This is a genomic window from Pseudolysinimonas sp., from assembly GCF_049651805.1.
Taxonomy (GTDB): domain Bacteria; phylum Actinomycetota; class Actinomycetes; order Actinomycetales; family Microbacteriaceae; genus Pseudolysinimonas_A.
In genome coordinates this window covers 1-53,462 of sequence record NZ_JBASCU010000040.1, presented here as the reverse complement: position 1 = coordinate 53,462, position 53,462 = coordinate 1, and the positions used below count along the sequence as shown (strand labels likewise).

Below are 53,462 nucleotides of genomic sequence, written 5' to 3'. Positions count from 1 at the left end.
ACCCGCGACGGCATCCTGCTCTGCCGCCACCACCACATGCTCGTCCACGACAACGGCTGGGCCATCGACCGAGACCCAGTTCACGGATTCGTCGCCATCCCACCCCGATCCGTCGACCCGCACCAGCGACGCATCCCGATGCCACCCCGATCCCGTGCCGCCCAACGACTCGCCGCTGCCGCCCGAAGCCGAAGGTAGGAGCAGGTCAGGCGTGGGTCGGCGGCGTACGTTCGGCGGCTGCGGCCGCGAGCGCATCCGCAATGTCGACAAAGGTCGCGGCGACCTCGTCGCGACGGTCCGCCGGCACCACCTCCTCGAACGCCGCGGTGTAGAGCTCGATCGCGTCTTCGACGGCCTCGGCCCCCGCCGTGGTCACCGCGAGACGAAAGCTCCGGCCGTCGTCGGGGTTCGGCGACCGCAGCACATAGCCCGCCGCGACCAGGCGGTCGACCACCGCAGTCGTGGCGCTCAACGACAACGCCAGGTGCTCGGCCAGACCACGAGGGGTCACCCCCGGCGTAAAACGCACGAACGCTACGGCACGGAAATCGGGAGCATGCAGTCCGTGATCGCGAGCGAGCGCGGCCACCAGCAGATCGTTCTCGCGGCGCAACCGCATGAACGCCGCGAGCGGCGCGCTCAGTTCGATCCCCGTCGTCCTGTGGCCGTCAGCAACGTCTCGGAGCATCGCCACCACCCCCTTGGTTTCGGCGTCCCCTTTCGGGAGTGTACCCCTCCTTCCACCCCTTGACGAGGGCGACCCGCCTTGGGGGATTCGCCGCACCCGCCCCGCGCTTTAGTTTGATCATCGAACTTGCTAGTTCGATGATCGAACCAATCCCGAGGAGTCCTCTGATGTCCACCCATGCCCGCCGGCGCCGCACCACGCGGATCGCCCACCGGCTCGCCGTGCCCGTCGCGATCCTGCTGAGCGGTGCCACGATCGGCACCGCGTCGTATGCCGCGTTCTCGGCGACGACCACGACCCCGACCAACAACTGGGCCGCGGGAACCGTCGCACTGTCGGACGACGACTCGGCGACCGCGCTCTTCACCGCGACCAACCTCGAACCCGGATCGACCGACAGCCGCTGCATCGCCGTCACGTCGACCGGCTCGCTCGCCTCCGACGTGCGCCTCTACGGCACCGGCGCCGCGACCACCAACGCGCTCAGCAGCTACATCACCCTGACCGTCACCCAGGGCACCGGCGGCACCTTCGCCGGCGGCTGCGCCGGCTTCACCCCGCTGCCGTCGGGATCGTCGGTCTACACCGGCTCCCTGGCGAACTTCGGTAGCACGGCGACGAGCTACGCGACCGGCCTCGGCACCTGGGCTCCCACCGGGCTGGCACCCGAAACCCGAGTCTTCCAATTCGTCTACACGCTCGATGCCGGAGCACCCAACACCACTCAGGGCGGAACTGCTGCGCTCGGATTCACCTGGGAGGCGCAGAACAGCTAGTGCGTGATTCCGTCCGGCATCCGACCCGTGGATGCCGGACGGAATCCGTACGCCCGGCCCCCGTCCCCCACCGTTTCCGCACGTCTACCCGAGGAGGTGCCGAATGCACGTCAGACTTGCCGTCACCGTCGTGGCACGAGTCATCCTCTTCGTCATCGCCGGTTGCTTGTTCTGGTCGGCGCTGCCGATGCTCTGGGGATGGAAGACGACCACCGTGATGAGCGACTCGATGGCTCCGTTGGTGCGCGCCGGCGACATCGTCGTCGCGATGCCGGTCACCGACCCGTCCGGGCTCGTCGGGCGCGTGATCCTCTTCGACGATCCCGACCGTCCCGAGCGACTTCGGCTCCACCGGCTGATCGCCACTACCCCGAGCGGGCAGCTGATCACCCGCGGCGACGCGAACTCGGTCGCCGACTCGAGTCCCATCGACCCCACTGACGTCCGCGGGGTCGCCGTCATGCGCGCCCCCGCCATCGGGCTGCCGCTCGTCTGGGCGCGCGACGGCCGCTGGGAACTCATCTTCGGGGCGGCCGCGGCCGTGCTGGCGCTCGGAGTCGCGGCGTTCGGCCGCGGCGGCGCCCACCGGGCCGAGCCCGACGGCGCGACTGCCCGCGTCATCCCGTCGGCGTTGTCGGTGCTCGCCGCCATCACCGTCGTCGCGGTCGTCGGCTCGAGCGGCACCGCCGACGCCGCATACAGCACACAAACCCCGAATGGCACGAATTCGCTCGACGCCAGCCCGGCCTACGCCTGCCTCGCCGAAACGCCCCTGGATGCGCCCGACCTGCTGTATGCCGTGAGTGAGGGCGCCGGCACCGCCGCCCTCGACTCGTCGGGGAACGGACGCACCGGCACGATTCTCGCCGGAGCCACCCGCGAAGTCGGCGACTGCACCGCCACGAACCCCTCCCTCGCCCTCGGCGGCACGGTCACGAGCGGCATCACCGTGCCGGGGGCCGCGATCACCCCGCCGAACGTCTTCAGCATCGAGATCTGGTTCCGCACGACCTCGACCCGCGGCGGCCAGCTCATGGGCTTCGGGTCGAGCTCGACCGGCACCTCCGCCGTGGCCGACCGCCGCATCTGGATGCGGAGCAACGGCGCCCTGCGGTTCAGCATCCGCGAGAACAACACGGTGCGCACCCTCAACGCGCCCGGCAGCTACAACGACGGCGCCTGGCACCACGCGATCGCAACCCTGTCGTCGGCCGGGATGCGACTCTACGTGGACGGGGTGCTCGTCGCCTCGAACAACCGCGACACGGCCTACCACTACAACCCCTACGGATCAGCGGGGTACTGGCGGGTCGGCGGCGACACGACGACCGGGATGGCGGGGGTCAGCGACGCCACCCTCGCGTCGAGCATCGACAACGCCGCCGTCTACTCGACGGCGCTCAGCCCCGCACAAGTGGCCGTGCACTACGCCGCCGGGCGCTGATCGTCGGGCTCTCACCAGCGAGGTCCGGCCCGGTCAGGTCACGCGTCCAGGCGGTGCAGCCAGCCGTGACGGTCCGGAACGCGGCCGTACTGGATGTCGGTGAGCTCCTGCCGCAGCGACAGCGAGACCCGCTCCCCTGAGGGCTCGGGCATGACGATCGAGACGTGCGCGCCCTTCAGTTCCGAGATCGGGGTGATGACCGCCGCCGTGCCGCACGCGAACGCCTCGACGATCTCGCCCGAGGCGACCCCGTCGATCCACTCCTGCAGCGGCACCGGGCGCTGCTCCACGGTCAGCCCGCGGTCGCGGCCGAGCTGCAGCACCGAGTCGCGCGTGATGCCCTCGAGGATGCTGTCGCTCTCCGGTGTGATCAGCCGGCCGTCTTTCGTGACGAGCACGACGTTCATGCCCCCGAGCTCTTCGAGGTAGGTGCCCGACCCGTCGAGGAACAGCACCTGGGCGCATCCCCGCTCGTAGGCCTCGGCCTGGGCGACGAGGCTCGACGCATAGTTGCCGCCCGTCTTCGCCGCGCCCGTGCCGCCCTTGCCCGCGCGGGCGTACTGGGTCGACAACCAGATCGACACCGGGGCGACCCCGCCGGTGAAGTAGGCACCCGCCGGACTGGCGATCAGGTAAAAGTTCACCTTCGCGGCGGGACGCACGCCGAGGAATGCCTCCTTCGCGAACATGAACGGGCGCAGGTAGAGGCTGGTCTCCGGCGCCGTCGGCACCCAGTCGCCGTCGACGGCGATCAGCTGGTGCAACGACTCGATGAAGTACTCGGCCGGCAACTCGGGCAGTGCGAGACGCTTCGCGGAGCGCTGCATCCGCGCCGCGTTCGCCTCGGGCCGGAAGGTCCAGATCGAGCCGTCGGCGTGCCGGTAAGCCTTGAGACCCTCGAAGACCTCCTGCGCGTAGTGCAGAACCGCCGCCGCCGGGTCGAGCGAGATGGGGCCGTACGGCTGAACCCGCGGGCGGTGCCAGCCACCCTTCTCGGACCAGCAGATGTCGACCATGTGGTCGGTGAAGTGCTTGCCGAATCCGGGGTCGGCGAGAATCGCGGCGCGCGCATCCGCCGACCTGGAGTCGTCGTTGCGGGTGACCTGCCAGAGCAGGTCTTTCGTCGCCATCGGCAGGAGGTTGATCGTCATGAGTGCTCCGTAGCGTAGGTGTCTAGTCTGCGCCCTGCGTTAGGCGTTTGCCAGGCGGGCGAGCATCGCTGCGCCGATCTCGTCGGTGCTGCGGGGGTCGGCTCCTCGGTCGGCGAGATCGGCCGTCACCGCCGCTTCGACCCGTCTCGCGGCACCGCCCAACCCGAGGTGGTCGAGCAGCAGAACCGTCGAGAGGATCGCCGCCGTGGGGTCGGCTTTCCGCTGCCCCGCGATGTCGGGAGCCGAACCGTGCACCGGCTCGAACATCGAGGGGAACGCGCCGTCGGGATTGATGTTGCCCGAGGCGGCCAGTCCGATGCCGCCGCTGATAGCGCCGGCCAGATCGGTGAGGATGTCGCCGAAGAGGTTGTCTGTGACGATCACGTCGAACCTAGCAGGATCGGTAACCAGAAAGATGGTTGCGGCATCCACGTGGAGGTAATCCCACGCCACAGACGGATGATTGGCCGCCTCCGCCTCGACGGCGCGGGCCCAGAGGCCGCCGGCGTAGACGAGCACGTTGGTCTTGTGCACGAGGGTGAGCTTCGTGCGGCGCTTCTCGGCGAGATCGAACGCGTACTTGACGACCCGCTCCACCCCATACGCGGTGTTGACGCTCACCTCGTTGGCGACCTCGGCGGGGGTGCCGACGCGGATGCTTCCGCCGTTGCCGACGTACGGACCTTCGGTGCCTTCCCTCACGATGACGAAGTCGACGTCTCCCGGGTTCGCCAGGGGGCTGGTCACACTGGGGTAAAGCTTCGTCGGACGCAGATTGACGTAGTGGTCGAACGCGAACCGCAACTTCAGCAGCAGGCCCCGCTCGATGATGCCACCCGCCAGTTTCGGGTCGCGCGGGTCGCCCCCGACCGCACCGAGCAACATCACCTCATGCTGCGCGAGCGCCGCGAGGTCGTCGTCGCCGAGGATGACCCCGGTCTCGAGGAAGTGCCGGGCGCTGTACGGGTACTCGGTGGTGCGGAGGTCGGCGTCGGATCCGAGCGCGGCGCGCAGCACGGCGACCGCCTGCTTCGTCACCTCCGGGCCGATCCCGTCTCCGGGGATGAGAGCGAGGTCGATGGTGCGAGTCACGCCCGACAGCCTATTCGCGGCGGGGGTGCCATCCGTTTTCAGGCTTCGACGATCTCGATCGCCCGCAGCGAGGTCGCGTTGATCTGCGCCGCGATGCGCTCCAGCACCTCGTCGGGAACGGGTGAGTCGACGGTGAGCACGCTGAGCGCCTGACCGCCCGCGCTCTGCCGGGCGATCTGCATGCCGGCGATGTTGACCTTCGCGTCGCCCAGCTCTTTGCCGTAGGTGGCGACGATGCCGGGACGGTCTTCGTAGGTCATCAGGATGAGGTGGTCGGCGAGCGGAACCTCGATGTCGTAGCCGTTCAGGCCGATGATCTTCTGCGCCAGCTTCGTGCCGGCGAGGGTGCCCGCGACCTCGACGACCGAGCCGTCGCCCAGCACGCCGCGCAGGGTCGTCGTGTTGCGGTAGTCGACGCTGTCTTCCGAGACCGAGAGCGATGAGGTGATGCCGCGCTGCTCGGCCAGGAGCGGGGCGTTGACGTACGACACATTCTCGGTGACGAGGTTGGTGAAGTAGCCCTTGAGCGCCGCGAGCCGGTAGACGCTCACGTCGTAGGCGGCGAGTTCGCCGCGCACATCCACTTCGAGGCTCGTGAGCGCCCCGTGACCCGCGACTCCGGCGAGCACCTGGCCGAGCTTCTCGACGAGCGCGATGCCCGGCCGCACGAACGGGTCGATGACTCCCCCGGCGACGTTGACGGCATCCGGAACCAGCTCGCCTTCGAGTGCGAGCCGCACGCTGCGGGCGACCGAGACGCCCGCCTTCTCCTGCGCCTCGTCGGTCGACGCACCGAGGTGCGGGGTGACGACGATGTTCGGCAGGCTCAACAGCTTCTTCTCGACGGGGGGCTCGGAGACGAAGACATCCAGCCCCGCGCCGGCGATCTCGCCGGCGACGAGCGCGTCGTAGAGGGCGTCTTCGTCGATCAGCCCGCCGCGGGCGACGTTGATGACGAAGGCCGTCTTCTTCATCGCCTTCAACTGGTCGACGCCGATCATGCCGGTCGTCTCTGCCGTCTTGGGCATGTGGATCGTCACGAAGTCGCTCTGCTCGAGCAGCTCATCGAGCGTCACCAGCGTCGCGCCGAGTTGTTGCGCGCGGGTCGCCGTGACGTAGGGGTCATAGGCGACGATCTCGACGCCGAACGCCTGCAGCCGCGCGGCGATGAGCGCTCCGATGCGCCCGAGGCCGATGATGCCGACGGTCTTCTCGAACAGCTCGACGCCCGTGTACCTGGAGCGCTTCCATTCTCCCGCGGCGAGCGACGCGTGCGCCGCCGGGATGTGACGCGCGAGCGACAGGATGTGTCCGATCGTCAGCTCGGCGGCGCTGATGATGTTCGACGTCGGGGCGTTGACGACCATGACACCGGCTTCGGTCGCGGCCTTGATGTCGACGTTGTCGAGCCCGACGCCAGCGCGAGCGACGACCTTCAGCCCGGGTGCCGCGGCGAGCGCCTCGGCGTCGATCTGCGTCGCCGACCGGATGAGCACCGCGTGCGCCTCGGCGAGGGCCGCCATCAGCGCGGGTCGGTCGGTGCCGTCGACGGTGCGGATGTCGAAGTCGGTGCCGAGTGCTTCGACGGTGGCGGGCGAGAGTTCTTCGGCGATCACAACGATCGGCTTGGCCACTGAGATTCCTTCGTCAGGGGTCGGCGCTTGGTGGAGGCGGGGCGCAACTTCCCGATTCTAGCCAGTGCGACGATGGGGCTATGGACGGGCTTCATGCGGCGCAACTTGCGCTGCGCATCGCTCTCGCGGCGGTCTTCGCGTTCATGGGGGTACTGCACTTCGTGCCGGCCGGTGCCCGCGCGATGCGGGCGATGATCCCGCCGCCGTTACGCCAACCCGGCTGGCCAGCCGCCCTCGTCGCGATCACCGGAGTGTGCGAGATCCTCGGCGCGATCGGGTTGCTCGTCCCGTGGAACGGGGTGCGGCTTGCCGCCGGCATCTGCCTCGTCGTGTTCCTGATCGCGGTGTTCCCCGCCAACGCCTACGCCGCGCGCGACCCCGAACGATTCGGTCGGATCGCCATCCCCTTCTGGCCGCGCCTCGGCATCCAGGTTCTTCTGATCGCGCTCGTACTTCTCGCCGCCTGGCCCCTGGGCTGACGAAGCGGCTACAGCGTGAGGGGTGGCTGGATCGCGCCGACGAGGGTGACGACGCCGAAGTAGAGGGCGAAGGATGCCGCCAGCGCAACGGTGAGGATGAGGGCTCGGGCGAACGGCGGGCGACCCCGGCCCAGCAGCAGCGCGACAAGATAGAGCGCCGGCGGGATGGCGACCGCGAGGATGAGCAGCGGCCAGGGCACCGCGTCGCCGATCCCGTAGGCCTCGTAGACGGGTGGGAGCGCTGCGAGATTCGAAACCGGCCCGAACAGGGCGAGTGCGAACAACACCGCGAAGACGATCGGGATGAGGATCACGACATGCCTCCGGCGAGCTCGAGCGCTGCGAGGAACTGCAACACAAGCGGCCACGGCACGAGCGCCCCGAATCCGAGGGCGAGCCAGCCGACCCGCACGAGCGGGCGGTGCCCCTTCGTGAGGGTGAGGGTCGCGGCGAACCACAGCGGGGCGGCGAGCATCGCGAGGAACTCGCCGAACTGCCACAGGATTTCGCCGAACAGCGACGCCGAACCCGACGAGAGTTGTTGCACCGCGAAGATCCAGCCGACCGTGACCGCCAGGTAGGGCACCAGGAAGACTGCCGTCGCGACGGATCGGCCCCGGGATCCGGCTGCTTCCTCGGGTTCGACCTCGGCAGCCGCGGTGACCGGTTCGGGTTGCCGCAGACGCGGGGCGGCGCGCCCCTGCTCGTCGTCGCCCGCCCAGCTCAGCGCATCCTGGTCGTCGCCCAGATCGTCGATGTCTTCAGCCCGAGCCACCCGTTCACGCTACCGGGCGTTCGGGCGCTTCACGACCCGCACGACCCGGCGGAAGTCGCGCAGGTTCACGGCGACCGTCAACTGGTGGCGCCGCGCGAGGATCACCGCGACGACGATCGCGGCGAGCAGCGGCAGCCCGCCGGCGACGGCGAAAGCCACCGTCATGCCGAACACCTCGGCCACCCAGCCGATGACCAGGCCGCCGGCCGCCTGGCCGCCGATGAGCAGCACGAGGTAGATCGCCATCACGCGCCCGCGCACCGCCGGATTGGTCGAGAGCTGCACCATCGACTCCGCGCCGATCGCGAACATCAGGCGAAACACTCCGAGGGCGACGATCGCGGCAAGGAACACGCCGTAGACGGGAACGACCCCGGCGAGCACGATGGCGAGACCGTAGGCACCGGTCAACAGGGCGATCGACCGCAATCGCACCGACCGCCGCCGCGCCGACGCGATCGCTCCGACGACGGCGCCGACTGCCGCGAGCGAGGTGTAGAGCCCGTATCCGGTCGACCCGGAGTCGAAGCCGCGTTCGCCCGCCGCCGCCGTGAACAGCACCGGCAGCGTCATTCCGAAGGTCGCGACGAACCCAACGAGCACCATCGGCCAGAGGATCGTCGGTTTGCCGACGGCGTAGCGCACCGCGAACCCGACCCCACCCGAGCCTTCGGCGGGCCGCGCGACGGCAGACAGCTCGCGGGCGCGGAACAACGCGAACGCCAGGATGCTGACCAGCGTCGCCAGCGCCGCCACTCCGATCGACCAGCCTGAGCCGACGAAGGCGATGAGGATGCCGCTGATCGCCGGTCCGATGAGGCCGCCGACATGGAACACCGTGGCGTTGAGACTCATCGCGGTGCGCAGGCGCCCGGGCTCGACAATCTGGCCGATGAGCGCGCTGCGGGCCGGGTTCTCGAGCGCGCCCGCGACGCCCGACACCGCGGCGACGAGATAGACGTGCCACAGCTCGGCGGCGTCGAGGATGGCCAGCACCGCGAGGGTCGCGCTGCCGAGAAACGCGACGGTCTGGGTGAGCAGCACGATCGCCCGGCGCGAGAAGCGATCGGCGATCACCCCCGCGAACGCGCCGAAGACGAGCGTCGGGCCGAACTGCAGCGTGATCGCGAGACCGACGAGCGCGAGGTTGCCGGTGAGTTCGAGCACGAGCCAGTCGACGGCGATGCGGGTCATCCACATCGAGAGGCTTGTGAAGAAGATCGACGTGATCAGCAGCCGGAAGTTGCGCACCTGGAAGATCGTGAGAACGTCACGTCCCGAGGGGCGACGGGTCTGGACGGGGATCGGTGCGGTGAGGGCCGGGTCACTGCCGCCGAGACTCACCGAACAACCCCTTCCGGACGTCCAGCCTACGCCTGGTCTCGACACGCGCCTTCGGCGCTACTCGACCACCGAGAGGGGTCGCGCCTTCGCGGCTACTCGACCACCGAGGGGGTGGTGGCGGCGCGCCAGCGGGCGAGCAGTTGCTCTTCGGAGTCGATGCGGTCGGGTTCGAGAACGCGGTCGTCGGCGACGAAGTAGAAGGCCGCATCGATGCGGTCTTCGGGAATGCCGGCCCATCGGGAGTAGGCGAGCCGGTACAGCGCGAGCTGCAGTTGCTTGCGCTCGAGGTCGGCGGCATCCTTTGGCGCACGTCCGGTCTTCCAGTCGACAATGCGCACCCGGCCGCCCGGCTCTTCGTAGACGGCGTCGATCTTGCAGATGATGACGCGGTCGTCGAACGGCAGGTGGATCTCGCGTTCCACCTCGAGCGGACGCCGCTGCGCCCACTCCGAGGCTTCGAACTTCGCCCGCAACGCCTCCAAGTCGGCTCCCCCGGCCTCGCCTCCGGCATCCACCTCGGCGCTCAGCGCGTCGATCTCCTCCGCCCCGGTGCCGAACCCGAAGCGCTGCTCGACCCAGGCGTGGAAGAGCGTGCCGAGCCGGGTCGCCGAGAACGGGCGCTCGGGCATCGGGCGTCGCAACTCGCCCGCGACGCGGTCGGGTTCGGTGACGTAGTCGTGGAACCGGGATGCCGGAACGCGCGTCGGGATCGTCACCTGCGTCGCGGCGAGCCGGGCTTCGCGCTCGGCGAGCAGCAGCTCGAGGTCGCGGGTCCATGCTCCGGCGAGTTTCGGCTCGGCCGTGCGCACCTGGTCGGCGGCCCACTCGACGGCCTGCCGCCGCGGGCCGAGCGGATCGAGCGGCCAGACGATGCGTTCCAGGTCGTCGCCGAGCGGGTTCTCTGTGTGCGCGCTCGCCTCGGGCACCGCGGGAATCAGCCCGGCATCTGCGAGGTCGCGCAGGAACACGCTGGGTTCGCGCGGCTTGGTCTGCGTCGCCCAGAACGACCCCGACAGCAGCAGATGGTGCCGGGCGCGGGTCACGGCGACGTAGGCGAGCCGACGCTCCTCGTCGAGGGCGCGCTGCCGCACCCCGGCGCTGAACCGCTTCTGCTCGTCGAGAAGTTCCTTGCGGGTCGAGACCCCTTCCCACGCGAAGTGCGGCAACTCGGCGGCGTCGCCGCGCAGCGGCCACGGGTACTGCCCGAAGCCGAGCCAGCCCTGAAACCCCTCGCGCGGCTTCGACGGAAACTCGTCGGTCACCAGCCGCGGCACCGCGACGACATCCCATTCCAGGCCTTTCGCGCCGTGCACGGTGAGCACCTGCACCGTGCCGGGTTCCGGGGGTTCGGGTCGCGGCGAGAGGTCTTCTCGCAGCTCGGCTTCGCGCAGCCAGCCGAGGAAACCCGACAGCGTCGCGATCTCGGCGATCGCCAGGTACCCCGAGAGAGCGTCGGCGAAGGCGTCGAGGTTCGCCGGCCCAAGCACCCGGTGCTCGTTCGCCGCCACCTCGATGTCGAGCCGCAGCTCGTGGATGACGAGGGCCACCAGGTCGGGCAGGTCGAGTCGCACGCGGGCCCGCAACCGCGCGAGGGTGGCCCCGGCATCCCGCAGCCGTTCAAGGCCGACGTCGGTGAAGTTCTCGAGCGCGACGTGGCCCACGGGAGCCGTGGCGAGGAAGTCGAGGCCGTCGACGATCGAGCCGCCCTCCCCCGGCGCGACGGCGGTGTTCAGCAGTTCGCGCACCTCGTCGTCGTGCTTGCGCTGGGTGTGATCGCGCGAGCGCAGCCAGGACGCAAGCCGGTTGAGCGCGTGCAGGTCGGCGACCCCGACGCGGAAGCGCGAGCCGGCGAGCACCCGAAGAAGCTGGATGCCGGCGGCCGGGTCGTCGATCGCCGACAGGGTGCACACCAGGTCGGCGATCTCGGGCTCGGCGAGCAGCCCGCCGATGCCGAGCACGTGGAACGGGATGCCGCGCTCGCGCAGGGCGGCGAGGAAGTACGGCTGGGTCGCCCGCGCCCGCAGCAACATGGCCGCGCTCGTGCGCGCATCGACCCGAGCCGCGAGCCACTCGGCGACGGCTGCGGCCTCGTCGGCGACGGTCTCGGTGAACGCGACCTCGACGGGTCGCTGGGTGGCGACGGGGCTCGCGGTGAGCGGTTCGACCGCGACGCCTCGCCCGACGAACGGCGCGACGAGGTGATTCGCCGCGTCGAGGATGCCGGTGCCGTTGCGCCAGCTCGTCGAGAGGGCGAAGCGCGCGTCGGCCTCAAAGAGCTCAGCGAACTGGTCGAGGTTGGCGGCACTCGCGCCGCGCCACCCGTAGATCGACTGGTTCGGGTCGCCGACCGCCATCACCGCGCTGCCCCGGAACAGCTCGGCCAGCAGCTGGGTCTGCACGACCGAGGTGTCCTGGTACTCGTCGAGCAGCACGACCCGGTAGCGGTCGCGCAGGTCGGCGCCGAGGGCGGGCTGCTTCTGCGCGATTCGCAGCGCGAGGGCGACCTGGTCGGCGTACTCGACGACCCCACGACGTACCTTCTCGGCGTCGTACTCGGCGGCGAGGTCGGCGAGCACCCCGAGCGCGCCGAGTTGTTCGGCGAGTTCGACGGCCGGCAACCGCTCGAAGCGGTCGACCGGATCGGATGTCGGCAGCTCGCCGAGCGCCCCGAGCCGGGCGGCGAGGTCGCGCAGGTCGTCGAGGTCGCCCGCGTGCTCGGCGACACCGCGGGCGACGGCGAGCACGGCCTTGGTGAGTGCATCGAGGTTCTTGCCGAGGTCGGGAAGCCGCGCATCCTTGCTACGAATCACGACGCCCCGCGCGAGCTGCCAGGCCGCCGCTTCCCCCAACACCGGAGCGTCACCCTCCCGCCCGAGCAGGATCGCCGAATCGCGGTAGAGGGTGTTGGCGAACGAGTTGTAGGTCGCGACGGCGGGGGCGTCGAAGACATCCCCCGGCGGCAGCAGGCCAGCACCGCTCAGTCCGGCGCTGTCGAGTTCGGCGATGCGTTCGCGGATGCGTGAGCCCAGTTCGCCCGCCGCCTTCCGGGTGAAGGTGAGCCCGAGCACCTGCGCCGGTTCGACGATTCCGTTGGCGAGCAGCCAGAGCACCCGGTTCGCCATCGTCTCGGTCTTGCCCGACCCGGCGCCGGCGACGACGAGTGCGGGGGCGAGCGGCGCCTCGATCACCGCGCGCTGCTGCGGCGTCGGATGCTGCGGCGGCATCCCGCGCACCTCGGCGAGGGCGTCGGCGATGTCGATCGACGAAACAGTCACGGCCCGCTCACCGCCCCGACGCGATGCAGGCGGAGTTCGGGAACGGCACCGAGACCGTACCCGCCGACCTCCAACACGCCTTCGAAGGATGCCGCCGCCATGCCGATCGCCACCTGCCGGATGCGCTCGCGGAAGGCTTCCAATCCCTCGTCGCCGAGCGGCGCCTGCACGCCTTCCCGGTACTTCTTGCCGCCGACCCCCGACTTGACGTAGAGCAGTTTCGCGCCGCCCGGCTGGTGGTCGCCGAGGTCGGCCAGCACGTCGTCGAACAGCCCGGCCCGGTAGGCGAGCTGGTAGGCACCGAGTTGCGCGACCGCGTCGATCTTCGCCTGGTTCGTCACCGGGCTGCCGGTCTTCAGGTCGACGATCACGACGCTGCCGTCGGCCGCGCGTTCGACCCGGTCGATCGTGCCGCGCACGGTCGCCCGGTCGATCTCGAGCTCGAACTTCTTCTCGGCGCCGACCACGACCCCGCCCCCGGTCGCGAAGTCACCGAGGTAGGCGGCGATGCCGTCGGCGAGCACCCGGGCGCTGCGCCGGTGCTGCTCGGCCAGCCACGGCGACTCGAACAGCAGTTCGCCCCAGCGCTTCTCGACCCGCTCCCACACCGCCGTCGCGTCGGGCGACTCGGCGGTCTCCATCGCCCAGTGCAGAATCGTGCCGACATCCATCAGCGTCGTCGACGACGAGCCACCGATCGTCTCGAGGAACCAGTCGAGCGGCGACTCCTCGAAGCGCTCCAGCCGCGAGGGCGAGATCGGCACCTGCACCCCGTCGAAGAGGGGGCTTTCACTCGAGATCCGTAACAAACCGTGCCACTCGTCGGGGCTCGCTCCCGGCACGCCGAGTTCGGCGAGATGAGCGAGAGAGGATGCCGCCGCGCTTCGGGTGCGCGGGTCGACTCCGCGGGAAGTCAGCAGCCGGCGCAACCGACCCGTCGTGCCCCGAAGCGTGAGGGGCGACCCCTCGGCGAGCAGAGGAGTGTCGGGCGGCAGTAGGTCGATGAGCACGCTGCGGGACTCGTCGTCGTTGACGACCGCCGCGAGCAGCACCCGCTCGCGCGCCCGGGAGACGGCGAGCGCGAACATCCGCAGCTCGTCGTCGAGCACGAGCCGTCGTTCGTCGAGCACGCCCTCGTCACCGGCATCGGCTCGGGCGAGCGCTTGCGGCGACAGCAGGGTGCCGCGGGGTCGCCGGTTCGGCCAGGCGCCCTCTTGCAGTCCGGCGACGACGACGGTGTCGAACTCCAGCCCGACCGCGCCCGAGGGTGTCGTGACCAAGACCGCGTCGTCGCTGCGGGTGGGCACGATGAGGTCTTCCGACACTTCGGCATCACGCAGCTCGGCGAAGAACTCGCTCGCGGCGACATCCGGCCGGCGTTCGGCGAAGCGCTTCGCGGCGGCGAACAGCCCCACGATGCCGTCGAGGTCGCGGTTGGCCTCCGCGGCCGCGACCCCGGCGCCGAGCGCTTGGGCGCGCCAGGGCTTCGCGAGACGACTGCGTTCCCAGGCGAGCCAGAGCAGCTCTTCGGCGGTCGCGGTCGGCTCGGCGGTGCGGAGGGCGTCGAGGGTGCCCGCCAGACGCTCGGCGGTGCGGGCGACGGGGGCGTCGATCGTGGAGAACCGGCCCGGAGCGGCGAGCGCCTCGACGAGCAACTCGCCACTCGGGCGCGCCCCACCCGCTCTTGCCTCGTCGGTACGCAGGGCGATCTTCAGGCGGCGCAACCCGATCGGGTCGAGTCCGCCGAACGGCCCGGTGAGCAGTTCGGCAGCGACGTCGGCGGTCAGGCGGAGTCGCCCGGTGCCGGCCTCGACGACCGCGAGCAGGGCGCGAGCCGCAGCGTCGTCGCGCAGAGCGAGCCCGCCCCCGCCGGTGCGGGTCGGCACCTCGGCGAGCGCGAGGGATCGGGCGAGCGCCGGCACGGCGGCCCCGCTGCGCACGATCACGGCGAGCCGGTTCCACGGCACCCCGTGCAGCACGTGCTCTTCACGCAGGGCTCGCGCGATCACGGCGGCAGTGCGGGCCGCCGTCGGGGCTTCGATTCTCGCGAGTGGCGGACGGGCCAGGGTGAGGCGGTCGGCAACGGCTCGGCGCTGGGCACCCGCGGCCGCCGTGCCGATGCGCTCGGTCACGGTCCCTGTGAATGCGCGGAGCACGGCGTTCGACCGGTGCACGTGTTCCAGCACGAGAGTCGCCACCGCCGAGGGGCCGAGTTCGGCGACGCCGAGCACACTCGCCAGGCGACCCAGCGCATCCGGCTCTCCCCCGCGGAACGCGTTCGTCGCGACATCGGGATCGCCGAACGCGATCACCGGGATGCCGCGTCGCACGAGTGCGGCGAGCAGACCGAGCGTCGCCTCGGTGGCTTCGGGAAGGTCGTCGATGACGACGAGCCGCAGCCCGGCGACCCGCTCGCCGCCGCCGCCGGCATCCAGGGTGGCGATCGCGAGCCGCGCCAGTTCGGCGGGGTCGCGTTGCTCGGGACGTGCCGAAGCGACGACATCGAGGTACTCGTCGAAGAACTCCCCCGCCGCCACCCACTCGGGGCGATCGGTCGCACGACCCAGCTCGCTCAGGCGCCGCGGGTCGATGCCCTGCTCGGTGGCGCGGGCGAACAGGTCGCGCAGTTCGGAGCGGAACCGCCCCGTGCGCCGCACCTCGGGCGTCAACGGTTCGGGCCACGCCGGGCCGGAACCGGCGGCGATGTGGCCGTCGAGCAGCGTCGCGAGGTCGGCATCCTGTTCGGCGCCGGTGACGAGCCGCGGTGGAGTCTCCCCCGCCGCCCGGGCCGTCACGCCGACGATCTCGTAGGCGAGCGACGGTGCGGTGCGCGCGAGCGGCCCATCGGTGGCCACCCCGAGCCGCACGGCGATCTGGTCGCGAAGCCGGGTCGCCGCCGCGCGCGCCGAGGTGAGCACGAGCACCGACCGCGGGTCCCACCCGCGTGTCAGGACCCGATCGGCGACCAGTTCGACGATCGTCGTCGTCTTACCCGACCCCGGTGCTCCGAGCACTGCGGCAGAGGCCCCGTCGGGCAGCTTCACGACAGCGAGCTGCGACGCGTCCAGCGCCACTCCCGCGGGTTGAGTAGCGCCCGGCTCCGCCGGATGCGTTTCGAAACCCAACCCGCTCACTCAGCCGAAGATATCCGCCACCGCCGACCCGGCATCCGTCGCTCGCGTTTCCGCCTCGGGCGAACCGGGTCAACCGCGCCCGGCCCGCGCATTACTCTGAACCTCGTGGACATTCGCATCGGTATCGCCAACTCGCCCCGTGAACTGAGCTTCGAGTCGTCGCAGACGGCCGTCGAGGTGGAGAAGATCGTGTCGGCTGCGCTCGACTCCGACGCCAAGTTCATCAAGCTGAGCGATGACAAGGGCAAGGTGTACATCGTGCCCGTCGCCTCGTTCTCGTATCTCGAGGTCGGCAGCGAGTCGAGCCGCCGCGTCGGCTTCGTCGCCTAGCGCCCTTCCGCACCCGGGAGATCACCATGGAAATGGAAATCGTCTACGTCACCGTCGTCGGCGCCGGAATCGGCATCCTGCTGCGCTACCTGTTGCCGGGCCGCGAGGTCTACGGCGTCGCCCTGATGCCCGCTCTCGGTGCGGCGGTGACTGCCGCCACCTGGGCGGGTCTCACCTGGCTCGGCTGGAAGGCCGACGGCGGATGGATCTGGCTCGCCGCTCTCGGTGCCGCGACCGTCGTGCCGCTCGTCGTCGCGCTGATTCTGAGCAAGCGCCGTCAGGCGGCCGATGCCCGCCATCTGCATGCTCTGTCGGGCGGCCGACTCTCGGGCGGTAAGGCCTAAGCCCTGCTCGAAACGCTCAGGCCGTGAGGCCGAGGGCATCCATCCGGCGGGTGTGTGCCGCGATCAGTTCGGTGAAGATCGGCTCGACCCGCGCCTCACCGTCGGCGCGCTGTTCGAGGTGCAGGGCCGAGCGGGCGACGAGCATCGTGTCGCCGACGAGGCGGCGGCCCCACATCGCGAGGCGGGATGCCAGGCGTGGGTTGCCGTCGATCGCTTCGCGCAGCTCTTCGACGAGCAGGTCTTCGGCCTCGTCGTCGGAGAGCAGCGCCGAGATGCGGTCGGAGAGTCCGCCCGGCAGCCCCGCGGCGAGTCCGGCGAAGAAGTCGAGTAGAAACCCCGAAGTCAGGTAGCAGGTGATGAGAATCTCGTGCCAGTCGTCACCCTGCGTGCGGCGCTGAAAGTCGTCGAGCATCGGGCGGTAGGGCTCCATCGCCTCCGACGAGTCGATGCGGCGTGATTCCAGCTCGGCGAGCACCGCCTCGTGGATCTCCAGCACCTCCGCGGCGACGCGTCCCAGGCGGCTCTTGCCCGACACCGTGGGGGCCACCGCGGCGCCGCGTCCGAGGTTCTCGAACAGCACGAGCGTGAGATAGGCGAGCTGACCCAGGTAGGCTTGCGCATCGGGGGCGAGTTCGGCGAGTTCGACGCGTGTGGCCTCCACGGCCTCCGATCGGACCGGCCGGGTCACACCTCGGGCGCGGATCCGTCTCCGACGCAGCCAGCCCAACACGTAAACCAGCCTACTGTCCGCGGGATCACCCTGATCCCGGGTGCGAAGTAGGCACCGAAGACAGACAGGCCAATCTTTTGAATAGCAGTGCCCCTTTGACTTTCAGTGATCTCGGGATCGAGCCTGACATGGTCGACGCGCTCGCCGAGAAGGGCATCATCGAGCCCTTCCCGATTCAGAGCCAGACCATCCCGCTCGGCCTCTCCCGGCAAGACATCATCGGCCAGGCCAAGACCGGCACCGGCAAGACCTTCGGGTTCGGGCTGCCGCTCATCCAGCAGCTCGGCCCCGACCCGGAGCCCGGCGTGAAGGCGCTCGTGGTCGTGCCGACCCGCGAACTCTGCGTTCAGGTGGCCGAAGACCTCGAGCTCGCCGCATCGAAGCGCCCCACCAAGATCGTCGCGATCTACGGCGGCAAGGCATACGAGGGTCAGGTCGAGCAGCTCAAGGCCGGCGCCCAGATCGTCGTCGGCACCCCCGGTCGCCTGCTCGACCTCGCCGGGCAGCGCCTGCTGTCGTTCGCGAACGTGAAGATCATGGTGCTCGACGAGGCCGACAAGATGCTCGACCTGGGCTTCCTGCCCGACGTCGAGAAGCTGTTCGCGCAGACCCCGCCCGACCGGCACACGATGCTGTTCTCGGCGACGATGCCCGGCCCGGTCGTCGCCCTCGCGCGCCGGTTCATGAACCGGCCCATCCACATCCGTGCGACCGACCCGGATGAGGGCCTCACCCAGGCGAACATCCAGCACCTCGTCTACCGCGCTCACTCGCTCGACAAAGACGAGGTCGTCGCCCGCATCCTGCAAGCCGAGGGCCGCGGCAAGACCGTGATCTTCACCCGCACGAAGCGCGCCGCCCAGAAGCTCGTCGAAGAGTTGAGCGACCGCGGCTTCAGCACCGCCGCCGTGCACGGCGACATGAGCCAGGAGGCGCGCGAGCGCTCGATGGCGTCGTTCAAGGCCGGCAAGAAGGAGGTGCTGGTCGCCACGGATGTCGCGGCGCGCGGCATCGACGTCGACGACGTGACGCACGTCATCAACCACACGATCCCCGAAGACGAGAAGACCTACCTGCACCGCGCCGGCCGCACCGGCCGCGCCGGCAAGACCGGCATCGCGGTCACCTTCGTCGACTGGGCCGACATGCACAAGTGGGCGCTCATCAACCGCGCCCTCGAGATGGGCATCCCGGAGCCGACCGAGACCTACTCGTCATCGCCGCACCTCTTCGAAGAACTCAACATCCCGGTTGGGGCGAAGGGTCGGCTCAAGATGACCCCGGCGGCTCCGCACCTCGAGCGTGAGCCCCGCGCCGCCTCGAGCGAGTCGGGTTCGGGCGAGCGTCCGCCGCGGCAGCGTTCGCGTTCGCGCGGTGGGTCCGGCGGCGCCGGCACTTCGACGGGCGCGCCGCGTCAAGAAGGCGGCGGCACGCACGACGGTGGCAGCACCACTGCGCGCAAGCGCACGCGTCGTCGCCGCAGTGGCTCCGGCGGTGGCGCCGCCACCCCGCCCGCGGCCTGAACTGTCCCCGGTGGCGCGCACCCCGCGCCGTCTTGTCTCTATCGGACCGGTGGCGACTGAGGGAGCCAACTCGACCCCGAAGGGGCCCCGCCACCCCCCCAGGACGTGTTGCAGAGCGCGCACTGGTAGGCGCCGCCAGAGGTGCGCGAATGCATGTCGTAGTTTTCACACATCGGGCACTCTGCGAATCCGAATTGCTCTCCGCTAGCTCCGGGCTCGGCCATCGGCACAGTATCGCCCATCCGTTGGGCAGCCCCAAGCCCGCCGCAATCAGGCTGTGGCACGCAAGCGGCTCCGACCGACCGCGCGCCAGACCTGATCCGGATCGATCCATCGCGGGGCCAGTAGTTCGGGTAGCCCGTTGTTCATCCGCATCCGATACTCACCGCGATGCAGCAGATGGTGATGGTACGGACAAAGCAGGGTGCCGTTGTCGATATCGGTGGGGCCACCTTCCGAGACCGGGATCACGTGGTGGGCGTGAGTCCAGGATGGGGGCGACGTGCACTGGGGCCAGACGCAGCCGCCGTCTCGGACGGCCAAGGATCTTCGCTGGGCGGCGGTGAAGTAGCGTCTTCGCTCGCCCTGGAAGAGCGGTTGGCCGTTCTTGCCCGTGATGTGCAGGCGGTAGCCCGCGTCGCACGCGATCTCTTGGGCCGTCGCGGCGGAGATCGCCTCGTCGACGTCGTCGAGGAAGGCGTGACCGACCCCGGAGGCGAGCGCGTCGAGTGACACGGTGACGTTGACCGTCGCGATCGAGTGCAGGGATCCGGTCGCCTGGGCGTCGGCGCGGATGCCGGCCTGCAGCAGCCCGATGAACGCGTCGAACGACTTCTGCGGGCGCGTACGGCGGTCTTCGCCGAAGACGCCGAGCCCCTCGCAGTCGACGTCGGGATCACCCTCGGCGACGAACCGCGGCTGCCGGTACGGCGAGGTGCGTTCGCTCGCTGCCGCCCGCATGATTGCGGCGGCGTTCGGATCGGCCCAGCCGTGGAACGGCGTCATGCCATCGACCTCGCGACCGAAGCGCAGCTCTCGGCGCGCCCGCAGCTCCTCCTCACGAGGCTCGGCACCGTCGGGGTCGAGGGCCTCGCGCCACAATCGTGCCTGCACCGCGACGAGGTCCGCAGAATCCACCCGGGCCGCCGCAACGAGATGCTCCTCTGCAGCCTCGAGGTCAAGAGGTGACGCGTGCGCGGAAGCCTGGCCGAGCGCCCGGGTGATCGCCCAGGCCGCGTCGACTCCGATCTCTCCGCGCTCGACAGCCGCACCGGCGATCGCGAACTGCGCGGTCAGTGGCGAGCCGTCAAGCGCGCACCGCGGCGCCAACACCGACCCGAGCTGGGCCCGGCGCGCCGCCTCCCGCGCCGACACCCGGGCGATGCGTTCCAGAAGTTGCGCCGCCGTTCGGCACCCGTGCCGCCGCGCCAACCCCGCCTCACCGAGTTCCGGGCGGGACCTCCGCGCCAAGTCGGCAGCGCTCTCGACCCGCATCGCGTCGATGAGCCGACCGGCTTCTTCGACCACGGCCGCCCGCTCGCACGACTCTTCATCGGTGAGCCCCCGCGCATCCGAACGCACGGCGTCGCGCAACAGCGCGATCACCGTATCGAGGTCGGGGGCTTCCGTCATGCCAACACTGTGACACCACCCACCGACATCGCCTTTTCCCTGATCAGAGGCGCCTTTTGTTGTGGATAACTCTCCGCCGACGACCCTGTGGAGGACTCGAGGCGCCGAACCTTCCGGCCTCTAGCTCGGGTGGAGCTCGACGATCAACTCGATCTCTACCGAGATGCCGAACGGCAAGCTGCCGACCCCGACAGCCGAACGAGCGTGGCGCTCGCCGAAAATCTCAACGAGCAGGTCGGAGCAGCCGTTGATGACCGCCGAGTGCTCGGTGTACTCGGGCACGGCGTTCACCATCCCCAGCAGCTTCACTACTCGGCGGACGCGATCGAGCGATCCGAGCAAATCACGCAGGATCGCGAGGTGATGGAGCCCGACGAGCCGAGCATGCTCGGCCGCCTGCAGGGTCGAAACGTCAGCGCCAACCTTGCCCTTGGGGATGTCGCCGTTCGCATCGACGGGCACGGTTCCCGATAGATAGACCATGTCGCCAACTCGAATCGCGTTCGCGTAGTTGGCGGCCGGTGGTTTCACCTCGGGAAGCACCAGGCCGAGTTCGAGGATGCGCTGCTCCACCGAGTCTCTGTGCTCATTCACCGCGTTACTCCGCATCTTCCGGTCGGCGCGACCCGCGCTGTTCGGACGCGACCTCGGCGACACTCGGCGCCGTCCCACCCCGCCGAACCGGCTGCCACCACTTGCCGGCACCGTCCACGGGGTAGATGTCCTGCAGTTCGTCGGTGAGCTGCTGCAGGGTCGCCCGCAAGGCATCCGAGGCGTCATGGATGTCAGCGTCGGCCGCGACATCCACCGGCGAGCCGATCTTCACATACACCGGCACGCCCACGCGGTCGCGCGCCTTGCTCTTCGCGCCATTGGCGAGGATGCGGTGGGCGCCCCAGACGGCGACCGGGATGAGCGGCACCCCGGCGGCTTGAGCGAGCCGCACCGCTCCTGCCTTCAGTCGCTGCACCTCGAAACTGCGACTCACCGTCCCCTCGGGAAACACCCCCACGAGCTCGCCGTCGCGCAACGCCGTCACGGCCGCGTCGTAGGCGTGCGACCCCGCGGAACGGTCGACCGGGATGTGCTTCATGTTGCGCATCAGCGCGCCGAGCGGCCAGCCCTTGAACGCCCCCTTCTTCGCCATGAAGCGGATGCGGCGGCGATTCGCGAGCCACGTCACCCATTCGACGATCGCGAACTCGAGATATCCGAAGTGGGTGACCGCGATCACGGCTCCCCCGTCGACCGGCAGGTTCTCGCGGCCCGCCACCCGCAGCTTCACCCGCAGGGTGCCGAAGAGCAGCCGGCCGATGCCGATCGCCCCGGTGTAGATGGGCTCGTTGCGATAGCGACGCACAGTTCAGGGTAGGCCGTCAACCGTGGACGTCGTGAGGTGCGTCGTGGGAGTGTAAAACCCCGGCGGAAGGACGTAACATGCGCACCCTCGGCACCATCGCCCTCGCGGCAACCGCACTGCTGCTCGCGGGCTGCACCGCGCCCGGCGGCACCCCCGAGCCCGATCCCGACGTGCCACCGGCCGCCGACGCCCCGTGCATCGTCGGCACCTGGCAGCTCGATGTCGCCGACTACGCGGCCCAGTCGGAGGCCTTCGTGCTCGGTTTGGGTCTGCCGATCGAGGGTTTCGGCATGACCGGCGCCGGCCAGATCACCTTCACCGAAGACGGCCTCGTGTCGACCGACATCGAGTTGACGACGACCGGCACGATCGTCGCCGGTGACACGATGGTGCCGCTCAACCAGCCGTCGGCATACTCGGGCTCCGGTGATTGGTCGGTCGGTGCCGTCGACGACACGATCGACCTGGCGAACTGGGCCAACGTTCCCGACCCCGACGTGCCGGTAAGCCCCGACGGCCCCCCGGTTCCCGCGATCGACTACACCGACATCCCGACCGTCACGGCGGCGTGTTCGGCGAACGATCTGGTGTTGCAGGGCCCCGACGCACCGCTGTCGGCCCTCTGGCACCGCTGAGCCGGAGCCGCCTGAAGATGGGATTGGCCGGTCACGGTGCGCTTCGACCGCGAAATCCCCCCTTGCCGCGGAGGCCGGGCGGTGCCGATCTGTGATGAGGACTACGCCGCCGCAAGCAGGCCGTGTTCGCGGAGCGTGGCTAGTGCGGTGCCGACATGCTCGGGCGTAAACATGCGCGCTTTCCGCGGCGACCACTCGGCGACCCTTTCGGTGACGTTCTCGTCCGGCCGTCCAGCGGCCTCGTGCGTGGCTACCCAGTGGACAGTGGCGAGGAGCTCCATCCCGTAGGCCGTCTCGAATCCCTCGGCGAGTTGGAGTACCTGCTCCATCCGACTTCGAGTCTCGGGGTGGGCGTCGAGTTCCTGCTCAACTGAAGGCAAAGCGCTCGTCACAGGCTCAAGCGGGACCGCGTCGAGGGCTTTTGCCGTCCCGTCCCCGTAGCCAATCAGGTAGTGCCCCTCAATTTGCGCCAGGACATGTCGAAGATTGTCGGCATACGGGCCGTACCTGTTCGCTTTGAAGTCGAGTCGCAGCGGCTCACCGACGGCCTGCAGGAAATACATCAGCTTCTGCGCCTCGATCAGCGAGGGCGCGTCGAGCGCTTGGCGTGTGTACTTCGTGATGATCCCGACGAGCGCTGCGCGACCCGGGGTCATCTTGGGCTTTGGGGTGTTTACCAGCATGTCGGCGGCCTTAGGCGCGCCCGCTGGCGGGTAGATCCGGACATCGACTTTGGGCAGCGCATCGAACGCGGCACGGATACGCGGCTCAACTTCGGCCCAGTCGAGCCCACCGTTGCCGCAGCCGAGAGGTGGTACAGCGATGGACGTGATGTCGAGATCTCGGACGACCTTCACGAGGTCGACGAGTCCGCTGTCAATGTCGCCGATCCGCGACTTCGCCCGCCAGTGCGCTTTCGTCGGGAAGTTGATGACGTACCGCGGACCGTCGAGCGCCTGGGTCGGCCAGACGTGCATCTGCCCGAGCTTGACCTCGCCACGCTTGGCGGCGGCCGTGTATGCCTTGAACATCTCGGGGAACGCGTTCTTAAACTGCAGGGCGATGCCCTTGCCCATGATTCCCTCGGTGTTGACCGTATTGACGAGCGCCTCGACGGGCGCGGCGAGCAGATTGCCCTTCGCCTCGGTGATCATCGCCTTCACACTCCTACAGATACCAGTCGGGTATGACCTTGACTTGCAAATTCGCGCCATGCTCCGCGAGGATTGCCTGCACTTCCTGAGCCACGATGTCATTCCGTGTGACGATTTCCAGGAAGGAGGGCCATGGCACCCGCCCGTGTACAAGGCACTCTGCCATGCGACGTTCTTTGCCATCGGGGTAATCCCCCCAGTACCTCGCCCGAATGATCTCCCACTCGATGAAGCCGTCGTCGAGAGGGTCCGCGAGATCAACGGATCGGAACGCGGCGACCTCGAGGGCCGCATTTCGATCGGTGATGATCGGTCTGAGATCGTCGGCAACCAGCCTCTCCAAAGTCGAGACGAGGTAGACGAGCCGACCGGTACCAGCCTGATACTCATCAACTCTGCCGTGGGCGATCGCCGACATCATCGGACTGGGCGCCCGGAAGTAGAACGGGGCATAGTCAGCAACAACCCCACCGGGCTCGATCGGGACTTCCCTTCGCCGGCGTCGCTCTTTGATCTCACGATTACCCACCTCGGTGCTCAGCAGGCCCGTCGCCTGCGCTTCCGTGTCGGACAGCAGTCCATGCTGAACAACCGTCGCAAGGTGATCAATGTGGGTGAAGTGCATCACCACCGTGGGCTGCTTGCGACCTGTCATGACAGGACACCCGTCGTAAGTATCCCGGCGCGCACCCAGAGATCGACGAAGCGGCCTCGAGACGGGGTGGGCATCAGCCACCCTCCGCCGCGACGAGAGCTTCGAGGCTCTTCTTCTCGAAGTACCGGAACTTCTGGATGGCATCGGTCATGTTGCCGACGTTGATGACGCCGAGTTCGGTGAGCTTGGCGTAAGACGGTAGCGAGAGCCCAGTGGAGCGCAGGAACAGGTCGGTGTCGAGCGACTCGATGACGTGGGCCAGGCGCTCCTCGCGGAAGTCGGTGAGGTACATGAAGATGAGCACCTTCGCGGAGACCTTCTTCAGCTTTTCGCGGATGTTTCGCCGCTTCTCCGCGATCTCCTTTTTGTGCGGTCGCTGCTCCTGCTTGCTGCCACCGTTCCGCTTCACCTCGCCGAGTTGCTTGGAGCGGGTGACGATTTTCTCCGCCTCCTCGCGGATCGTGCGGAAGTCCTCAATCTGCTCCAGCTCGGCAAGCAGATCCTCGTCCTGGATGAGCCGGTCCATCGTCACGCCGTTGATGTTGTAGAGATCGATGGACTTCCAGCGCCGGGCGAGCGAGTTAGCGCTGATACCGCCGTGCGCCCAGTCGAGGATCGCGTCGACGTCGAGCGACTCCATCTGGCCACCGTCGATGGCGAAGATGGGGAGAAAGTTGATGAGATCACCGAGAACGCTGCGCTGTGTCTCCTTTCGGTCGGGCGAGTTGTTCGCGAGTTCCGTGCCGTAGAGCGCGACGAGCGAGAGCGCGCGGTTCGGGTCGAACTCGAAGACGTAGGCCGTCTCCTTCTGGATGACCTTGTCGATCCTCCATGGCGACTGCACCCGAAACGCCGCCTGGAAATACGACTCGGGTGCCTTGAGGGAGCGGAGCATGAAGATCGAGGTCCACTCCGGGACGGTGACCCCGGTCATGAGCTTGCCGCAAGACAGGGTGATCGACCCGGACTTACCGGAAGCATCAGCGCGCTTGATCGCCTTCTGCAGAGGCTCCAGCGCCTTCGCGCCGACCCCGGCACCCGTGCCGGCCGCCACGTAGATCTCGTACGTCGAGAAGAAGGCGTCCTTTCTCAGCAGCGCCGCCATCGCCTGGCACGAGGCGACGTCGTTCATGTACCAGACGGTGTGCTTGACGGCTTCGGTGAATTCTTCGGCCTGGTACGGAAAGGGGGCGGCCTGCCCTTCGATGATCGTCTTGTCAATCACCTTCTGCCCACGGATCAGCTTCAGGAACTCGGCAACCTGATCGGGCCTCTCGAAGACGTAGCCCTCGCCAACCTTTTTCGCCTTGAAGTAGGCGTTGAGGTTGAAGCCGTCGAACTCGCCGTCCGCTGCCCACTCCGCCGCGGTCTGGCCCATCGAGTAGGTGTACATCCGCATCTGCGGCAGTTCCGCGTACGGGTTCAGCTCGCCCCCCCTGAGCGACCAGTCCCGCTTCTCCCGCTGCTCGTCGATGTAGGTCCAGTTGAAGACCTGGCTGTCGTCGTAGTCTCCGTTCGTGATCGCCCGGAACGGGGTGCCAGACAGGTGCAGGTGACACTTCGTCTTCAGCCGCGTATCCGGCGCCTCGACCACCTCAACGTCCGCGTCGTCGGCCTGGTCGCTCGCCTTCCTGAACAGCTCCGCCCAGGCAGCTTCGGCCTTGTCCTGCGGGTCGTAGACCTCGCGGGCGGCGGCAGTCGATGCGCCGAAGTGGAACTCGTCGATGACCACACAATCCCAGTCGACGATCTGGAGCGTCTCGTTTCGAGGCTTCGGATTGCCTTCGGCATCCCGCCCGAGCACGTCCTGGAAAGAGGCGAACCAGACCGTCGGGCGCCCGCTGTCGAGCTTCGCATCGGCTTCGGCAGTCGGGGTGTCGCGGTCGACGTACTCCCAGTCGATGAAGTCGACGTGGCTCAGCAGATCGTCGCGCCATGCGCCGCGAACCGCCGGCTTATAGGTCAGGACGAGCACCTTCGCCCAGCCCATCTCACACGCGAGTTGGTAGGTAGTGAACGTCTTGCCGAACCGCATCTTCGCATTCCACAGATACTTCGGCGACCCATCCGGGTGAGCGCGGAAGAACGCCGCCGTCTGCTCCACGGCGTCACGCTGCTCCGGCCGCATCGGAAATGTCTGCACACGGGTCGGGCTAAACGGCACGCCGCGCTGGAGCGAGACGACGGCACCCCGGACTTCATCGAGGGTCGCCTCGAACCACTCGCCACCCGCATTCGCGATGCCCGCCTGGGCGAGCACCCGGTGCACGTCGTGATCAGTGAACTCCGTGCCGTCCCCCCGCTCGGCGAGTTCCGAGTCGAACAGGATGTCAACCCCGACGAGGCCAGGAAACGCGGTGTTCACTTGCTGACGCACCCGCTCGATGCCCGGATGCTTCGTCTGGCCGACCTTGATCCAGACATCGCCCTTCGCCCCACCCGGACGGGTCCACGGCTTCGCGTTCCCCGCGTGTGTGTACGCGTAAATGTAATTCGTCACGCGCCGACCTCATCGAGCTCGCTCGAGTGCTCGAGCTCGTCCGGTACCTCGTCCACGACTTCGGCATCAGCCTCGCCGATCGACATGAGGTACTCAGATCGCACTTCAGCGAGAGTCGCGCCGCTTTCGGTCGACCAGAACCACCAGCCGTTGACCGGCTTGCCCAGCACATGCATCCCGGCGCCGCTGGGGGTTGTGAACGGGGTGTCGCCGAGGAAGATGCGCCCGTCCTGGGCGATGACGACCTCCAGGTCGACCGCGACCTCGCGGTGCGCGTTCGCGTTCTTGATGAGTCGCTGCCCGGCGGTGAGCCAGCCCGCATCGACCAGGCTCGCGATATCGACATCAGCGCGGGTGACGATGGCGGCAGCCCGGCCCGGCGTCGAAGAGCCGGTGTGTCCTTCGGGTACCGGCCAGACCGCGATGATCTCCTCGATGAGTTTCCGCGTGCGGACGCGGATCGACTCCTCGTCCCACTCCTCGGGCGCCGAGTTGACGACTTCGTTCGTGAGCAGCACGTCGCCGACTTTTTGCAGTGCGGCCCGCTTCACCGGCCAGGCTTCGTTCGACAGCTTCGAATTGAGCGCCTGTGTGACCAGGGTGAGGTTTCCGAGAGACTGGATGAGCTGCCCGCGTTCGGCCTGCTCAGCGTCATCGAGGTCCGCCGGCCAGTTCTTCGACCAGTTCTGCGGCATGATGTGCTCGATCGTGGCCTTACCACGGATGATCGGTCCCATTGCGAGCTGGGAGCCAACCGGGTAGCCGCGGCGGCGATCTTCGAGGGCCTCAAGAACCATGCGAAGACGGCCACGAAGGTAGCGCCAGTACGCGGTCGTGTCGGTCAGTGCGGCGCGGACCTCGCCGTCGTCGGGCCAGTAGCCGACAGCGGGCGAGTGGAGGCCGGTGAGGAAGGTTTCGAGTGCCGCGGGCAGAGCCTGCGAGTCGGCGCCCGCGAGGTGAGCGAGCAGGTCGACCATCAGGCGGTTCGAGCCGGCTGAGGGTGTCTTGACGAGCGCGCGGCGGACGAACCAGGACTCGAGGATGTCGAGGATGCCTTCGCGGTCAGCGGCGGGTACGGCCTTCTGCTCGGGCTCATCGAGCCAAATTAGGAGAGGGCGCGCGAGTTCGGAGTCGAGCGTGCTGACGCGGTAGGCGAAGAGCTCGACCCGACTGAGCTCGCCGGAGACCTTCTGCGAGCCCTCGATGATCGCTCGATACTTGTCTGCCGCCGCTTTGAGCTGCGGGAGCAGGGTCGTCACGTCGGGGTGTTTCGTCGTCACGTAGTGCTTGAACTGCGCGAACACCTCGCGCGCAGGGAAGTCCTCGCGCGTGCGCGCGGTCAGCCAGTGGTACAGAAACAGCGACGAGCGCGAGTACCGCACACGCCCGGTCTGAACCTCGGCCTCCCAGAACGGCGTCTCAAAGTCCTCCCAGTAGTCGTGATAGGCCTGTTCGGCCTCGGCAGAATCGGCATCGAAGCGCTGGAAGACGAAGTTCTTGATCAGGTCGGCGGCGGTGAGCGGCGTTCCGCGGGCATTCAGTGTCTCGAAGATCGCCTGCGCGTCCTCGGTGGCCTCAAGGCGGATACTCGCGATTTCCAAGCGCTCGGTAACCGTCCCGACGAGTGCCGTCGCGCGCGCATCGGCTTCTGGACCATCGCCGATCCACGCGACGATCTCGTCACGGAAGAACTGGTGTGCGGCGGACAGGCGGGATTGCACCACCGCCTGGTAGTCAATGGGAGTTGGCGCCTCCATGACGGAGAGGAAGCCAGGACGGTCCTTGTTCGTCGGCCAGAGCTTGAACCGGTCGTGCGGAGTCTTCCATCGCGCCTGCGGATTCTCCACAAGCGGCTCCACCGTTTGCGCGAGTGAGCTCCAACCGCGGCCGTCGAGCACGGCGTGCAGCGCGTCCAAGAAGAGCTGCAGCGTCGTGAGGCGTTGCTGCCCATCGATGACGCTCCAGGCGGGGAGCGCTCCGAGCGGCACGGGAACCTGCTGGATGACGATCGCGCCGAGGAAGTGAGTCGCCTGCGGGTTGGGCCCGTGTATCACCTCGACAAGCCGGGTCACGTCTTGCCACAGCGGCAGCCACTGGTTCTCCTTGTTCCAGACATAGGGGCGCTGGAACAGCGGCATGAGCAGCCGCACCGGGTTGTAGAAAACGTCGACCGGCTTGACGACCTCAACCTTCACTCGTCGTCTCCGTCTTCATCCGGTTCGGAAGGAGCGTCGCCTGCCCTGTACTTGCGGCCACCGGGAAGGTGCGTCTCCGGAATCGGTGAGTCGAGGGAGAGGATCAGTGAGCGGGGCTTGATGGATGCCTCAATGTAGTCGATCTCTTCCTTCGAGAACCCGTACCGCTGGTACAAGTCCCCGTCAGTCCACCGTCGTTCCATGTCGAGCATCGGTACGAAGCGGAATCGGTCCGGCGTTACATGCTGAGAGATCTTCCTCTGAAGGACCAGAAAGCGAACGAATTTGGTTGCGAGGTAGTGGGCGAAGTTCTCCGTCTCGTCGCGGGAGTCGAACATTCCGGGGATGAAGTACGTCTGGGTACAGGCGGACCCGGGTGCAAGCGCGATCGGCTCTCCCAACACGACATCAACTATGTTGCCTTCGTCATCGGTCGGAGTATCGCCCGACGACACCATCGGAAGGAGGACTTTCCAGCGGTCGATCCAATCGTGGTTTCGCTCAATCTGGTCGCGTCGGCTATACCCGACTTTGGTCGCGTAGATAAGGGGAACTGCTCCCTCAAACGGCTCTGGAACGCTTCCTGGGTAGTTCGAGCGCATTGTGAGACCGAATGGCTTTGTGACCGAAGAGACGTCCTCAACCCTTCTCGGATCACCGTGGGCTTGCACTTTCCGGACGATGCTCATCGCACGGTTGTCGCGAATCACGACACCGTCGCCTTCGCGAAGATCGCGCATCATCGAAGATCGGACAACACCGTCTACCCGGGTCGAGAACTCGCAGTCGCCGTCGAACTCCCTATCCCACAGGAAGTAAGAGACGCCACCTCGAATCTTCACCTGCGGGAAGACGTCGTAGATCCTCGGGTTGTCGATGAGCTTCCGAATTCTTCGGTCGTTGATCATCCGATCGCGGTACTCATCGAGGCCTTTCCCACCGGCGAACCAGCGAGATGGAGTAATCATGACGACGTATCGGGGATCCATCCGGATAGCTCGCTCAACGAAGAGCTGATAGATGCTCGACGCGGTCTTCCCATGCCCCTCGGTGCCGATCTGGTAAGGCGGGTTGCCAACAATGACATCAAATCTCATGTCCGCCAACTCCTTCGTGGGGTAGGTGCCGTGCAGGAACGAGTAGGCGAAGTTCTCGCGGTTCTCGCGGATGAGGGCCGCCGGGGCGCGGCACACTGTGCAGAGTTTCCCGGCCCGATCAAGGGCGTGCTCGGTGGGAACGAACGGCACGTTTCCCGCCGGCGTATCGAGGCGGACGACGAGGTCCGCGAGCGCCGGATCTTTGACCTCGGTGCCGGTCGCGTTCTTTGTCTGGTACAGCGAACGCCGGGCGATCTCGCCGCTCATCTGCGTGATCGCCGCACCGTAGATCATGTGTCGCAGGATATGGTCGCGGCGTCTGGCGCCGTCAGGCTCCCATACCGCGAGCCCGACCATGAGGCGGCGGGCGACCTCTCGGAGGAACACACCCGACTTCGTCGCCGGGTCGAGCCACCTGTAGTTCGGCTCGGACCAGACGTGTTCGGGGAGGATGTCGAGCATCGCGTTGACGAGCTTCGGATGGGTGTAGACCTCGTCGTTGGGCAGCTGGGCAAGCGTCTCCAGCACGTCGGGAATGTGCGCGGGTGCCGGGTCCGCGATCGTCATGCGCCGAGTTCCGAGTAGTGCACGGTCGGCATCGGGGCGGGTGGCTCGTAGAACAGGTCCATTTCCGGCGGCTCGAGTTCCGACGGCACGCGCTGGAACCGCTCGCCGGGCAGAGGCGTGTACTCAACGAACACGATTCGGTCGGCCGCGTTCAGCGAGTCACCGACGATAACGTTCGTGGCGAGGATCGCCTCCGCTGCCCGCACGAATGGTGCCGAGGCATCCCCGTCATCGAAGGCTGCTGCCGTCGTGGCGATCGCGAGCATCCGCCCTCGGGCCTCCTCGACGTTCTCCTCGCTGATGTCGATGCCGTAAATGCTCGCCAGACATCGCAGCACTGCGAACTCGTAGGCATCGCCCGTCACCGTCGGGTGGATCGCAACGATCTTCCGCTCCAGGATCGCGACGAGGAAGTTGCCGTTGCCGGCGGCCGGCTCGAGAAAACGGGTGTCAACGTCGGCGAAGGCATCCGGGATGAGATCCAGCATCGCGTTCACCTCGCGCGGTTGGGTGTAGACCTCACCGAGATCGCGCACCCGCTCCCGAGATTTGATGTGTCGCGGCTCCGCCATCGCGCTCTCGCTCATCTTCACCCCGACCATGCGATTCATTCTGGCGCAGGACCTCCGACTTTCGGGCCGACGGGGCCGCCCGCAGTTCGGCGAAAGGGCTCCACGTCTTGCACGTCGGTCCCCCGCGACCGCCCGCGATGGGCGAGTCGCATACACGGTCAGCCCCCGAACGGGCTCGACCCGGTGCCGCGTTCCACGATGCGCGCGTAGTTCTCGGGCGTCGTCGTGTTCTCGGCGAGCACGTTGGGTTTGCCGAGGCCGTGGTAATCGCTCGACCCGGTGACGATCAGGTCGTACCGCTTCGCGACCTCGGTCCAGCGTTCGAGCGACGCGGCCCCGTTGTCACGGTGCCCGATCTCGACCCCGGCGAGGCCGGCATCCACCATCGCCTGGATGCGCTTGTCGCTGAAGACGCGATCCGGCCCGCGGCCACCCGGATGCGCGAGCACCGGCACCCCGCCGGCGGCGACGATCAGTTCGACGCCGGTGAGCGGCTTCGGCGCCGGGTGCGGCCGGTAGTAGCCGGCTCTCCAGTGCAGGATGCTCTCGAACGCGGCGCTGCGGTCGGCGACGTGTCCGCGGTGCACGAGCGCGTCGGCGATGTGCGGGCGCCCGATCGTCGAGCCGGGTTGGGCCTGGGCGAGCACGTCGTCCCAGTCGAGGGCGTAGTCGACGGCGATGCGCCGCACCATCGCCTCGGCGCGGTGCAGCCGTTCGGCGCGGATGCGTTCGGTCTCGGCGAGCAGGCCCGGATGCGCGGGGTCGATCAGGTAGGCGAGCAGGTGCACGCTCGCGCCGTCGAGCTGGGTGGAGAGTTCCATGCCCGGCAAGATCGTGATGCCGGTTCCCTCTGCGGCCGCGAAGGCGGGGACCCACCCGGCCGTCGAGTCGTGGTCGGTGATCGCGAGAACGTCGAGCCCCGCAGCCACTCCCGCCGCGACGAGTTCAGCTGGCGACTCGGTGCCGTCCGAGACGCTGCTGTGCGCATGCAAGTCGATGAGCGGCGCAGACACCCCGCCATCGTAGGCTCGACGGGCCATGTTCCGCCGAGTGCTCTCCGCCGCCGTCATCGTCCTGTTGGGGGCGGCCCTGCTGCTCGCCGCCTGGCCGCAGCTCGTCGGCATCCAGCGCGAGGCCGGGGTGGTGCAGGTGACGACGATGCGCGGGATGCTGGCCGCCGTCGCCGTGCTGTGCGCCGTGTTGTTCACCCTCGTCGCGGCGCTCTCGGTGAACCTGCGACGGTTCGCGGGGGCCGTGGCCCTGCTGTTGCTGTTGTTCGCCGGCATCCAGTTCGCGGTGCTCAGCACGCGCGGCGCGGGAAATCTCGCATTCGAGACCAAAGCACCCGGCGACCTCACGGTGCTCGCCTGGAACACCCTCGGCGACAGCCCTCAGGCGCAGGTCACGATCGACCTGATCCTCACCGAGGATGCCGACATCGTCGTGCTGCCCGAGACGAGCCAGGAGTACGCCCGCGCCGTGCAGAGCGGACTCGGGGCGGCAGGCGTCGAGATGCAGGTGATTCCGCTGTCGTACGACCTCATCTCGAAGGCGCGGTCGACGATCGTGCTCATCTCAGAAGATCTCGGCGAGTACGCACGCGACGACAGCCGCGGCGGCACCGACACCCTGCCGTCGGTGCTCGCGGTGCCGGTCGACGGCACCGGTCCGACGATCGTGGGCGCGCATCCGGTCGCTCCCGTTCCCGGCGAGATGACGGGCTGGCGGCAGGGTCTCGACTGGCTGGCCGCCCGCTGCGCGGGCGACAACGTGATCCTCGCCGGCGATCTCAACTCGACCCTCGACCACTACACCGGCCTCGACGCGGCATCCGATGCCAGCGGGGGCTTGGGCGGATGCCGCGACGGCGCGCGCGTGACCGGCAACGCCGCGGTGGGCACCTGGCCGACCTCCGTCCCCACCCTGCTCGGCGCGCCCATCGACCACGTGATGGCCACCGGGAACTGGGAGTTCGTCGGCTTCCAGGTGATCACTACGCACGACGGGGCGGGCAGCGATCACCGCCCCGTCGTCGCGCAGCTGCGGCCGTCCGAGTGACAATGGAGCATGGCCCACGAGTCCAGCCCGGCAGCCCCGCGCGTCACCGCCAACCGGTCTGCGCTGCCGACGACCCCCGAGTTCCGTGAGTACATCTCCTCGAACTGGGCCGAGCACCCCGACCTGACGCCCTCACCGCGCGTCGCCGCCCCGTATGCGGCGATGCGCCGTCAGCGCATCTCGGCGCAGTATCCGGGCATGCGGCTCATCGTGCCGGCCGGCCCGGCCCGCGTGCGCTCGAACGACACCGATCACCCGTACCGCGCGCACTCGGCGTTCGCCTACCTCACCGGCTGGGGGTCGGATGCGGTGCCCGACTCGGTGCTGGTGTTCGAACCCACGGCCGACGGGCATGACGCCACGCTCTACTTCCTCGCCGCCGCCGGTCGCGACACGACCGAGTTCTACGCGAACGCCGCGGTCGGCGAATTCTGGACCGGCCCCCGCCCGTCGCTCGCCCACGTCGCCGCCGATCTCGGCCTGCCGACCCGCGCCCTCGCCGACCTCGAGGCGGTGCTGGATGCGGTCGACGCCTCCACTCTCGTGGTGCGCGACGCCGACCCCGGCCTCACCGACCAGATCGACGGCCGCCGGCTGCTCGCCGCCGTCGACGCGGAAACGGTCGACGACGAGGCGGATGCCGCGCTCGCGAGCGACCTGAGCGAGTTGCGGTTCGTGAAAGACGAGTGGGAGCTTTCCGAGATGCGCGCGGCGGTTGACGCGACCAAGCGCGGCTTCGACGAGATCATCGCCGATCTGCCCGCCGCCATCGCGGTGGAGCGCGGCGAACGCATCGTCGAGGGCACCTTCAACCGGCGCGCCCGCCTCGACGGCAACACCGTCGGCTACGACACGATCGCCGCGAGCGGCCCGCACGCCTGCTACCTGCACTGGACCCGCAACGACGGCCCCGTGGTTCCCGGCGACCTGCTGCTGATCGACGCGGGCGTCGAACTCGACAGCCTCTACACCGCCGACATCACGCGCACGCTCCCGGTGAATGGGCGCTTCAGCGACATCCAGCGAAAGGTGTACGACGCGGTGCTCGAAGCGGCGGATGCCGCACGCGCGATCGTCAAGCCGGGCATCCGGTTCCGCGAGGTGCACGCGGAGGCGATGCGGGTCGTCGCGGAGAAGACGGCTTCTTGGGGGTTGCTGCCGGGGTCAGCCGAAGAGTCGCTCGACACCGGCCAGTGGCACCGTCGGTACATGATCCACGGCACCTCGCATCACCTCGGGCTCGACGTGCACGACTGCGCGAAAGCCCGCCGCGAGCTCTACCTCGAGGGCGTGCTGGAGCCCGGGATGGTGTTCACGATCGAGCCCGGGTTGTACTTCCAGGCCGACGACCTCACCGTTCCCGAGGAGTACCGCGGCATCGGGGTGCGCATCGAAGACAACATCGTCGTGACGGAGGATGGGTGCGAGTTGCTCTCCGGCGACATCCCGCGCACCGCCGAGGCCGTCGAAGCCTGGATGCGCGCGCTCGCTTGAGAGGGAGGCGCTTTCGCACCTCCCAGCGGCGCCAGCGTCGACGCCCGTCTCGGGCGGCGGATCGGCCCCAGGTCGTTAGTCGGTCGGTGCAGGACGCGACAGCACGTCCTGCGCCTTCGCGAGGTGCTCCCCCGCGACGAGCACCTGGTAGTTCGATGCCAGCACCTGGGTCTGCGAGTCGAAGTCGCGGCTGCGGCGCGCGATGCCGTACGAGATCAGGCGGAAGAACATGCCCGCCACCGCACCGATGAGCAGCGCGGCCAAGAACAGGCCCCAGTTGATCGTCGGAGAGAAGAACGACAGCAGCAGGCCGACGAAGAGACCGAACCACGCACCGCTGAGGGCACCTTCGAGAGCCGCGCGGTTCCAGGAGAGCCGCCGGGTCACCCGCTCGACGGTCTTCAGGTCGTTGCCGACGATCGACAGGTCGGCGATCGTGAAGTCGCCCTTCGCGAGCCGGTCGACGACCGACTGCGCCTCGGCGTACGTCTCATAGGTGCCGAGCACGTCGCCCTTGGGCACGCGCTGTTGGAAGGCGCCGCCGCTGCGGCCGAATGCTCCTGGGTTGCTCACGCCGTCAGTATTCCAGCTTCCGGTTGGGGTCTGCTCGGTGCGGCGGCGACAGGGTCTCGACACGCGGCCTCCGGCGGCTACTCGACCACCGAGGAGCGACGCCTCCGGCGGGTACTCGACCAGTGAGGGCTAATCTTTCAGCGTGAGCGCGACGCGGGTCTTCGTCGCCCGGCTGGCCGGGTGTTCCGTCTTCGACCCCGCGGGCGACAAGGTCGGCAAGGCCCGGGATGTCGTGGTCGTCTACCGGCGCACGCGCAGCCCCCGAGTGGTCGGGCTGATCGTCGAGGTGCCGGGAAGGCGCCGCGTCTTCCTCAGCATCGGGCGGGTCACGAGCATCGGCTCCGGTCAGATCATCACCACGGGCCTGATCAACCTGCGACGCTTCGAGCAGCGCGGCGGCGAGGTGCGGGTGATCGCGGAGCTCCTCGGGCGCAAGGTCGCTCTGCGCGACGGTTCTGGCGACGCGACGATCGAAGATGTCGCGATCGAAGAGGCCGCCCCCGGCGAGTGGGAGGTCGGCGACCTGTTCCTGCGTCGGCGGCCGCGCACGGCATCCCCCTTCTCGAAGGGCACGACGACGTTCTCCCCCTGGGATCAGGTGCGTGAGAACACTGCCTCGGGTGAGGCGCAGTCGGCGGAGCATCTCGTGGCGTCGTACTCCGACCTGCTGCCGGCCGACCTGGCGAGCACCCTGCTCGACCTGCCCGAAGGTCGACGGCTCGAGGTCGCCGAAGAGCTGCCCGACGACCGGCTCGCCGACGCGCTCGAAGAGATGCCCGAGCAGGAACAGGTCGACCTGATCAGCCAGCTCGGCGATGAGCGCGCCGCCCACGTGCTCGACCAGATGGAACCCGACGACGCCGCCGACCTCATCGCGCAGCTCACGACCGAACGCGGTGAGGCGCTGCTGGAGCTGATGGAGCCCGAAGAGGCCGACGACGTGCGCTTCCTGCTCGCCTACGGACCCGACACCGCGGGTGGCCTCATGACGACCGAGCCGATCATCGTGTCGGCCGACGCCACCGTCGCGGAGGGGCTCGCGCTCATCCGCCGTCACGAACTCGCCCCCGCTCTCGGCGCGGCGCTGTGCGTGACCCTGCCGCCGTACGAGCCGCCGACCGGGCGATTCCTCGGCATGGTGCACTTCCAACGGATGCTGCGCTACCCGCCGCACGAACGTCTCGGCACGCTGCTCGACACGAGCCTCGAACCCGTGAAGCCCGACACGAGCGCCGCCGAGGTGTCGCGCCGACTCGCCTCGTACGACCTCGTGCAGCTGCCCGTCGTCGACGAACAGCACCGACTCGTCGGGGTGGTGACCATCGACGACGTTCTCGACTACCTGCTGCCGGACGACTGGCGAAGTACCAACGAAGATCCCGAGCCTGGCTCTGCTGATCTACTGAAAACAGACACCGCATCCATCCCGACCCGCAGCCAGACCGGAAGGAGGACGCCGCATGGCCCGCGCACCTCGTCAACCACGTAACGATCACCGGCTCGACCTTCCCAAGGGCGCCCGGAGCGGGTTCTCGACGTTCGCCCCGCGGTTCCAGAGCCGCGACCGGTTCGGCCGGTTCACCGAAGCGATCGCCCGCGGCATGGGAACCCCCTGGTTCCTGTTCCTTCTCTCGGTCGTCGTCGTGCTCTGGATGCTGTGGAACACTCTCGGCCCCGAACGGTTGCGCTTCGACTCGCAGGCGCTCGGCTTCACGGTGCTGACCCTCGTGCTCTCGCTACAGGCCTCGTACGCGGCGCCGCTCATCCTGCTCGCGCAGAACCGACAGGACGACCGCGACCGGGTGCAGATCGAGCAGGATCGGCAACGCGCCGAGCGCAACCTCGCCGACACCGAGTACCTGGCACGCGAGGTCGTCGCGCTACGGCTCGCGATGAAGGATGTCGCCACGAAGGACTTCATTCGCGCCGAGCTGCGCGCCCTGCTGGAAGACCTCGACACCGAGATCAAGAACGAGTCGCCGAAGTGACCGCCGACGCGGTGCGAGCCGCGCTCGGTCGGGTCATCGACCCGGAGATCCGCCGCCCGATCACCGACCTCGACATGGTGCGGGCTGTGACCGTCGACGGCGGTGTCGCAACCGTCGAGCTGGTGCTGACGATCGTCGGATGCCCGGCTGCCGATACCATCGAGCGGGATGTACGCGCAGCCGTGCTGAGCGTTCCGGGTATCTCTGGTATCGACCTGACGGTCGGGGTGATGACCGTGCCCGAACGCGAGGCACTGGTCGCCCGGCTTCGGGGCGCCCGCACGACGCAGTTCGGCCCCGACACCCTGACCAAGATCTACGCCGTCACGAGCGGCAAGGGCGGCGTCGGCAAGTCGACGCTCACCGCCAACCTCGCGGTCGCCCTCGCCGCGCGGGGGCTGAAGGTGGGCCTCGTGGATGCGGATGTCTTCGGCTTCTCGATCCCCGGCATCCTGGGCCTCGGCCCCGACGACCGCCCCACCAAGGTGGGCGACCTCATGATGCCGCCGTCGGCGCACGGGGTGTCGGTCATCTCGATCGGCATGTTCGTGGATGCCTCGACCGCGGTGTCGTGGCGCGGACCGCTGCTGCACCGCACCATCCAGCAGTTCCTCACCGACGTGTGGTTCGGCGACCTCGACGTGCTGTTGCTCGACCTGCCGCCCGGCACCGGCGACGTCGCGATCTCGATCGGTCAACTGCTGCCGCACGCGTCGGTGCTCGTGGTGACGACTCCGCAACCGGCGGCCGCCGACGTCGCCGAGCGGTCCGGCCTCGTCGCCCGGCAGACCGGTCAGACCGTGATCGGCGTCGTCGAGAATATGACCGGCGAACTGTTCGGCTCGGGCGGCGGGGATGCCGTCGCCGCTCGGCTCGACGTGCCGGTGCTCGCCCGCATCCCCCTCTCAGTGCCGCTGCGGGAAGGCGGGGATGCCGGTGCCCCGGTCGTGCTCGCGGACCCCGGTGACCCGGCGGCTGCCGCCATCCTCTCGCTTGCCGACACCCTCGCCGCCCGCGGCCGCGACCTCACCTCGCGGAAGTTGCCGCTCTCGCCGCGCTGACCAGTGTTCATCCGCGACTTTTCGTCCTGACAACCCTTGGATCCGCGCGAAAAGTCGCGGATTGCGGTGACCGTTAGTCGCCGAGGCCCAGCTAAGCGGGATCCGACGCGCCCCGGGCCGGCTCCGCGAGGTCGATGTCGCGCTTGCGCAACGGATAACGCAACAGCGAGACGAACGACACCGCCATCAGCACAGCAGGCACGACGCTGAACGACATCACGATTCCGAAGATCGCCGAGGTGGGCTGCGCCTCGACGGCGGTCGCGGCGGTCGACTCGAGGTAGCCCGAGACGGCGAGGATGACGGCGAGGATCGTCGTTCCGAACGCGAGGCCCATGGTTTCGCCAGCCGTCCAGATGCCACTGAACGAGCCGCCCCGGCCGGGGCCGTTGGTGCGGGCGTCGTGGGCGATCACGTCGGGCAGCATCGACAGCGGCAGCGCCTGGATGCCGGCGTAGGCGATGCCGACGAAACCGATCGGCACGACGATCCAGAAGCCCGGAACGATCAGCAACCCCGTGAGCGACAGCGCGGCGAGGAAGAAGATGGATGTCGCGATGACATAAGAGCGCTCCTTGCCGATGCGGCGCGCGACAACACCCCAGAGCGGCGCGGCGATGATCGCCGGCAGGATGAGGGCGACGAACAGCAGAGTCACCGCGTCGGTGTCGCCGAGCACCCAGGTGGCGACGTACTGCGTGCCGGCGAGCATCCCGCCCGCGGCGAGCGCCTGCGTGAAGAAGGTGGCGAGCAGCGTGCGGAACGGCTGGCTCGACCGCAGCATCGCCGTGCCGCGGCGGGCCTGAACGGCGATCGAGTCGCGCGGCGGCGCCACTTCGGTGAAGACCCGGGATGCCGGCTTCGGCGGAACGACCACCACGCCGCGCGCTGCCTTCTCGACGCCTGCGGTGATGACGATCGCCACGATGAAGATGACCGCGGCGCCGACCGCCATGGAGAGGTAACCGCCGAAGTCGGTGCCGAACAGCTCGGTGCCGACCTCACGCAGGGCCGGACCCCCGCCGCCGTACAGCAGGATCGCGGCGGTCAACACGACGACGCGAGCCGACAGCAGCCGGGTACGCGCGTCATAGCCTGACACCAGTTCGGCCGGCAGCACGTTGTACGGCACCTGGAAGAACGAGAACCCGGTCGCGGCGAGCAGGAATGCGACGAACACCCAGACGGCGGCGAGCAGCGGTTCTGTGCCGGTCGGTACGGCGAAGGTCACGACGAAGAACACCGGCAGCACCACAGCGCCGAGCAGCATGAGGCGGCGGCGAGAACCCCGCGCCGCGAACTCGCGGTCACTGTACGCCCCGACGATCGGGTCGATGATGATGTCCCAGATCTTGGCGAACGTCACCACTGCTCCGGCGAGCAGCGCGGGCACCGCGAGGGAGTCGGTCAGGTAGAAGACGAGCACTAGGCCGGGGAGGGCCGCGAAACCGCTCGTGACGAACTCACCGATCGCGTACCGTGCAGTGACGCCGCCACGCAACTCCCGCGAGCGGGCGGGGGCGGTCGGGGTCACTCCGCGATCCTATGCGGCGCGTGCGTCAATTTCGTGCCCCCAACCGGGTCACTCGGACGGTTCGACCAGCCGCGCGAGCAGCTCGATGAGCAGCCGCTCGGCGAGCGGTGGCGGGGTGGCTTCGATGACCGCGAGGAGCGGGGCGAGGGTTTCGGGCAGCGCACCGTCAGCGCCGACGCCGAACGAGGCAAGAATCGCCGCGGCCGTGTCGGAATCGAGGGGGCCGGTCACCGGGGGCAGCTGGCTGAGCGCCGCGGGAGGGTCGATGTGCGGGATGCCGCGCACCGCATCCGCGGCCGCCCCCAGCACACCCAGAAGGTCGGGCAGCACGCGCTCGGTGACCGGGGTGATCGTCAGGTGGGTCGTCGGCGGGATGCCTGCGGATGCCGGTTGGAGCTGCAGAACGAAGCCGAGCCCGCGCGCCGCGTCGCCCCAGTGATGCGGGTCGACCTGTCGGTCCGCAGGCACGGCCGGGTCGGCGGCGACGGCGAGCAGCGGCCCGACGGGGGTACCGACGACGCGGAGCCCTTCGATCGCGTCGATCGCCTCGATGATCGCCGTCGTCGATCGGCGGCACGAGTCGGCGAGCCCCTGGAACCCGTCGGCGCCGAGGGCGTGGGTGATCGCCCACGCCGCGGCGAGGGGGCCCGCCGACTTCGAGCCGAGGATCGTGGAGTTGACGACCGGGTATCCCGGCCAGCGGGTGGTCGCGAAGTACTGCAGCCGCTGCCGGTCGCGCCCGCGTTGCAGCAGCACCGAGACGCCCTTCGGCGCGTACCCGTACTTGTGCAGGTCGGCGCTGACGCTCGTGACCCCGGGCACCGCGAAGTCCCACGCGGGGACGCCCGGCCAGAACGGCAGCACGAGCCCGCCGATGCACGCGTCGACGTGCATCGGGATGCCGCGGGCCGACGTCAGCGCCGCCACCTCCGCGACGGGGTCGAGGGTCGCCGTGGGGTAGGAGGGCGCCGACACGACGACGAGGGCGACGTCATCGCCGAGCCACTCGTGGATCGCGGAGACGGACACCGTGCCGTCCGGGGAAACCGGAACGAGGTCGAGGGTCAGCCCGAAATAGTGCGCTGCCTTCTGGAACGCGGCATGCGCCGTGACGGGCATCACGAGCCGCGGGATTCCGCCGCCGTACGCAGCCATCCAGGCATCCCGTGCCGTCTTCACCGCGAGCAGACAGCTCTCGGTACCCCCCGTCGTCACGGTGCCGACGACGTCAACGTCGCCGTGCAACAGCCCGCGCACGAAGCCGAGTAGGTCACGCTCGAGCGCCGCGACCGACCCGAACGTCGTGGGATCGAGACCGTTGACCGGCTGCATGAGTCGCGCGGCGTCGGCGGCGAGCTCGTCGAGCTCGGCCAGCCCCGGGTCGTAGACGTACGAGAGCACGCGACCGCCGTGGGTGGGCGCATCTCCCGCCCGGAGGTCGCGCAACCGCTTCAGGATGCCGGCGGGCTGCTCGGCGAACGTCATGCGATCGGCGCCCCGGCCGGCGGCGCGTCGGCGTGCCGCACGATCCGGTCGATGTCGGCCTTGCGCAGCGGGTAGCGCGCGAGCGAAATGAGGCTCGCGAACATCAGCGCCGCCGGGATCACGCTGAAGCCCAGGATGATGCCGAGGATCGCACTGTCGGGCTGGGTCGCCGTCTGCTCGGCGACCGTCGGGATGAACCCCGTGACGGTGAGCACGATCGACAGGATGGTTCCGCCGAACGCCAGGCCCGCGGTCTCGCCCGCCGTCCAGACCCCGCTGAAGGTGCCGGCCCGACCAGGCCCGTTCGTCTGCGCATCGTGAGCGACCGTGTCGGGCAGCATCGCGAGCGGCAGCGACTGCAATCCCGCGTAGGCAGCGCCGGCGAGCGCGACCGGGCCGTAGAGCCAGGGCCCGGGAAACCAGATCAGCAGCACGAGCGACAGCGCGGCGAGACCGAAGAGCACCGTCGCGATGCGGAAGGCGCGCTCCTTGCCGATGCGCCGCGACACGATCGCCCACAGCGGGGTGACCACGATCGCCGGGGCGATCAGCGACAGGAACAGCAGGATCACTCCCGTGCCCAGGATCTCGGCCGCGACGTAGGCGGCTCCGGCGAGCATGAGGCCGATCGCGAGTGCCTGCACGATGAAGGTGAAGAGCAGCGCGCGATACGGCTGGCTGTCGCGCACCGCCGACCAGCCGCGTCGGAAGTGCATGAGCAGCCCGGTCTGCGGCGCCGCGATCCCCTGGATCGGCTCCGACCCGGGAGCGACGGGCGCGCGATCGACTCGGGCGCTGCGCTCGACCGTCGACGCGATGAGGAACGCCACGAGGAAGATCACGCCCGCCACGGCCGCCATCGCGAGGTACCCCAGGTATTCGGTTCCGCCGTTGTTCACGACGAGCAGCACGATCTCGGGCGCTCCCCCGCCGAAGGCGAGGATCGCGAGGGTCAGCACGATGACGCGAGCCGAGAGCAGACGGGTGCGCGCGTCGTAGCTGTCGACGAGCTCCGCCGGCAGCGCGATGTACGGCACCTGGAACAGGCTGAACGCGGTCGCCGCCAACAGGAACGCGCCGAGCACCCACGCGGCCGACGCGAGCGGGGGCAACCCAGGGGGAACGGCGAAGGTGAGCACGAAGAACACCGGCAGCAGGATGGCGCCGATCACCATGAAGCGGCGGCGGGATCCGGTGCGGGCGAGACTGCGATCGCTGCGGGCGCCGATCCAGGGGTCGATGATGACGTCCCAGATCTTCGAGACCGTGAATGCGACCCCGGCGAACGCGGGACTCACCCCGAGCGTGTTGGTCATGTAGATGAGCAGCACCAGACCGGGCAGAGTGCCGAATCCCCCTGTACCGACCGAGCCGACCGCGTAACGGGCGACGGTGCCGCGGCGCAACGCGCGTGCGGGCGTGGTCATGCACTGATCGTACGAGGTCTCGACACGCGTCTGCCTTCGGCAGGCGCTACTCGACCCAAGGGAAAGTAGGGTTCACTCATGTCGGGATCTCCGGTCGATCGGGCAACAGCGCAGGCGCTGACCCGCGACCTCACCGCGACGGCGAAGAAGCCGGTCGCCGTCATCGCACCGTTCACCGGCGAAACCCTGCACGACCTGCCGCAGAGCACCGTCGCGGATGTCGCGGCAGCGGCCACCGCGGCGCGGGAGGCACAACAGGCCTGGTGGTCGGCGGGCTTCGCGCACCGCCGGAAAGTGCTGCTGCGCGCGCACGACCTGCTGTTGGAACGCCGCGAAGAACTCCTGGATGCCGTGCAGACCGAGACCGGCAAGACCCGGGGGCAGGCGTTCGAAGAGGTCTTCCAGGCGGCGGGCGCCACGCGGTATGCGGCGCTCTCTGCGCGCAAGGTGCTCTCGCCCACCAGGCGGCGGGCCGGCATCCCGATCGTCATCGGCACCCAGGTGCGCTACGAGCCGAAGGGCATCGTCGGGGTCATCACCCCGTGGAACTATCCGCTTGCGCTCGCCATCATGGACGTCGCGCCAGCGCTCGCCTCCGGCAACGGCGTCGTGCAGAAGGCCGACGATCAGGGCGCGCTGTCGATCCTCACCGCCCGACGCGCGTTCCTGGATGCCGGCGTGCCCGCGGCCCTCTGGGGTGTCGTGTGCGGACCGGGTGCCGAGATCGGCAACGCCGTCGTCGATGCCGTCGACTACGTGTGCTTCACCGGCTCGACGGCTACGGGCAAGGTCGTCGCCGAGCGCGCATCCCGGCGCCTCATCGGCGTCTCACTGGAACTCGGCGGCAAGAACCCGATGATCGTGCTCGACGACGTCGACCCGGTGAAGGCCGCCGAAGACGCCGCCTACGGGTGCTTCTCGGCCGCCGGCCAGTTGTGCGTCTCGATGGAACGCGTCTACGTCGAGAAGGGAGTCGCCGAGGCGTTCACGGCGACGTTCGCCGAGCGCACCCGCTCGCTCAGAATCGGCACCGCCTTCGACTACACGACGGATGCCGGATCACTCGCGACGAAAGCGCAGCTCGAGCGGGTCACGGCGCACATCGACGACGCCGTGAAGAAGGGCGCGACAGTGCTCGCCGGCGGAAACCGGCGCCCCGACATCGGCCCCTACTTCGTCGAGCCCACCGTGCTGACCGGCGTCACCAGCGAGATGAGCTGCAGCCGCGACGAGACCTTCGGCGCGCTCGTCGCCGTGCAGGTCGTCGAAAACGCGGACGAAGCCGTCGCGCTCGCCAACGACTCCGAGTTCGGGCTCAACGCGTCAATTCTCAGCGGGTCGAAACGACGGGCCCTGCGCCTCGCGCGCCGCATCGACGCCGGATCCGTGAACGTCAACGAGGGCTACCGCGGCTCGTTCTCGTCGGTCGACGCGCCGATGGGCGGCGTGAAACTCTCCGGCCTCGGTCGCCGTAACGGCCCCGAGGGGCTGCTGCGCTTCATGGAAGCCCACACCATCTCGCATGCCACCGGCATCCTGCAGCTCCCCCGCACCGGCGCCGAGTTTCGCCGCCTGGCCGGCCCCATGATCCTGCTGCTCCGCGTGCTGAAGGGCGTGCGCCGCCGGTAGTCCATCCCGCTGGTTGAGTAGGCCGCGCAGCGGGCGTGTCGAAACCACACCCGCACGACGTGGTCTCGACACGCGGCCTGCGGCCGCTACTCGACCACCGAGGTTGTCAGGTGGACTCGGTGTCGAAAGGTGCGGGGCGGCCCTTGCCCTGTTTGCGCTGGCGTTGCTCGTAGGCGGACTCGCGGTAGCGCGGCGTCGAGGTGGGGCCGTTGGGTGAAACGGGCTTCGCGGGAGGGAGCACTTCGTCGACGAGGGCTTCGCGGATGATGCGACGGGGGTCGTACTGGCGGGGGTCGAGTTTGCGCCAGTCGACCTCATCGAACTCCGGACCCATCTCCTCGCGCATGCGCTCCTTCGCGCCGTTGGCGAATCCGCGCAGGGTCTTCACCAGGCGGGCGAGTTGCGCGGCGTAGCCGGGCAGGCGTTCGGGACCGATGAGAAAGAGCGCGATCACGAGGATGATCAGCAGCTTGTCGAAGGTCAGCCCGAAGGACACGCTCCTCACGATACCCGCGCTCACGCCAGCCGACCGGGTCGGCGGATACGCTCGAAGGGTGGCGGACAAGGAGACGAGCTGGCGGTACGCCGAAGAGTTCGTCGCCGAGCCGGAGGCGATCGCGGTCGCTCGCCGGCATTCGATGGAGTTGGGAATCGACGCGGTCACCCCGGCGATGGGCGCCCAACTGGCGCTGCTCGCGGCGGCGAGCGCCTGCCACTCGATTCTCGAGATCGGCACCGGGGCCGGGGTCAGTGGTCTCTGGCTGCTCCGCGGGGCCCCGAATGCGGTGCTGTCGTCGATCGACCTCGAGTACGACCACCAACAGGTGGCGCGCACCGCGTTCGCCGACGCGAACGTGCCGGCCAACCGCATCCGCCTCATCACCGGAACCGCGGCGCAGGTGCTGCCGAAGATGAACGACGGCGCCTACGACCTGGTGTTCATCGACGCCGACCCCGAGTCGCTGCTCGACTACGTGGAGCACGGCCTGCGCATCGCCCGCCGGGGTGGGATCGTCGTCGTCGCCCACGCGCTGTGGCGGGGTCGGGTCGCCGATCCGGCGTCGCGCGACGACACCGTCGCCGACTACCGAGCGCTGCTCGCCACGATCGCCGAATCGTCAGCGGTCGCCGCCGCCCTCAGTACGGCCGGAGACGGCTTGCTACAGCTGGTCAAACTGGCTGACTAGGTCTCGACACGCCCGCTTCGCGGGCTACTCGACCACCGAGGTCAGACGTTGACGACGCCGCCGAGAGCCTCGTACAGTTCCTTCGCCTCGGCGTCGTTGACCGACACCACGAGGCGGCCACCACCCTCGAGCGGAACGCGCACGATGATCAGGCGACCCTCCTTGACGGCCTCCATCGGCCCGTCAACAGTCCGCGGTTTCATCGCAGCCATGTAATTCCCCTTTCGGATGCCCTGAACTTCTATTATCCCGCACTCTGCCGACTCTCGAAACCGAGGCCCCGTCAGCGGCCTACGGGGGCGTCCAGTCGTAGACGTCGGCGCGCCAGAGACCGTAGGTCCAGAGCACCTGGCCGGCCACCCCCAGCGTCAGCAGTGACGCCCGCCAGATCCACGAGGTGGGCACCGCGAGCGCGCCCAGCGCGGGGGCCAGCGGCACGAGCAACCGGAACGTGCTCGACTGCGGAAAGAACACCGCGAGCAGGTATAGCGCATAGGCGATCAACCAGAACCGGATGTCGGGGGCGAGCCGTCGCGCCCACGGGCTGAGCAGGAACCCGGCGTAGGCGCCGACCAGCGCGACCAGGGCCGCGACACCGGCGACGAGCGACCAGGGGTCGGGCAGGCCGAACCAGTCGTCGAACCAGAACTGCGCGCCCTGTACCCACGGTGCGAACGGGATGAGGTGACCCTCGATCCCGAACCCGCGGCGCCACGCGAACTCGGTGTCGGTGTAGGCGGTGAACTCCCCCGTCACTGCCCAGGCGATGAGCAGCCAGGCGATCCCGGAGAACGCACTCACCAGACCGACGACGATCACTTCGACGCGCTCCCGCCAGGGGAACGGGTCGCGCGCTCTCGTGACGAATCGGTGCACGAGGTGTAGTAGCAACGCGAAGGCGAAGGCGAGCCCACTGGGCCGGGTGAGCGACATGACGACGACGACCGGCACGAGCAACGCGTAACGCCGGTCGACGAGCAACAGGAGCGCGACGAAGAGCAGGAAGAGGTGCATCGACTCCGCGTACGACACCTGGAGGATCGTCGACAGCGGTGCCGTGCAGAACAGCGCCGTCGCGAACAGCGCCGAGCCGGGCGGCAGGAAGCGCACCATGAGCCGGTAGAAGACGAGAGCCGCGGCCCCCGCGAACAGCATCGACACGATCGGCGCGATGACCGGGAACGGGATGCCGACGACGGTGAACAGCCGCAGCACCAGCGGGTAGGCGGGCATGAACGCCCACGCGTTCTCGGTCGCGACCCCGTCGGCGGTGCGCGGGATCTCGTCGGGGTAGCCGGCGGCGTTGATGAACCAGTACCACTGGCCATCCCAGATGTTCGCGAACTCGAAGAATCCCGGACTCGCGCCCGTGCGGTCGCTCACGCCTTGCAGGCTCGCGACGACGAGGAAGACCGCTGTCGTGACGATGCGCGAGGCGACGAAGATCGCGAGCACGCGAGTCAGCCAGTGACTCGCGAGTGCGGTCAGGCGGAGAGCCAAGCTCGCAGGCCCTTTTCGCAGCGCTCGATCTGCTCGACCGGCACGCGTTCGTCGTCGGCGTGGGCGAGCGAGGGGTCGCCCGGCCCGTAGTTGACCGCCGGGATGCCGAGGGCCGCGAAGCGGGCGACATCCGTCCACCCGTACTTGGGTCGCGCCTCCCCGCCCACCGCTGCCAGGAAGTCGAGGGCGAGCGGGTCGGTGAGTCCGGGGCGAGCGCCCTCGGCGATGTCGGTGATCTCGACCTCGAAGCCGACGAAGACATCCCGAACATGTTGTTCGGCCTGTGCGGCGTCACGATCGGGGGCGAAGCGGTAGTTGACCTCGACGACGCACTCGTCGGGGATGACGTTGCCGGCGACCCCGCCGCGGATGCCGACCGCGTTGAGCCCCTCGCGGTAGACGAGGCCGTCGACCTCGGGCTCGCGCGGAACGTAGTCGACGAGCTGCTGCAGCACGGGCGTGATCGCGTGGATCGCGTTCGACCCCATCCAGGCACGTGCGGAGTGGGCGCGCTTTCCGGTGACGCGCACGTCGGCGCGTAGGGTGCCGTTGCAGCCGCCCTCGACCTCGCCGTTCGAGGGTTCGCAGAGCACGGCGAAGTGGGCTTCGAGCAGGTCGGGCCGCGATCGAGCGATGCGGCCGAGCCCGTTGAGGTCGCTCGAGACCTCCTCGTGGTCGTACCAGACCCAGGTCACATCGACGACCGGAGCGGCGACCTGGGCGGCGAGCGCGAGCATCACGGCGCAGCCGCCTTTCATGTCGACGGTCCCGCGGCCCCACAGCACGCCGTCGTCGAGTCGGGCGGGGAGATTGTCGTTCACCGGAACCGTGTCGAGGTGCCCGGCGATCACGACGCGGCGGTCGCGGCCGAGGTTCGTGCGGGCGATGACAGCATCGGCGTCACGGATGATCTCCAGGTGCGGGGAGGCCCGCAACGCCGTTTCGACAGCATCCGCGATGGCCTTCTCGTTGGCCGAGACCGACTCGATGTCGACGAGGGCGCGGGTCAGGTCGACGACGGATGCGGTGAGGTCGAGCGGCACGGGGGCCAGCCTAGCCAGCACTACCCTGAGACTATGACCTCCGTCTGGGGCCACGGGCTCGCCACCATCGCCGACGATGGCACGATTCTCGACACCTGGTACCCGGCGCCCGCGACGACGGAGCCGAGCGATCACGGTCTACCGGCCGCCCTCGCTGCCCACGTCGGGCCGGATGAGCGGCGCGAGGTGCGGGTCGAGCACGTCGTGCTCGGCATCGACCTCGATGCCGCGCCCGACTCGACGACCGACGCCTACCTGCGGCTGCACGCGCTGTCTCACCTGCTCGTCGCGCCGAACGAACTCAACCTCGACGGGATCTTCGCGCACCTTCCGATCGTCGCCTGGACCACCGCCGGCCCGATGCTTCCCGAAGCCTTCGACCGGCTTCGGCCGGCACTGCAGCGGGCCGGCATCTCGTCGCTCGGCGTCGACCGGTTCCCCCGCCTCGTCGACTACGTCACCCCGGCGCGGGTGCGCATCGCCGACCCCGCACGCGTGCGGCTCGGCGCCTACCTCTCCCCCGGAACCACCGTGATGCACGAGGGCTTCGTCAACTTCAACGCCGGTACCCTCGGCGCCTCGATGGTCGAGGGCCGCATCTCGCAGGGCGTGGTCGTCGGTGACGGGTCCGACATCGGCGGCGGTGCATCCATCATGGGCACCCTCTCCGGTGGCGGAACCCACCGGGTGTCGATCGGCGCGCGCTCTCTGCTGGGCGCCAACTCCGGCATCGGCATCTCCCTCGGTGACGACTGCGTCGTCGAGGCCGGCCTCTACGTGACCGCCGGCACGAAGCTCGCACTCCTCGTACCGGGCGAGGAGCCGCGCGTCATCAAGGCCGCCGAACTGAGCGGTGCCTCCGGCATCCTCTACCGCCGCAACTCCGCCACCGGCGCCGTCGAGGCCCTCCCCCGCGACGGCCAGGGCGTCACCCTCAACGAAGCCCTTCACACCTGAGCCCCCTCGGTGGTCGAGTAGCCGCGAAGCGGCGTGTCGAGACCCAGCGCGCGGTCTCGACACGCGCCTACGGCGCTACTCGACCACCGAGGAACTTCAGTCCTTGACGGGCGGGGTGCCGTGGGTGTGGAACGTCGAGATGGTCTGCATCCCCCAGGCCTGTCCCTTCTTGCGCTCGGCTTCCGTCCACACGATGGGCTTCCAGTCGGGCGCCAGGATGAGGCGGGCGCCGGCGTTGGCGAATTCGATGCGGTTGCCGCCGGGCTCCCAGACGTAGAGGAAGAAGGTCTGGTTGATGGCGTGCTTGTGCGGACCGGACTCGATGTGGATGCCGTTTTCGAGGAAGATGTCGGCGGCTTTGAGGATGTCTTCCCGCGTGTCGGGGGCGAAGGCGATGTGGTGCAGACGCCCGTTGCTGCCGGTGTGGTCGGCGGAGTAGACGAGGTCGTAGGACTTGTTCTGGAAGTGGAACCAGTGGGCGGCGATCTTGCCGTTGTCGAGCTGGATGAGCTCGGTGTCTTCGAGTCCGAGCACATCCCGGGCGAAGGCGGCGTTGTCTTCGACGCTCGCGCCGAGGTAGTTGATGTGGTCGAGGCGGCGGGCGTTGACGCCGTGTCCGGGGAACCGGCTCGCCTGGTTCTTGAGCGCCGGCTTGTCGTCGGTGGCCTGGTACCACTCGGTGTCGTAGTACAGCGCCTGCGGATGACCGTCGGGGTCGGTGAAGCGGTACACGCGGCCGACGCCGTGTTCGCCCTCGCCCCAACCGAGCCCGCGGCCGGCCGCTTCGATCGAGGCGACGAGCCGGTCGAGCGCTTCAGGTGATGAGGCGCGGTACTGCACCTCGCCGACGCCGGATTGGTCGCGCGGGGTGAGCTTGATGCTCCAGTTCTCGTAGTCGTCCCAGGTGCGCAGGTAGACGGAGTCGCCCGTGCGCGCGACTTCGCGCATCGCGAGCAGGTCGTTGAAGAACCAGAGGCTCTCGTCGAACTTGTCGGTGAAGAGTTCGACGTTGCCGAGGTGGGCGATGTCGCGGGGGCCGGGCTTGGTCATGAGGTTCTCCTTTGAATCACGAGCGGGGAAAGACGGTGCCGTCGAACAACTTGCGGGCGGTGCGGACGGATGTCGAAGTGCCGCGCCACACCCCGTCGGCATCGAAGACCCGCACCTTGGCGTCGAACGTGCCGCTCGGGTGCTCGATGCGGGTGAGGTCGTCGTCGGGCGCGGTCGCAATCGACGCGGCGACGGTGCCGGGGATGCGCACGGCGGCGGCGATCGAGGCGGCCATGAGCACGCCGATCGAGGTGTGCACCGACTTCGGGATGAAGCCGCGTGTACCGATGGCTCCGCCGTTGCGAGGTGCCGAAAGCAGGAAGACTTTGGGAACTGTCTGCTCGCTGACGTCACCCAGCCCCATCAGCTCGCCACTTTTCCTGCGAATGGTCTCCACCGCGGCAGCGATGTCGGCACGGGACTGCAGTTCGGCGGGGGCCTCGTCGCCCGTGACGCCGAACTCGGCGGCGTCGAGCAGCACGACGGGCATCCCGTTGTCGATGAGGGTCGCGCGGTGGCCGTCGACCTCGTCGATGAGGTTGCCGGTCGGCAGCAGCTCCTTCGCCGTGGTCTCGTCGCCCATCTCGATCTCGATCGCCGCGGCGGTGCCGGGCACGCCGTCGATCGCGGCATCCCCGGCGTATTCGGGCATGCCGCCGGGCGTCGGGAAGGTCGCGGTGGCGAGGTCGCCGGTGTTGACGAGGCGGATGCGGGTGGTCGTCGTCGCTCCACCGGCCGGGATGAGCCCGCGCTCGACGGCGAACGGCCCGACCGCGGCGAGCATGTTGCCGCAGGTCTGCAGGTCGGCCACCACCGGCTCGTCGACGGCGACCTGCAGGAACAGGTAGTCGAGGTCGACGTCAGGTTCGTTCGAAGGCGAGACGATCGCGACCTTGCTGCGCAGCGGATGCCCGCCGCCGACGCCGTCGATCTGTGTCGGGTCAGGGCTGCCCATGATCTCGAGCAGGATGCGGTCACGCGTCTCGTGATCGGCGGGCAGATCGGAGGCGACGAAGAACGCCCCCTTCGACGTGCCGCCCCGCATGAGCATGCAACGCAGTCCTGTTCGCGAAAGTTCGGCGGTGGCCATGTCAGTCGCCGGAGTAGGGCACGTAGCTGACGCCCAGGTCGGCGAGCACTCCGCGGAGGTTGTTCTGATCCATGCTGACGGCGCCTTCGAGGTAGGCGGCGCGGGCGGTGGCCTCCTTCTCGGTGCGCGCCCGCGATGAGGCGATCGCCGCGGCGACCTCGAGGCGTGGCACGACCACGACGCCGTCGTCGTCGGCGATGACGGCGTCGCCCGGGTTCACGACGACCCCGCCGACGACGATCGACACGTTGACCGCGCCCGGGGTGGCCTTCACCGTGCCCTGCGCGTTGACGGCGGCCGACCAGACCGCGAAGCCCATCGCGCGCAGGTCGACGGCATCCCGAACCCCGCCGGTCGTGACGAGGCCGCGCACGCCGCGGCGCTGCAGCTGGGTGGCGAACAGTTCGCCGAACGAGCCGTCGAGCGAGGGTGAGGTGGTGGTGACGACGAGGATGTCGCCCGCCTGGCACTGCTCGATCGCCGCGTGGATCATCAGGTTGTCACCCGGCCAGGAGAGCACGGTGACGGCGGAGCCGGCGATGCGCACGCCCTCTTGCAGGGGTCGGAGGGAGGCACCGACCAAACCGGTACGTCCGGTGGCCTCGTGCACGGTGGCGACGCCATACTCGGCGAGGCGGTCGAGGTCGGTCGTCGCGGTGCGCGGCGGATCGGTGACGATGACGGTTCGCATGCGGCTCTCGATCTTCGGCGGGCGCGGGTGGATTGTCGACAATTCTGGCACCAATCTAGTGCACGAGGCTATACAACTACCTATGCCGGAAGGTAGTGTGCCTCTCACACCCTCCCGGGGAACCGACGACGACGTCTGGAGAAGGACATGACCGCCACCAACCTGCAAGAGAAGATGGATGCCGCCGGCGGTGCCGTCGAGATGTTGCGCAACAACAAGCTCGGCACCTACATCTACCCGGTCGTGCCGTCGGAATTCACCAACTTCCGCCGCGAGGTGCGCGCGTGGCGCGAGACCGCGGTGCTGTTCGACCAGTCGCACCACATGGACAACCTGATCCTCAAAGGCTCGGGCGCGCTTCAACTGCTGAGCGACACGATGATCAACTCGCCGGAGAACTTCCCGGTCAACATGGCCAAGCAGATCGTGCCGGTCGCGTCGAACGGCGGCGTGATCGGGGACGGCATCCTGTTCCACGAGGCCGACGACGAGTACGTCTACGTCGGCCGCTCCCCCGTCGCCAACTGGCTGCGCTACCACGCCGAGAAGGGCGGGTACGACGTCGACATCGAGGTCGACCGCCGCTCCAACTCGCGCCCGTACGGCAACGCCGTGTCCCGCAAGTACTGGCGGCTGCAGATCCAGGGCCCTGCGGCCTGGGACATCATCGAGAAGGTGAACGGCGGCCCCGTCGACAAGGTCAAGTTCTTCCACATGGGTCACATGAACGTGGGCGGCATCCAGGTGCGCACCCTGCGCCACGGCATGGCCGGCGCCCCGGGCCTGGAGATCTGGGGACCCTACGCCGACGCCGAGAAGATCCGCACCACGATCCTCGAGCAGGGAGCCGAGTTCGGCATCGAGCCCGTCGGCTCGCGTGCCTACTCGTCGAACACGCTCGAGTCGGGCTGGATCCCGTCGCCGCTGCCCGCCGTCTACTCGTCGGAGGCCGAGCGCGGTTTCCGCGAATGGACAGGACCCGCCGAGTACGAGGCGATCAACGCCCTCGCCGGCTCGTTCGCCTCGACCGACATCGAGGACTACTACACGACCCCGTGGGAGCTCGGGTACGGCTCGTTCGTGAAGTTCGACCACGACTTCATCGGCCGCGACGCCCTCGAGAAGATCGACCCGACCACGCAGCGCAAGAAGGTCACGCTCGCCTGGAACAGCGACGATGTCACGACCAAGATCTTCGGGTCGTACTTCACGCCCGAGGAGGCCGACGGCGCGCAGTTCTTCGACCTTCCGAACGCGAACTACGGGTCGAGCAACTTCGATTCGATCGTGGATGCCGGCGGAACGCAGGTGGGCGTCTCGATGTTCACCGGGTACTCGGCGAACGAGCGGCGCGCTCTGTCGCTCGCGACGGTCGCCCAGGATGTCGAGGTCGGCACCGAGTTGACGCTGCTCTGGGGCGAGAGCCCGAACACCGAGAAGACCACGGTGCAGCCGCACACGCAGGTGGAGATCCGCGTGGTCGTCAGCCCGGTGCCCTACTCCGAGGTCGCGCGCACCGAGTACCACGGCGGCTGGCGCACCGCCGCGAAGTAACTTTCCGTTTTCAGGAAGTTGGGTGGTGGATGTTGCGGACGTGACGGTTGAGCAC

The 53,462-nt window shown here is 68.7% G+C and carries 47 protein-coding genes; 16 read left to right on the top strand and 31 right to left on the bottom strand.

The window, feature by feature from the left end:
- Positions 1-205: 205 nt before the first annotated feature.
- Positions 206-688, bottom strand: coding sequence for a MarR family winged helix-turn-helix transcriptional regulator (locus tag WBL06_RS10500; RefSeq protein WP_424455946.1), 483 nt, complete (start codon positions 686-688; stop codon positions 206-208).
- 167 nt (positions 689-855) lie between these two features.
- Here WBL06_RS10500 and WBL06_RS10495 point away from each other — a divergent pair, with 167 nt between their 5' ends.
- Both WBL06_RS10495 and WBL06_RS10490 read left to right on the top strand, forming a co-directional pair.
- Positions 856-1,464, top strand: a complete 609-nt coding sequence (locus WBL06_RS10495; RefSeq protein ID WP_424455945.1) for a TasA family protein — start codon at positions 856-858, stop codon at positions 1,462-1,464.
- 103 nt (positions 1,465-1,567) lie between these two features.
- Positions 1,568-2,908 (top strand): LamG-like jellyroll fold domain-containing protein, encoded by a 1,341-nt coding sequence (locus tag WBL06_RS10490; RefSeq protein ID WP_424455944.1) that lies wholly within the window; start codon positions 1,568-1,570, stop codon positions 2,906-2,908.
- Between the two features lie 38 nt (positions 2,909-2,946).
- Here the strand turns inward: WBL06_RS10490 and WBL06_RS10485 are convergent, their stop codons facing one another.
- From WBL06_RS10485 to serA, 3 genes are read right to left on the bottom strand one after another with little or no spacing between them, the layout of a single operon-like run.
- Complete coding sequence (locus tag WBL06_RS10485) at positions 2,947-4,059, bottom strand: branched-chain amino acid aminotransferase (RefSeq protein ID WP_424455943.1); 1,113 nt, start codon at positions 4,057-4,059, stop codon at positions 2,947-2,949.
- A 39-nt stretch (positions 4,060-4,098) separates the two neighbouring features.
- Complete coding sequence (locus tag WBL06_RS10480; protein ID WP_424455942.1) at positions 4,099-5,151, bottom strand: 3-isopropylmalate dehydrogenase; 1,053 nt, start codon at positions 5,149-5,151, stop codon at positions 4,099-4,101.
- A 38-nt stretch (positions 5,152-5,189) separates the two neighbouring features.
- Positions 5,190-6,785, bottom strand: coding sequence for a phosphoglycerate dehydrogenase (serA, locus tag WBL06_RS10475; protein WP_424455941.1), 1,596 nt, complete (start codon positions 6,783-6,785; stop codon positions 5,190-5,192).
- An 80-nt stretch (positions 6,786-6,865) separates the two neighbouring features.
- Here serA and WBL06_RS10470 point away from each other — a divergent pair, with 80 nt between their 5' ends.
- Positions 6,866-7,264 carry a DoxX family protein gene (locus WBL06_RS10470; protein WP_424455940.1) on the top strand — a complete coding sequence of 133 codons (399 nt, stop codon included), beginning with the start codon at positions 6,866-6,868 and terminating at the stop codon, positions 7,262-7,264.
- An 8-nt stretch (positions 7,265-7,272) separates the two neighbouring features.
- Here WBL06_RS10470 and WBL06_RS10465 read toward each other — a convergent pair whose 3' ends face one another.
- From WBL06_RS10465 to WBL06_RS10445, 5 genes are all read right to left on the bottom strand, one after another.
- On the bottom strand, positions 7,273-7,578 hold the full coding sequence (locus WBL06_RS10465) for a hypothetical protein (protein ID WP_424455939.1): 306 nt from the start codon (positions 7,576-7,578) through the stop codon (positions 7,273-7,275).
- Positions 7,575-8,039, bottom strand: a complete 465-nt coding sequence (locus WBL06_RS10460; protein WP_424455938.1) for a hypothetical protein — start codon at positions 8,037-8,039, stop codon at positions 7,575-7,577. The genes WBL06_RS10465 and WBL06_RS10460 overlap by 4 nt, the downstream gene beginning before the upstream one ends.
- A 9-nt stretch (positions 8,040-8,048) precedes the next feature.
- On the bottom strand, positions 8,049-9,383 hold the full coding sequence (locus tag WBL06_RS10455) for an MFS transporter (RefSeq protein ID WP_424455937.1): 1,335 nt from the start codon (positions 9,381-9,383) through the stop codon (positions 8,049-8,051).
- 92 nt (positions 9,384-9,475) lie between these two features.
- Positions 9,476-12,658: an ATP-dependent helicase gene (locus tag WBL06_RS10450; RefSeq protein ID WP_424455936.1), complete on the bottom strand. Its 3,183-nt coding sequence runs from the start codon at positions 12,656-12,658 to the stop codon at positions 9,476-9,478.
- The gene (locus WBL06_RS10445; RefSeq protein ID WP_424455935.1) at positions 12,655-15,792 is read right to left on the bottom strand and encodes an ATP-dependent helicase; all 3,138 of its coding nucleotides are present in this window, start codon (positions 15,790-15,792) and stop codon (positions 12,655-12,657) included. The genes WBL06_RS10450 and WBL06_RS10445 overlap by 4 nt, the downstream gene beginning before the upstream one ends.
- Before the next feature lie 105 nt (positions 15,793-15,897).
- Here WBL06_RS10445 and WBL06_RS10440 point away from each other — a divergent pair, with 105 nt between their 5' ends.
- Together WBL06_RS10440 and WBL06_RS10435 are read left to right on the top strand one after the other, a co-directional pair.
- Entirely contained in the window at positions 15,898-16,122 is a 225-nt protein-coding gene (locus WBL06_RS10440) for a DUF3107 domain-containing protein (protein ID WP_424455934.1), read from the top strand.
- A 26-nt stretch (positions 16,123-16,148) separates the two neighbouring features.
- Positions 16,149-16,466, top strand: coding sequence for a hypothetical protein (locus tag WBL06_RS10435; protein ID WP_424455933.1), 318 nt, complete (start codon positions 16,149-16,151; stop codon positions 16,464-16,466).
- 16 nt (positions 16,467-16,482) lie between these two features.
- Here WBL06_RS10435 and WBL06_RS10430 read toward each other — a convergent pair whose 3' ends face one another.
- On the bottom strand, positions 16,483-17,127 hold the full coding sequence (locus WBL06_RS10430; protein WP_424455932.1) for a ferritin-like fold-containing protein: 645 nt from the start codon (positions 17,125-17,127) through the stop codon (positions 16,483-16,485).
- 164 nt (positions 17,128-17,291) lie between these two features.
- Here WBL06_RS10430 and WBL06_RS10425 point away from each other — a divergent pair, with 164 nt between their 5' ends.
- Positions 17,292-18,719 (top strand): DEAD/DEAH box helicase, encoded by a 1,428-nt coding sequence (locus tag WBL06_RS10425; protein ID WP_424455931.1) that lies wholly within the window; start codon positions 17,292-17,294, stop codon positions 18,717-18,719.
- A gap of 270 nt (positions 18,720-18,989) precedes the next feature.
- Here WBL06_RS10425 and WBL06_RS10420 read toward each other — a convergent pair whose 3' ends face one another.
- From WBL06_RS10420 to WBL06_RS10410, 3 genes are all read right to left on the bottom strand, one after another.
- The gene (locus WBL06_RS10420; protein WP_424455930.1) at positions 18,990-20,351 is read right to left on the bottom strand and encodes a DUF222 domain-containing protein; all 1,362 of its coding nucleotides are present in this window, start codon (positions 20,349-20,351) and stop codon (positions 18,990-18,992) included.
- 120 nt (positions 20,352-20,471) lie between these two features.
- A complete protein-coding gene (locus tag WBL06_RS10415; protein ID WP_424455929.1) occupies positions 20,472-20,945 on the bottom strand; it encodes a RidA family protein in 474 nt (157 codons plus the stop codon).
- A 4-nt stretch (positions 20,946-20,949) separates the two neighbouring features.
- A complete protein-coding gene (locus WBL06_RS10410) occupies positions 20,950-21,711 on the bottom strand; it encodes a lysophospholipid acyltransferase family protein (RefSeq protein WP_424455928.1) in 762 nt (253 codons plus the stop codon).
- A gap of 77 nt (positions 21,712-21,788) precedes the next feature.
- Between WBL06_RS10410 and WBL06_RS10405 the strand changes: the two genes are divergently transcribed.
- Positions 21,789-22,346, top strand: a complete 558-nt coding sequence (locus WBL06_RS10405) for a hypothetical protein (protein ID WP_424455927.1) — start codon at positions 21,789-21,791, stop codon at positions 22,344-22,346.
- A gap of 101 nt (positions 22,347-22,447) precedes the next feature.
- On the opposite strand, the gene darG is transcribed toward WBL06_RS10405, so the two are convergent.
- From darG to WBL06_RS10370, 7 genes are all read right to left on the bottom strand, one after another.
- Positions 22,448-23,500 carry a type II toxin-antitoxin system antitoxin DNA ADP-ribosyl glycohydrolase DarG gene (darG, locus tag WBL06_RS10400; protein ID WP_424455926.1) on the bottom strand — a complete coding sequence of 351 codons (1,053 nt, stop codon included), beginning with the start codon at positions 23,498-23,500 and terminating at the stop codon, positions 22,448-22,450.
- 13 nt (positions 23,501-23,513) lie between these two features.
- Positions 23,514-24,125 (bottom strand): type II toxin-antitoxin system toxin DNA ADP-ribosyl transferase DarT, encoded by a 612-nt coding sequence (gene darT / locus WBL06_RS10395; protein WP_424455947.1) that lies wholly within the window; start codon positions 24,123-24,125, stop codon positions 23,514-23,516.
- 103 nt (positions 24,126-24,228) lie between these two features.
- Positions 24,229-26,655 (bottom strand): restriction endonuclease, encoded by a 2,427-nt coding sequence (locus tag WBL06_RS10390; RefSeq protein WP_424455925.1) that lies wholly within the window; start codon positions 26,653-26,655, stop codon positions 24,229-24,231.
- Complete coding sequence (locus tag WBL06_RS10385) at positions 26,652-28,850, bottom strand: GmrSD restriction endonuclease domain-containing protein (protein WP_424455924.1); 2,199 nt, start codon at positions 28,848-28,850, stop codon at positions 26,652-26,654. Before WBL06_RS10385 ends, WBL06_RS10390 begins: the two co-directional genes overlap by 4 nt.
- Positions 28,847-30,514 (bottom strand): Eco57I restriction-modification methylase domain-containing protein, encoded by a 1,668-nt coding sequence (locus tag WBL06_RS10380; RefSeq protein WP_424455923.1) that lies wholly within the window; start codon positions 30,512-30,514, stop codon positions 28,847-28,849. Before WBL06_RS10380 ends, WBL06_RS10385 begins: the two co-directional genes overlap by 4 nt.
- Positions 30,511-31,116, bottom strand: a complete 606-nt coding sequence (locus WBL06_RS10375) for a hypothetical protein (protein WP_424455922.1) — start codon at positions 31,114-31,116, stop codon at positions 30,511-30,513. The genes WBL06_RS10380 and WBL06_RS10375 overlap by 4 nt, the downstream gene beginning before the upstream one ends.
- A 128-nt stretch (positions 31,117-31,244) precedes the next feature.
- Positions 31,245-32,099 carry a PHP domain-containing protein gene (locus WBL06_RS10370; RefSeq protein ID WP_424455921.1) on the bottom strand — a complete coding sequence of 285 codons (855 nt, stop codon included), beginning with the start codon at positions 32,097-32,099 and terminating at the stop codon, positions 31,245-31,247.
- 25 nt (positions 32,100-32,124) lie between these two features.
- Here WBL06_RS10370 and WBL06_RS10365 point away from each other — a divergent pair, with 25 nt between their 5' ends.
- On the top strand, positions 32,125-33,144 hold the full coding sequence (locus WBL06_RS10365) for an endonuclease/exonuclease/phosphatase family protein (protein WP_424455920.1): 1,020 nt from the start codon (positions 32,125-32,127) through the stop codon (positions 33,142-33,144).
- Between the two features lie 9 nt (positions 33,145-33,153).
- A complete protein-coding gene (locus WBL06_RS10360; protein ID WP_424455919.1) occupies positions 33,154-34,638 on the top strand; it encodes an aminopeptidase P family protein in 1,485 nt (494 codons plus the stop codon).
- Positions 34,639-34,713: 75 nt separating this feature from the next.
- Here the strand turns inward: WBL06_RS10360 and WBL06_RS10355 are convergent, their stop codons facing one another.
- Positions 34,714-35,211 (bottom strand): general stress protein, encoded by a 498-nt coding sequence (locus tag WBL06_RS10355; protein WP_424455918.1) that lies wholly within the window; start codon positions 35,209-35,211, stop codon positions 34,714-34,716.
- A gap of 142 nt (positions 35,212-35,353) precedes the next feature.
- On the opposite strand from WBL06_RS10355, the gene WBL06_RS10350 reads away from it, so the two are divergent.
- From WBL06_RS10350 to WBL06_RS10340, 3 genes are read left to right on the top strand one after another with little or no spacing between them, the layout of a single operon-like run.
- Positions 35,354-36,700 (top strand): magnesium transporter MgtE N-terminal domain-containing protein, encoded by a 1,347-nt coding sequence (locus WBL06_RS10350; RefSeq protein WP_424455917.1) that lies wholly within the window; start codon positions 35,354-35,356, stop codon positions 36,698-36,700.
- A complete protein-coding gene (locus tag WBL06_RS10345) occupies positions 36,672-37,199 on the top strand; it encodes a DUF1003 domain-containing protein (protein ID WP_424455916.1) in 528 nt (175 codons plus the stop codon). The genes WBL06_RS10350 and WBL06_RS10345 overlap by 29 nt, the downstream gene beginning before the upstream one ends.
- Positions 37,196-38,260, top strand: a complete 1,065-nt coding sequence (locus WBL06_RS10340; RefSeq protein ID WP_424455915.1) for a P-loop NTPase — start codon at positions 37,196-37,198, stop codon at positions 38,258-38,260. Before WBL06_RS10345 ends, WBL06_RS10340 begins: the two co-directional genes overlap by 4 nt.
- 91 nt (positions 38,261-38,351) lie before the next feature.
- Here WBL06_RS10340 and WBL06_RS10335 read toward each other — a convergent pair whose 3' ends face one another.
- The 3 genes from WBL06_RS10335 to WBL06_RS10325 are packed head-to-tail and all read right to left on the bottom strand — an operon-like array spanning position 38,352 to position 42,706.
- Entirely contained in the window at positions 38,352-39,794 is a 1,443-nt protein-coding gene (locus tag WBL06_RS10335) for an MFS transporter (protein WP_424455914.1), read from the bottom strand.
- Positions 39,795-39,842: 48 nt separating this feature from the next.
- The gene (locus WBL06_RS10330; protein WP_424455913.1) at positions 39,843-41,279 is read right to left on the bottom strand and encodes a pyridoxal phosphate-dependent decarboxylase family protein; all 1,437 of its coding nucleotides are present in this window, start codon (positions 41,277-41,279) and stop codon (positions 39,843-39,845) included.
- Positions 41,276-42,706, bottom strand: coding sequence for an MFS transporter (locus WBL06_RS10325; protein WP_424455912.1), 1,431 nt, complete (start codon positions 42,704-42,706; stop codon positions 41,276-41,278). Before WBL06_RS10325 ends, WBL06_RS10330 begins: the two co-directional genes overlap by 4 nt.
- Positions 42,707-42,784: 78 nt before the next feature.
- On the opposite strand from WBL06_RS10325, the gene WBL06_RS10320 reads away from it, so the two are divergent.
- Positions 42,785-44,335 (top strand): succinic semialdehyde dehydrogenase, encoded by a 1,551-nt coding sequence (locus WBL06_RS10320; RefSeq protein ID WP_424455911.1) that lies wholly within the window; start codon positions 42,785-42,787, stop codon positions 44,333-44,335.
- Positions 44,336-44,441: 106 nt separating this feature from the next.
- Here the strand turns inward: WBL06_RS10320 and WBL06_RS10315 are convergent, their stop codons facing one another.
- Positions 44,442-44,831, bottom strand: a complete 390-nt coding sequence (locus WBL06_RS10315; RefSeq protein ID WP_424455910.1) for a twin-arginine translocase TatA/TatE family subunit — start codon at positions 44,829-44,831, stop codon at positions 44,442-44,444.
- A gap of 58 nt (positions 44,832-44,889) precedes the next feature.
- On the opposite strand from WBL06_RS10315, the gene WBL06_RS10310 reads away from it, so the two are divergent.
- The gene (locus tag WBL06_RS10310; RefSeq protein ID WP_424455909.1) at positions 44,890-45,522 is read left to right on the top strand and encodes an O-methyltransferase; all 633 of its coding nucleotides are present in this window, start codon (positions 44,890-44,892) and stop codon (positions 45,520-45,522) included.
- A 41-nt stretch (positions 45,523-45,563) separates the two neighbouring features.
- Here the strand turns inward: WBL06_RS10310 and WBL06_RS10305 are convergent, their stop codons facing one another.
- The 3 genes from WBL06_RS10305 to dapE form a co-directional block, all read right to left on the bottom strand.
- On the bottom strand, positions 45,564-45,734 hold the full coding sequence (locus tag WBL06_RS10305) for a DUF3117 domain-containing protein (RefSeq protein WP_191281480.1): 171 nt from the start codon (positions 45,732-45,734) through the stop codon (positions 45,564-45,566).
- Positions 45,735-45,813: 79 nt separating this feature from the next.
- A complete protein-coding gene (locus WBL06_RS10300) occupies positions 45,814-47,022 on the bottom strand; it encodes a hypothetical protein (RefSeq protein WP_424455908.1) in 1,209 nt (402 codons plus the stop codon).
- The gene (gene dapE / locus WBL06_RS10295) at positions 47,007-48,086 is read right to left on the bottom strand and encodes a succinyl-diaminopimelate desuccinylase (protein WP_424455907.1); all 1,080 of its coding nucleotides are present in this window, start codon (positions 48,084-48,086) and stop codon (positions 47,007-47,009) included. The genes WBL06_RS10300 and dapE overlap by 16 nt, the downstream gene beginning before the upstream one ends.
- A gap of 12 nt (positions 48,087-48,098) precedes the next feature.
- Between dapE and dapD the strand changes: the two genes are divergently transcribed.
- A complete protein-coding gene (gene dapD / locus WBL06_RS10290) occupies positions 48,099-49,022 on the top strand; it encodes a 2,3,4,5-tetrahydropyridine-2,6-dicarboxylate N-succinyltransferase (RefSeq protein WP_424455906.1) in 924 nt (307 codons plus the stop codon).
- A 96-nt stretch (positions 49,023-49,118) separates the two neighbouring features.
- On the opposite strand, the gene WBL06_RS10285 is transcribed toward dapD, so the two are convergent.
- Genes WBL06_RS10285 through WBL06_RS10275 form a run of 3 tightly spaced genes read right to left on the bottom strand, consistent with a single transcriptional unit; the run spans position 49,119 to position 51,853 of the window.
- Entirely contained in the window at positions 49,119-50,072 is a 954-nt protein-coding gene (locus WBL06_RS10285; protein ID WP_424455905.1) for a VOC family protein, read from the bottom strand.
- Between the two features lie 16 nt (positions 50,073-50,088).
- The gene (locus tag WBL06_RS10280; protein ID WP_424455904.1) at positions 50,089-51,123 is read right to left on the bottom strand and encodes a 4-oxalomesaconate tautomerase; all 1,035 of its coding nucleotides are present in this window, start codon (positions 51,121-51,123) and stop codon (positions 50,089-50,091) included.
- A gap of 40 nt (positions 51,124-51,163) precedes the next feature.
- Positions 51,164-51,853 carry a 4-carboxy-4-hydroxy-2-oxoadipate aldolase/oxaloacetate decarboxylase gene (locus WBL06_RS10275; protein WP_424455903.1) on the bottom strand — a complete coding sequence of 230 codons (690 nt, stop codon included), beginning with the start codon at positions 51,851-51,853 and terminating at the stop codon, positions 51,164-51,166.
- 147 nt (positions 51,854-52,000) lie between these two features.
- On the opposite strand from WBL06_RS10275, the gene ligM reads away from it, so the two are divergent.
- Positions 52,001-53,407 (top strand): vanillate/3-O-methylgallate O-demethylase, encoded by a 1,407-nt coding sequence (ligM, locus tag WBL06_RS10270; RefSeq protein ID WP_424455902.1) that lies wholly within the window; start codon positions 52,001-52,003, stop codon positions 53,405-53,407.
- The last annotated feature ends 55 nt before the right edge of the window (positions 53,408-53,462 follow it).

Excerpts from the sequence above, each read along its gene's own strand:
- WBL06_RS10500 (WP_424455946.1), bottom strand. The coding sequence starts at position 688 with ATGCTCCGAGACGTTGCTGACGGCCACAGGACGACGGGGATCGAACTG.
- WBL06_RS10495 (WP_424455945.1), top strand. The coding sequence starts at position 856 with ATGTCCACCCATGCCCGCCGGCGCCGCACCACGCGGATCGCCCACCGG.
- WBL06_RS10490 (WP_424455944.1), top strand. The coding sequence starts at position 1,568 with ATGCACGTCAGACTTGCCGTCACCGTCGTGGCACGAGTCATCCTCTTC.
- WBL06_RS10485 (WP_424455943.1), bottom strand. The coding sequence starts at position 4,059 with ATGACGATCAACCTCCTGCCGATGGCGACGAAAGACCTGCTCTGGCAG.
- WBL06_RS10470 (WP_424455940.1), top strand. The coding sequence starts at position 6,866 with ATGGACGGGCTTCATGCGGCGCAACTTGCGCTGCGCATCGCTCTCGCG.
- WBL06_RS10435 (WP_424455933.1), top strand. The coding sequence starts at position 16,149 with ATGGAAATGGAAATCGTCTACGTCACCGTCGTCGGCGCCGGAATCGGC.
- WBL06_RS10420 (WP_424455930.1), bottom strand. The coding sequence starts at position 20,351 with ATGACGGAAGCCCCCGACCTCGATACGGTGATCGCGCTGTTGCGCGAC.
- WBL06_RS10405 (WP_424455927.1), top strand. The coding sequence starts at position 21,789 with ATGCGCACCCTCGGCACCATCGCCCTCGCGGCAACCGCACTGCTGCTC.
- darG (WP_424455926.1), bottom strand. The coding sequence starts at position 23,500 with ATGATCACCGAGGCGAAGGGCAATCTGCTCGCCGCGCCCGTCGAGGCG.
- darT (WP_424455947.1), bottom strand. The coding sequence starts at position 24,125 with ATGCACTTCACCCACATTGATCACCTTGCGACGGTTGTTCAGCATGGA.
- WBL06_RS10380 (WP_424455923.1), bottom strand. The coding sequence starts at position 30,514 with ATGACGATCGCGGACCCGGCACCCGCGCACATTCCCGACGTGCTGGAG.
- WBL06_RS10375 (WP_424455922.1), bottom strand. The coding sequence starts at position 31,116 with ATGGTCGGGGTGAAGATGAGCGAGAGCGCGATGGCGGAGCCGCGACAC.
- WBL06_RS10365 (WP_424455920.1), top strand. The coding sequence starts at position 32,125 with ATGTTCCGCCGAGTGCTCTCCGCCGCCGTCATCGTCCTGTTGGGGGCG.
- WBL06_RS10360 (WP_424455919.1), top strand. The coding sequence starts at position 33,154 with ATGGCCCACGAGTCCAGCCCGGCAGCCCCGCGCGTCACCGCCAACCGG.
- WBL06_RS10345 (WP_424455916.1), top strand. The coding sequence starts at position 36,672 with ATGGCCCGCGCACCTCGTCAACCACGTAACGATCACCGGCTCGACCTT.
- WBL06_RS10330 (WP_424455913.1), bottom strand. The coding sequence starts at position 41,279 with ATGACGTTCGCCGAGCAGCCCGCCGGCATCCTGAAGCGGTTGCGCGAC.
- WBL06_RS10325 (WP_424455912.1), bottom strand. The coding sequence starts at position 42,706 with ATGACCACGCCCGCACGCGCGTTGCGCCGCGGCACCGTCGCCCGTTAC.
- WBL06_RS10320 (WP_424455911.1), top strand. The coding sequence starts at position 42,785 with ATGTCGGGATCTCCGGTCGATCGGGCAACAGCGCAGGCGCTGACCCGC.
- WBL06_RS10305 (WP_191281480.1), bottom strand. The coding sequence starts at position 45,734 with ATGGCTGCGATGAAACCGCGGACTGTTGACGGGCCGATGGAGGCCGTC.
- dapD (WP_424455906.1), top strand. The coding sequence starts at position 48,099 with ATGACCTCCGTCTGGGGCCACGGGCTCGCCACCATCGCCGACGATGGC.
- WBL06_RS10285 (WP_424455905.1), bottom strand. The coding sequence starts at position 50,072 with ATGACCAAGCCCGGCCCCCGCGACATCGCCCACCTCGGCAACGTCGAA.
- WBL06_RS10280 (WP_424455904.1), bottom strand. The coding sequence starts at position 51,123 with ATGCTCATGCGGGGCGGCACGTCGAAGGGGGCGTTCTTCGTCGCCTCC.
- WBL06_RS10275 (WP_424455903.1), bottom strand. The coding sequence starts at position 51,853 with ATGCGAACCGTCATCGTCACCGATCCGCCGCGCACCGCGACGACCGAC.
- ligM (WP_424455902.1), top strand. The coding sequence starts at position 52,001 with ATGACCGCCACCAACCTGCAAGAGAAGATGGATGCCGCCGGCGGTGCC.